Below are 56,900 nucleotides of genomic sequence, written 5' to 3'. Positions count from 1 at the left end.
AGCCATTCGGTGCCGGTCGGGGTGAGCGCGGCGGAGATGGCCGGGGCGGCGACGAACAGGATCGACAGGTCCATCGAGACGAGCAGTGCGGGCAGCAGGAGGACGGCGACGCGCATGGCGTGATCGTACGTACGTACAAATCACGGTGTCAAAACGTACGTACGTACAATGATCGGCATGGGACAGCGTGAGGACTTGCTGGCGGGCGCGCGGATCTGCCTCGCCGAGAAGGGCTACAGCCGGACGACCGCGCGGGACATCGCGAGCGCGTCGGGCGCGCACCTGGCGTCGATCGGGTACCACTTCGGCTCGAAGGACCGGCTGATGGCCGTGGCGGTGCTCCAGGCCAGCGACGCGTGGGGCGACACGATCGAGGCGGCGGTGCGGGCGGCGGGCGAGGCGAGCCCGGCGGAGCGGCTGCGGACGTTCCTGGACGAGTTGTTCGCGGCGATCCCCCGGCAGCGGGACCTGCTGGTCGCGAGCACGCAGGCGTACACCGAGGCCCAGTTCAGCGAGGAGGTGCGGGCGCCGCTGCTGGAGGCCGTGGAGCGGGGCCGCCGGGAACTGGCGGCGATGGTGCTCGGGGTGGAGAGCGGCGAGGTGGACGACGCCACGGCGGTGGCGCTCGGGTCGCTCGTCCACGCGATGGTCGTCGGGTTCGCGCAGCAGGCGCTGCTGGCGCCGGAGTCGATGCCGTCCGCCGAGCGGGTGGCCGAGGCGGTGGCCGTCCTGGCGCGGGGGCGGTGACACGCGAAGAGGGCTTCCGCCACTCGGGGGCAATGGCGGAAGCCCTCGATATGGTCTTCGCCCCCGGACGTCCGAACGTTACGGATTTCAACCAGAATTTTCTGCGAGTCGGGAATGCCCTGGTCAGAGGGTGTCCAGCCAGTTCCGCAGCAGCGTCCGCCCGCCGACCGACAGCACCGACTCCGGGTGGAACTGGACGCCCTCGACGGGCGCCGCGCGGTGCCGGAGGCCCATGACGACGCCGTCCGGGGTGCGCGCGGTGATCTCCAGGACGTCCGGGACGGTCGCGGCCTCGACGGCGAGCGAGTGGTACCGGGTCGCGGGGAACGGGTTCGGCAGGCCCGCGAAGACGCCGCGGCCGTCGTGCCGGATCAGGCTCGTGTACCCGTGGACGACCTCGGGCGCCCGGGACACCGCGGCGCCGTACGCGTGCGCGATGACCTGGTGGCCGAGGCACACGCCGAGCACGGGCGCCCCCGACCGGACGAGCGCGGCGCAGACGCCCGCGTCCGCGGGGCGCCCGGGACCGGGGCTCAGCAGGACGCCGTCCGCGCCGGCGGCGTCGCCGACCGCGACGTCCGCGCGGGACGCGACGCGGCAGTCGGCGCCCAGTTCCCGCAGGTACTGGACGATGTTGTAGACGAAGCTGTCGTGGTTGTCCACGACGAGGACCCGCGGGCTCACGGCAGCCCCGGCTCCCCGGAGGACGAGGGCGACGGCGTCCCGGTGACGACGCCGTGGTCGAACTGGACCTTCGGCTCCACCCACGGGAACACGACGTACCACAGCACCAGGACGAGCGCGAGGACGGCGGCGGCCGCGACCGCGAGCTTGGTGCGCCACGCGCCGGGCAGCCGGCGCCAGATCCACGCGTACACGGGAACCCCTCCTACTCGGCGGCCGCGGCGGACGGGACGCGCGGCTTCGCGGCGGTCAGCTCACCGAAGACGATCATGCGTTCGGCGTCGGAGTACTTCGGGTGGCAGGTGGTGAGGGTGATGAGCCGCTCGCCGGGCTTCTCGCCCGGATGGTACGGGACCGGCGCGGTGACCTCGACGGCCGTCGGTTCGACGATGTCGCGCCCGGTGACCTTGTAGACGTACTGCTTCTCGCGCGTGTCGACGAGGATCTCGTCGCCGCGCTCGAGTTCGCCGAGGTCGTTGAACGGCGCGGAGTACGTCGTGCGGTGGCCGGACACGACGAAGTTGCCGACCTCGCCGGGCATGGCGCTGCCCGGGTAGTGGCCGGGGCCCTTGCGCAGGTCGTCGCGCTCGACGCCCTCGACGACGACGAAGCCGTAGTCGTCCCCGAACTCGGGGACGCGCAGCATCGCGATGCCGGAGCCGAGCTCGACCTGCTCGGTGGTGACGTCGGGGGCCTTCCACCGTTCGAGGAGCTGGTCGGTGAGGCGGTTCTGCTGGTCCCGCGTGTACTGGCCGGTTCCCCACAGTTCGTACGTCACGAACAGCATCAGGATCAGTCCGGCGGTGATGCACAGTTCGCCCAGTCCACGGATCAGCGTCCGCACCGCGCGTCCCCCTTCTCGAACGGCTCGACGCCGGGTCTCCCGCCGGTAGCGTGAAAACTGGGATGATGCCTCATGCGGGGGCCGGTACGCCGCGCCCCAGCGGATACGCTAACCGACAAAACACCCAAGTGCGGTCCGGCGCCCCGGCCGCCGGACGCCCGAGGAGATCGACCACCGTGGCCAAGTCGAAAGTGCGCAAGAAGGCGGTCTACACCCCGCCGCAGAAGTCCAAGGCGCCCGAGGTCAGCCCGCGCTGGCTGGTGCCCACGATGGTCACGCTGTGGCTGGTGGGCCTGATCTGGATCGCGGTCTTCTACGTCACGGCGAGCACCGGCACCGAGGTGCCGTTCATGACCGATCTGCACAACTGGAACCTCGGCATCGGATTCACCGCCATCATCCTCGGCGTCATCCTGTCCACGAAGTGGAGGTAGCCCAGGGGATCGCTCCCCTGGGCCGCCCCACGGCTCCTACAGCCCGTACTGCGCGGACAGGTCCGCCGTCTTGACCGCCACCAGCACGCCCAGCAGCACCAGCGTGAGGACGGGCGCCGCGACGTGGACGGCGAGTCGGCGCGCCTTCGGCGCGTAGGCGTACGCGGCCGCGAGCGCGGCGCCCACGACCAGCCCGCCGACGTGGCCCTGCCAGGAGATCCCGGGCACCGAGAACGTGATGATCAGGTTGATCACCAGCAGGAACACGATGGGCCCGGTGGGGGCGCGCATCCGGCGGCCGATCACGAAGAAGGCCCCGAACAGGCCGAAGATGGCGCCGGACGCGCCCACCGCCGCCTCGCCGGGCGACACCAGGTACAGCAGCACCGAGCCGCCGAGCCCCGACAGCACGTAGAGGGCGAGGTAGCGCCACCGTCCGAGCACCTGCTCCAGCGCGGGGCCGATCGCCCACAGCGCCCACATGTTGAACAGGATGTGGGTGATGCCGAACGATCCCTCGGTCTGGTGCAGGAACATCGAGGTGAAGAGCCGGTACCACTCGCCCTCGGCGACGCCGACGAGCCGCCCGTCCAGCAGTCCGAGGCCGACCATCATGTAGTCGAAGACGACCTCGCGGGACGCGCGCTCGAACAGGTACACCAGGACGCAGGCGCCGATCAGCGCGTACGTCACCACCGGGGTGGACGACGCGGCGACACGGGCGCCCAGCGCGGTGCGGGGCGCCGTCCGGTGCGCGTCCCGGTTGCCCTCGGCGACGCACTCCACGCACTGGTGGCCGACGTCGGCCTCGCGCATGCAGTCCGGGCAGATGTAGCGGTCGCACCGGGTGCAGCGCACGTACGTCTCCCGCCCCGGGTGCCGGTAGCAGGTCGGCACCGAGGTGTCGGGCGCGGGACTGGGTTCTGTGCTCATCCGTACTCCGGCGTCGCGGTGCGGGCTCTCACCGTCTCAACGATTAACGGCGCTCGATCGTCACCGTGCGGATCACGACATCGGTCTTCGGGCGGTCCATCGCGCCGGTCGGCGACTGGACGATCGCGTCGACGACGTCCGTGCCCTCGATGACCTTGCCGAAGATCGTGTGCCGGCCGGTGAGGTGGCGGGTGTTCTGGACGTTGGTGGTGATGAAGAACTGCGACCCGTTCGTGCCGGGCCCGGCGTTCGCCATGGCCAGCAGGTACGGCCGGTCGAACTTCAGGTCCGGGTGGAACTCGTCGCCGAACTCGTAGCCGGGGCCGCCGGTGCCGTTGCCGAGCGGGTCGCCGCCCTGGATCATGAACCCGTCGATGACGCGGTGGAAGATCGTCCCGTTGTAGAGGGGCTTCTCGGTCTTCTGCCGGGTGTTCGGGTCGGTCCAGACCTTGTTGCCCTCGGCGAGGTCGACGAAGTTGCCGACCGTCTCCGGCGCCTTGTCCGGGTACAGCTGGATGACGATCTTGCCGAGCGTCGTGTCGAGGGTCGCGAAGATCTCGTTGGCCACGCGGGCCTCCTCATGGTCGTCCGGACGGTCGGGTCCGGATCTCGTTCGTGCAGTTCGGCCGGTTCCTGCCGCAAAACCGTGCGGTCTCCGACATACCGGAAACCGTCACCCTACGCGGTCGGACGGTCACTCGCACGGTGTTTACCCTCCGATGCACGGGAAGGCTGCAGACAGGACCTCGCAAACAGGGAGGTTAGCGTGTCCCTAAAGATCAGTATCCGTCGCAGGCCGCAGGATGGCGTGTACACGGGGTACGAGCGTGCCCGGCAGGCGGCCATGCAGGGTACGGCGATGTGCCGGCGGCAGGCCACCATGGCGGCCGACCGGTTCATGCCGGCCGCGAACGAGCGCGTCATGCTCGCGCGCGGCTGGAGCGCGCCCCGGCTGCGGCGGGCCGCCCGTTACGTGGAAACGGGCCTCGCCCCGCGGGTGAGCACGTTCATGAACGACATGGCCCACCGGGTGGAACCGCCGCGGCGCACCCGGCCGTCCACCGTCATGGTGATGGCCATGGCCGGCACGGCCCTCGCGGCCGGTGCCGCGGGCGTGGTGATGACCCGGCGCAGCGCCGGCCAGGACATGGCGGACCGTTCGGAGGAGGGGGAGGCCACCTCCGCCGACTCGATGACGGTCAGCGGCGCCGACGTGGACGGCCAGGTGCACTCGCCGCACTAGGCGCCGTCCGGCCGCCGCCGTGACGGTCGTGCGCATGCGTAAGGCTCAGTGGAAGAGGGCCCGGTCCGGACGGACCGGGCCCTTCCGCGTCCGGTCCCCGCCGCCGCGTCCCGCGCGTCCCGTCCGCCGCTACCAACCGGTACGGTGAACCGCATGTCGGCAGAATCGCGCTCGGTGCCGCGGCGCCTGGGCGTCCTCGCCAAGGACCGCGCCCGCCGGGGCCTGCACACCGCCGTGCACCGGACCTGGGAGTGGATCCAGCGGCACGGCGAGATCACCCCGCACGCCCACGGCGCCCGCCGGTTCGCCTACCTCGGCGAGGGCGCCTGCATCGGCTTCCCCGTCGGCGCGATCTACGGCGAACCGTGGATCTCGATCGGCGACCACACCCTCGTCGGGACGCACGTCACGATCTCCGCCGGGTTCGTCCCGGGCCTCGACCTCGGCCCGGACGTCGTCGTGACCATCGGGTCGAGCTGCTCGCTCGGCCGCGGCACGCACATCGTCGGGCACCAGTCGATCGAGATCGGCAACGACGTGTTCACCGGCCCGAACGTGTACATCACCGACCAGAACCACACCTACGGCGACCTCGACGTGCCGATCGGGCGGCAGTGGCCCGAGAACAACCCGGTGGTGATCGGCGACGGCTGCTGGATCGGCACCGGCGCGATCATCCTGCCCGGCACCCGGCTCGGCCGGAACGTCGCCGTCGCCGGCGGCGCGGTCGTCCGCGGCGAGTTCCCCGACCACTCGGTCATCGGCGGCGTCCCCGCGAAGGTGCTGCGCAGCCACGACCCCGAGCAGGGCTGGCAGCCGCCGCTGCGCACGGGCCCGCTGATGTCGCTGGACGAACTCGCCGCCCTCTCCGTCGACGGCCTCGAGGGCCTCCAGCTGCTCCAGGACCGCCTCCGCGCCGAGAACGCGGCGCACGGGACGAACGGCTCGGGCGGTCCGGGCGGCGCCGGAGCCGGCGACGTCCGTCCCGCGGACGCCCACGAGGAGACCGGCTGACGGGACCGGCCGGCTGACGGGACCGACCGGCGGTCAGCCGAGCAGCGCCGCCAGCAGGACCAGCAGCGCGACCACGCCGAACGACAGCCCGAAGATCGCCACCAGTGCGCCCTTCCCCGGCCGGTCCACCGGCTCGAAGGCGAGCGCGCCCCTTGTGTAGATCGTGTGCGGGGGCGCGTAGTGCAGCAGGACGGGGTGGCCCGCGCGCGTGTCGACGGTCAGCTCGGCCTTCCCCACCTTGATGCCGTAGTACGAGCACCAGACGTGCACCGGCCACACCCCCGGCGGCAGCGGCAGCGGGGTGTCCCCCGGTTCGATCTGCCCCCGCCAGTTCCCCGCGTCCACCAGTACGGGCGGCCTGAGCCCGCGGCCGAGCATGGTGAACGGACGCAACCGGATCACCACGGTGCCCGGCGCGTGCGGTCCGGGGTGCGGGAACGCCATGAACCCTCCAAGATCGTTCGGATGCTCCAATTCCGACGTTCCGCGCGAACAGGGCGTTCCGCTCGCGGTACGGAGGCGTTTCACGTGAAACGACCCCGCCCCGGTTTCCCGGGACGGGGTCGTCTCACATGCTGGGGACGGGCTCAGTTGTAGCGGGCCGCGCTCCGGTCGCCGCCGCCGCCGCGCTTGCCCCCGTAGGAGCCGCCGCGCCGGCCGCCGCCGTGCGAGGAACCGCCGTGCGGGGAGCCGCCGCTGCGCGGGCCGCCGCCCCGGCGCTCGCCGCCGGACGACCGCGCGCCGCGGCCGCCGTAGCCGCGGCGCCCGCCCGGCCGGCCGCGCCCGCCGCCGTTCTCGCGGCGCGGCCGCTCCGGGATCAGCGGCTCCTCGATCGGGATGCCGGACGGGACGCGCGCCCCGGTCAGCTTGACCAGTTCGGCGTCGCCGCTGGCGACCCGGACGCGCGGCGCGTTGATCCCGGCGCGGCGGGTCATCGCGGACGTCGAGCGCACCTGGTGCGGCAGGACGAGCGTGACGACGGTGCCGCGCTCGCCGGCGCGGGCCGTCCGTCCGGCGCGGTGCATGTAGTCCTTGTGGTCGGCCGGCGGGTCGACGTGCATGACGAGGCTCACGTCGTCGACGTGGATGCCGCGCGCGGCGACGTCGGTCGCGACGAGGACGCTGATGTTGCCCTCGCGGAACTCGGCGAGCGTGCGGGTGCGCAGGCCCTGGCTCTTGCCGCCGTGCAGGCCCGCCGCGCGGACGCCCACCTGGGTGAGCTGCTTGGCGAGCCGGTCGACGCCGTGCTTGGTGCGGGCGAACAGGATCGTCCGGCCCTCGCGGTTGGCGATCTCCGCGGTGATCAGGCCCTTGTCCTTCGGCGCGACGAGCAGCAGGTGGTGGTCCATCGTGTCGACGGGCTCGTCGACGGGGCCGATGGCGTGGGTGACCGGGTCCTGCAGGTAGCGCCGGACGAGGACGTCGACGTCCTTGTCGAGGGTCGCGGAGAACAGCAGCCGCTGCCCGCCGGGGCAGGCCTGGTCGAGGATGTCGGTGACGTCGGGCAGGAAGCCCATGTCGGCCATGTGGTCGGCCTCGTCGAGCACCGCGATCTCGACGTCGGACAGGTCGCAGGCGCCCTGCTGCATGAGGTCCTTGAGGCGGCCGGGCGTGGCGACCAGCACCTCGACGCCGCGGCGCAGCGCGTCGATCTGCTTGAACATCGAGGTCTGGCCGATGACGGTCTTGAACTTCAGGCCGAGCGACCGGCCGAGCGGCTCCAGGTTCTGCTGGACCTGCTGGGCGAGTTCGCGCGTCGGGACGAGGATCAGCGCGAGCGGGCGCTTCGGGGCGGCGCGGCGGCCGGACAGGCGGGCGAGCAGCGGCAGGCCGAACGCGAGGGTCTTGCCGGACCCCGTCTTGCCGCGGCCGAGGACGTCCCGTCCCGCCATGACGTCGGGGATCGCGGCGGCCTGGATCGGGAACGGGGCGTCGATGCCCTGGCGGGCCAGGGCGTTCACCAGCTCGGCCGGGAGGCCGAGCTCGGCGAAGGTGGGAACCCGCTCCTCGGCCGCGGTGGCGGCGTCGGCGGTCGGGTTCTGAGCAGCAGTGGCTGTGGTCACGCAATACCTTCCGAGAGGGGGGCACGTCTCGGGAGGCACCACGCAGTGGATTTCGTGGGCTGCAAGGACGAGCCTGGCGCTGGGGCGCCGAAAAAGTGATGAAGAGTGATTCGGTCAGTCTAACGCCGCCGGAGGCCCTCCTTATGCCCCGTCTCGGCCGGAACATTCTCCCCGTCCGGATCAGCACCCGCACGCGACCGCGCCGCGGGGCGGGTCAGCGCCCCCACGTTGAGCAGGAACGCGGACGTGCGGCCGTCCCGCCGCACGGACCCCTTCATGATCGACGCCTGCCGCCGCCCGTCGCTCGCCACCTGCCAGAAGTCGAGGGTGACGCTCTCCCCGGCGCGCGTGCAGGTCTGCCCCGGCGGCGCGAGCTCGGCGGTGTTGCCGCTCGCCGCGAGCGTCCACCGGCATCCGTCGGAGGTCCGGGCGGCGATCGTCCGGTCGGGCAGCACCACCATGTCGACCTGGCCGCGCCGCTCCGACCGGCGGGGACCGTCCGGCCCGCGGTGGACGACCATGTTGATCATGCGGGACGGGTCCGCCGGGTCGTAGGTCCACCGGCCGCCGAAGCGCCGCGCGGCCCTCGGCCACGGCTCCGCCCCGTCCCGGGTGCGGGACCCGTTCGCCAGCGTGAAGGCGTAGTCCTCCTCATGGTGGCTGATCCCCTTGATCGTCTCCCGTTCGTGCCGTCCGGACACCCGCACCGACCAGCTCAGCAGGGTGTAGTCGGAGTCGATCACCTTGTTGGTGCAGCGCTGGCCCGGCGGGGCGAGCTCCAGTGCGCGGCCCCGGACCTCGAACGACCAGGTGCAGCCCCGGTCGGTGCGGCCCACGACCTCCCCCGGCCCGGCGCCCTTCCGGAAGACGACCCGGCCGATCTGCGGGATCTGGACGGGCTCGCCCGCGGGAACGCCCGGGATGAAACTGTCGCAGTCGGGTTCCGCGGGGAGGCAGGAGATCTCCGCGATGTTCCGCATGGTGCGGCGGTCCGGCTGGTCGTAGTTCCACACCCCCAGGTACGCGCCCGTGTCCGGCGGCGCGGCGGCGGCGGGGACGGCCGGAGCGCCCCAGCTCGCCGTCGCTCCCAGGGCGGCCACCGCCAGGGCCGCCCGTGGGCGCCGTCCCCGCTTCCTTTGCTGCATGGCTTCGCTCATGCACCTGAGAGCACGCGCGTCGCCCCGGCCGTGACACCGTCCACGCCGGTGTGACCCACCGCACGGTGCGGGTCAGGGGAGCAGGTCGAGGAAGGCGCGCAGGACCGGGTTGTCGTTCGCGGCCCGCCAGGTGAGGTGCAGTTCCACGGGCTCGGGGTTCGGCAGCCGGACGGGGCGCAGCGTGACGCCCTGGAGGCGCAGGCGGGACGCGGTGGCGGGGACGAGCGCGATGCCGAGGCCCACCTCGACGAGGGCGAGCACCGTGTGGACCTGGTGGGCGTGCTGGACGTACGCGGGGTGCACGCCCGACTCGCGGAAGACGCTGACGACGAGGTCGTGGAAGTACCGCGCCTCGAACGGCGCGTAGCCGATCACGCGTTCGCCGTGGAAGTCGGCGAGGCCGAGCTCGTCCTCGGCGCACAGCGGGTGGTCGGCGGGCAGCGCGGCGAGCAGGGGCTCGGCGCCGAGCGGGCGCGCCTCCAGGCCGGGCGGCACGGGCGGGCGGACGAGGCCGACGTCGAGGTCGCCGCCGGCGAGGCGTTCGAGCTGGTCGCGGGTGACGGCCTCGCGCAGCACGATCTCGATGTGCGGGAGGTGCTCGCCCGCCGCGCGGAGCAGGTTGCCCAGCACGCCGTACGCCGACGTCGCGGTGAAGCCGAGCCGCAGCACGCCCGACCGCCCCTCGGTCACGCGGCGGACGGACTGGGCGGCGTCCTCGGCGTCGTGCAGCAGGCGGCGCGCGTCGTGCAGGAAGGCGCGCCCGGCGGGGGTGAGGCGCACGGTGCGGCTGCTGCGGTCGATCAGCCGGACCCGCAGTTCCTTCTCGAGCTGCTGGATCTGCCGGCTCAGCGGCGGCTGCGTCATGTTGAGCCGCCGCGCCGCGCGCCCGAAGTGCCCCTCCTCGGCGACGGCGACGAAGCCGGCGAGCTGATTGATGGTGAACATCGATGCCTTTTGAGTATCAGTGAATGCTATTTCGGAGTTGGACTTGCATCGATGTCCGAGCCTAACGTCACCGCAAGCGTTCACCGACCCGAAGGAAAGAGTTCAATGTCCCAGTTCACGCCCGCCGAGGTCGCCGAACGGCTGGCCGGCGGGCTGCTGTCGTTCCCGGTCACCCATTTCCGCGACGACCTGAGCTTCGACGAGCCGGCGTACCGCGCGAACATCGGCCGGCTCGGGCGGTACGACGCGGCCGGCCTGTTCGCGGCGGGCGGCACCGGGGAGTTCTTCTCGCTGACCCCGGCCGAGGTCGAGGCGGTCGTGACCGCCGCCGTCGAGGAGGCCCCGGACGGCGTCCCGGTGATCGCCCCCGCGGGCTACGGCACCGCCGCCGCGATCGAGCTGGCGCGCGCCGCCGAACGCGCGGGCGCCGCCGGGCTCCTGCTGCTGCCGCCGTACCTGACCGAGGCGTCGCAGGACGGCCTGTTCGCGCACGTCCGCGCGGTGTGCGACGCGACCCGGCTGGGCGTGGTCGTCTACAGCCGGGCCAACGCGGTGTACTCCGACACCACGGTCGCGCGGCTCGCCGACGCGTGCCCGAACCTGGTCGGGTTCAAGGACGGCGTCGGCGACATCGAGATGATGACGCGCATCCACACCCGCCTCGGCGACCGGCTCACCTACATCGGCGGGCTGCCGACCGCGGAGATGTTCGCGCTGCCGTACCTCGAGATGGGCGTGACCACCTACTCGTCGGCGATGTACAACTTCGTGCCCGAGTTCGCGCTGCGGTTCTACCGCGCCGTCCGCGCCCGCGACCACGCCGCCGTCCGGCGCTACCTGGACGCGTTCGTCCTGCCGTACTGCGACCTGCGCAACCGCCGCGCCGGGTACGCGGTGAGCATCGTCAAGGCGGGCATGCGGGCGGTGGGGCACCCGGCCGGGCCCGTCCGCGCCCCGCTGACCGACCTGGACGGCACCGAGCTGGCGGAGCTGGACGCGCTGATCGCACGGATCCCGGAGGAGGCCGCGGTATGAAAGAGCCCACCGGACGCATGATCATCGCTGGGGAGCCGGTCGCCGGCTCCGGGCGGCGGATCCGCGCCGTCGACCCGGCCACCGGCGCCGCGCTGGAACCCGCGTACGGCTACGGGGACGCGGGCGACGTCGAGCGCGCCTGCGCGGCGGCCGCCGCGGCGTTCGACGCGTACCGGCGGACGCCGCTCGCCCGGCGCGCCGAGTTCCTGGAGCGGATCGCCGACGGCATCGACGCGCTCGGGGACGCGCTGGTCGAGCGGGCGCACGCCGAGTCGGGGCTGCCGGTCGCGCGGCTGACCGGCGAGCGCGGCCGGACGACCGGGCAGCTGCGGATGTTCGCGGCGCTGCTGCGCGACGGCGGCCTGGAGGTCCCGCGGATCGACCCGGCGCTGCCGGACCGGACGCCGCCGCGCCCCGACATCCGGCAGCGGTGGGTCCCGCTGGGCCCGGTGGCGGTGTTCGGCGCGAGCAACTTCCCGCTGGCGTTCTCCGTCGCGGGCGGCGACACGGCGTCGGCGCTGGCGGCGGGCTGCCCCGTCGTGGTGAAGGGGCACGACGCCCACCCCGGGACGTCCGAGCTGGTGGGGCGCGCGATCGCGGACGCGGTCGCCGCGTGCGGCCTGCCCGCGGGCACGTTCTCGCTGCTGTTCGGGTACGGGCCCGACCTCGGGACGGCGCTGGTGACCGACCCGCGGATCCGGGCCGTCGGCTTCACCGGGTCGCGGTCCGGCGGGCTGGCGCTGGTCGCGGCGGCGCAGGCGCGGCCCCGCCCCATCCCGGTGTACGCGGAGATGAGCAGCACGAACCCGGTGTTCCCGCTGCCCGGGGCGCTCGCCGAGCGGGCCGCCGGCATCGCGGCCGGGTTCGTCGGGTCGCTGACGCTGGGCGCCGGGCAGTTCTGCACCAACCCGGGCGTCGTCGTCGCCGTGGACGGCCCGGGGCTGCGGGCGTTCGCGGACGCCGCGGCGGCCGCGGTGGCCGGCGCCGAACCCGCCACGATGCTCACCCCCGCCATCGCCGACGCCTACCGCGACGGCGTCGCCGCGCTCGCCGCGCACCCGGCCGTCGAGATCCTCGCGCAAGGCGCCGAGCACGACCGCCCGGCGGCGTGCCGTCCCGCGCTCGCCGCCACCGACGCGGACGCGTTCATCGGCGACCCCGCGCTGCGGGAGGAAGTGTTCGGCGCCTGCTCCGTCGTGGTGCGCTGCCGGGACGCGGCGCAGGTGCGGGAGGTCGCCGCGGCCATGGAGGGGCAGCTCACCGCGACCGTCCACGCGGCCGACGGCGACCGCGCCGAGGCCGCGGCCCTGCTGGACGTCCTGGAGCTGACGGCGGGACGGGTGCTGTTCAACGGCTGGCCCACCGGCGTCGAGGTCGGGCACGCGATGGTCCACGGCGGGCCGTACCCGGCCACGTCGGACGCGCGCACCACGTCCGTCGGCACCCTCGCCGTCGAGCGCTTCCTGCGCCCGGTGGCCTACCAGGACGTGCCCGTCGGCCTGCTGCCGGGCCCGGTCGCGGACGGCAACCCGGACGGGCTGCTGCGCCGCGTCGACGGCCGTCCCGGCCGGCACTGACGACCACGCGATCGGAGGACAGGCATGACATCCGGACAGCGGCCCGCGGTGGCGGGCATGCGCGTGGTCCCGGTGGCCGGGCACGACGCCATGCTGCTCAACCTCAGCGGCGCCCACGCACCGTTCTTCACCCGCAACCTGGTGGTCCTCACCGACTCCGAGGGACGCACCGGCGTCGGCGAGGTGCCCGGCGGCGAACCGATCCGCGCCACCCTGGAGGACGCGGCGGACCTCGTCGTCGGGCGGCCCGTCGCCCGCGTCCGGTCTGTGCTGCGGGAGATCCGGTCGCGGTTCGCGAGCCGGGACGCGGGCGGGCGCGGCGTCCAGACGTTCGACCAGCGCGTCACCGTGCACGCGGCGACGGCCGTCGAGGCGGCGATGCTCGACCTGCTCGGCCAGCACCTCGGCGTCCCGGTCGCCGAACTGCTCGGCGACGGCGTCCAGCGCGACCGGGTGCCGGTGCTCGGCTACCTCTTCTACGTCGGCGACCGGACGAGGACCGACCTCCCCTACCGCTCCCCGGACGACGAGACCGGCGGCGACGCCGACGCCTGGACGCGCGTCCGGCACGAGGAGGCGCTGACCCCGGAGGCGGTGGTGCGGCTCGCCGAGGCGGCGCACGCGCGCTACGGGTTCCGCGACTTCAAGCTCAAGGGCGGCGTCCTGCCCGCCCGGGAGGAGGCCGCGGCGGTGACGGCGCTGGCGGAGCGGTTCCCCGGCGCCCGGATCACCCTCGACCCGAACGGCGCGTGGCGGCTGGCCGAGGCGGTCGACGTCGGCCGCGGCCTGCGCGACGTCCTCGCCTACGCCGAGGACCCGTGCGGCGCCGAGGCCGGGTACTCGGGCCGCGAGACGATGGCGGAGTTCCGCCGCGCGACCGGGCTGCCCACCGCCACGAACATGATCGCCTGCGACTGGCGGCAGCTCGGCCACGCGGTGCGGTCGGGCGCGGTCGACATCCCGCTGGCCGACCCGCACTTCTGGACGATGGCCGGGTCGGTGCGCGTCGCGCAGTTCTGCGCCGACTGGGGCCTGACGTGGGGGTCGCACTCCAACAACCACTTCGACGTCTCGCTGGCGATGTTCACGCACGTCGCGGCCGCCGCACCCGGCGAGATCACCGCTATCGACACGCACTGGATCTGGCAGGACGGGCAGCGCCTCACCCGCGAGCCGCTGCGCATCGCCGACGGGCTGCTGCCGGTGCCGTCCGGTCCGGGGCTCGGCGTCGAGCTCGACGAGGAGCGCGTCGCGGCCGCGCACGAGCTGTACCTGCGGGAGGGCCTCGGCGCCCGCGACGACGCCGCCGCGATGCGGTACCTCGTGCCCGGCTGGACGTTCGACCCCAAGCGTCCCGCGCTCGACCGGAGCTGACCCTCCCTCTCCGTCCCCCGCCTCCGCCCCCCGCTTTCGCCCCGCCTCGCTCCCCCCTGCGCTCCCGCCCCGTCCACCCCACCCACCCCGCGCTCCGCGCATCCCTCCAGGAGGCGACGTTGCCTGTCCTCACCGCGCCCGCGTTGGCCGCCGACCCGCCGGCCATGGCGTGGACGCTGCCGCCGTGGGCGCTGCTGCTCCTCCTCGCCGGCGGCATCGCCCTGCTGCTGCTACTGGTCATCAAGGCGAAGCTGCACGCCTTCCTCGCGCTGCTCGTGGTCAGCGTCGGCGTCGGCCTGGCGGCCGGCATCCGGCCCACCGACCTGCCCGCCGTGCTCGAGGCCGGCATGGGCGAGACGCTCGGCGAGATCGCGATCATCGTCGCGCTGGGCGCCATGCTGGGCCGCGTCATGCAGGAGTCCGGCGCGGCCGAGGTGCTGTCGGGCCGGCTGCTGGCGGCGTTCAGCGAGAAGCGCGCGCCGCTCGCCGTCGGGCTGACGGCGCTGATCTTCGGTGTGCCGGTCTTCTTCGACGTCGGCTTCATCATCCTGCTGCCGCTGATCTACGCGGTGGCGCAGCGGTCCGGCCGGTCGCTGATCAGCATCGCGCTCCCGGCCGTCGGCGGCCTGGCGATCATGCACGCGGTGCTGCCGCCGCACCCCGGCCCCGTCGCCGCCGCGGGCCTGCTCGGCGCCGGCCTCGGCTGGGTGACGATCATGGGCCTGGTGTGCGGCCTGCCCGCCTGGTTCATCGGCGCGTACCTGTTCGGCATCAGGGTCGGCGACCGGCTGGAAACGCCCGTCCCGGCGCAGCTCGTCGCCGAGGCGCGGGAGCAGTCCGGCCGCGCGGGCGGCACCGCCGGCCAGGGCGGCGCGGACGGCGGCGGGGCGGCGCGGGCGCCGTCGTTCGCGGTGACGCTCGCCGTGATGCTGCTGCCGGTGCTGATGATCATGATGAACACGTTCGCCGACACGGTGCTGCCGGACGGCGGGGTGCAGTCGGCGCTCCGGTTCATCGGCTCGCCGGTCATCGCGCTGACCGTGGCGACGCTGCTGTCGTTCTGGCTGCTCGGCCTGCGCGGCGGGTTCAGCATGGACCGGCTGGAGAAGGCGGCGTCCGCGTCGCTCGGGCCGGTGGCGCTGGTGCTGCTGGTGACGGGCGCGGGCGGCGTGTTCGGCGCGGTGCTGGAGAGCACCGGCGCCGGGGAGGCGCTGGCCGACCTGCTCGGCGAGACGTCGCTGCCGGTGGTCGTGCTGGCGTTCCTGATCGCGACCGCGCTGCGGGTCGCGCTCGGGTCCAAGACGGTGGCGATCGTGACGACCGCGCCGATCGTCGCCCCGCTGATCGCGGAGGCGGGGCTGTCGCAGCCGGAGATCGCGCTGGTGGTGGTCGCGGTGGCCGCGGGCGGCACCGTCCTGTCGCACGTCAACGACTCCGGGTTCTGGCTGTTCAACCGCTACATGGACATCGACATCCGGACGACGCTGAAGAGCTGGACGCTGATGGAGACGTTCATGGGCGGCACCGCGTTCGCCATCGCGGCGGCGCTCAGCCTCGTCCTCTCCGTCACCTGACGCGGCGTTCCGCGCCGCGCGCCGGAGCCCCCGCCCCCACCGGGCGGGGGCTCCGCCGCTTCAGTGGTCCTTCACCTCGGTGTTCTGGTTCGCGTGCAGCAGCCAGCGCCCGTCCTCGTCCTTCGTCATGACGTACAGCGGCGCGCCCTCGGAGTCGCCGTCCGGCGCGCGGTAGACCTGCCGGACCTTCACGGCGGCCACGTCGGGGCGCAGGAACTGCACGTGGACGGGCTCGTACGTGACGGGCCCCTCGAAGACGGCGCCCGGCAGGACGGCGCGGGTGAACTCGGCGATCGCGTCCAAGCCGATCAGGACTCTGCCGTGCGCGGTCGTCCACAGGGCTTCGGGATGGAACAGCTCCAGGAAGCCGTCGACGTCCCTGGCCCGCTGGGTGCGCTCAACGGTGGCCACGACTTCGTGAATGGCCTTGATGTCCGCGGTTTCGTTCATTTCGGTGCTCATGACGACGACTATGCAACCTCAACCTTCGTTGAGGTCAACGGCACGGCCGTCCGACGTGATCAAGGTCATGTCCCCGACCGGCGAGGGTGAGCGGGATTACGACGACAAGTAGTACTACGGCTCGTAGTATGTCGTACAGGACGTAGTACTACAGCTTGTAGTAGATAGCCGGGGAGGCCCGCGCAATGAGGACGGGGACGTTCGGCCGGGAGCAGGGTGGCCATGGACACGGTTGACATCGCACGGTGGCAGTTCGGGATCACGACCGTCTACCACTTCCTGTTCGTCCCGCTGTCCATCGGGCTCGTCGCCCTCGTCGCCGGGATGCAGACCGCCTGGGTGCGGACGGGCAAGACCGAGTACCTGCGGGCCACGAAGTTCTGGGGCAAGCTCTTCCTGATCAACTTCGCGATGGGCATCGTGACGGGGATCGTGCAGGAGTTCCAGTTCGGCATGAACTGGTCCGCCTACTCCCGGTTCGTCGGAGACGTCTTCGGCGCGCCGCTCGCGATCGAGGGGCTGCTCGCCTTCTTCTTCGAGTCGACCTTCCTCGGCCTCTGGATCTTCGGCTGGGACCGGCTGCCGAAGAAGATCCACCTCGCGTGCATCTGGATGGTGTCGCTCGGCACCATCCTCTCCGCGTTCTTCATCCTCGCCGCGAACTCCTGGATGCAGAACCCCGTCGGCTACCGCATCGACGAGGCGTCCGGGCGCGCCGAGCTCACCGACTTCTGGGCCGTCCTGACGAACCCGATGCACCTCACCGCGTTCCCCCACACCATCGCGGCGTCGTTCGTCACCGCCGGGATGTTCGTCGCCGGGGTCAGCGCGTGGCACCTGATGCGGCGCAAGCACGTCGAGGTGTTCCGGCCGTCGCTGCGGATGGCGCTCGTCGTCACCGCCGTCGCGTCGATCGCCGTCGCGATCAGCGGCGACATGCTCGGCAAGGTCGTCACCGAGCACCAGCCCATGAAGATGGCCGCCGCCGAGGGGCTGCACGACACCCAGACCGGGGCGCCGTTCTCGCCCTTCAGCGTCCGGAACCTCGACGGCACCGAGGAGATCGTCGGCCTCGAGGTGCCCGGCATCCTGTCGTTCCTCGCCACCGGCAGCTTCGACGGCGAGGTCCAGGGCATGGACGACCTCCAGGCCGCCGCCGAAGCCGAGCACGGCCCGGGCGACTACACGCCGAACGTCCCCGTCACGTACTGGACGTTCCGGATGATGGTCTACATCGGGATGGCCACCGCCGGGCTGTCGATGCTCGGCCTCTGGCTGACCCGCCGCGGCCGCCTGCCCGGCAACCCGTGGGCGTGGCGGATCGGGATGCTGTCGCTCGCGCTCCCGTTCATCGCCAGCTCCGCCGGATGGGTGTTCACCGAGATGGGACGCCAGCCGTGGTCGGTGTACGGGCTGATGCAGACCTCGCAGAGCGTCTCGCCCGGCGTGTCCGCCGGCGCGATGCTGCTCTCCGTCGCCGCGCTGACCTCGCTCTACGCCGTCCTGTTCGTCATCGAGGTCAAGCTGCTCGCCAAGTACGCGAAGGCCGGGCCGCCCACCGAGGACGAGGTCGCGCCGGCGCCCGAGGACGGCGACGACGACCACGACGAAGAGCGCGCGCTCGCGTTCGCCTACTGACTTCCGAGCGAAAGGGCCCGCCGTCATGGACCTGACGACCGCCTGGTTCCTGATCATCGCGTTCCTGTGGATCGGCTACTTCTTCCTGGAGGGCTTCGACTTCGGCGTCGGCATGCTGCTGCCGGTGCTGGGCCGCGACGACGTCCGCCGCCGGGTCGTGATCAACACGATCGGCCCGGTGTGGGACGGCAACGAGGTGTGGTTCATCGTCGCGGGCGCGTCGATGTTCGCCGCCTTCCCCGAGTGGTACGCGACCCTGTTCAGCGGCTTCTACCTGCCGCTCCTCCTCATCCTGCTCGCGCTGATCGTGCGCGGCGTCGCGTTCGAGTACCGGGGCAAGCGCGACGACGCGCTGTGGCGCGCCCGCTGGGACCGCGCGATCTTCTGGGGCAGCGTCGTCCCCGCGTTCCTGTGGGGCGTCGCGTTCGCGAACATCGTCCGGGGCGTCCCGCTGGACGCCGACCACGAGTACGCCGGGACGCTCCTCGACCTCCTCAACCCGTACGCGCTGCTCGGCGGGCTGACCACGCTCACCCTGTTCGTCCTGCACGGGGCCGTGTTCGTCGCGCTGAAGACCACCGGGAGCGTCCGGACGCACGCGCGGAGCATCGCACGCGTCGCGGCCGCCGCCGCGCTCGTCGTCGCCGGGGCGTTCCTGCTGGTCACGCAGGTGCAGTACGGCAAGGCGTGGACGTGGCTCGCGGTCGCCGGCGTCGCCGCCGGGCTCCTCGGCGCCGCCGCCGCGAACGCGCGCGGCCGCGAGGGCTGGGCCTTCATCGGGACCGGGACGGCCGTCGTCCTCGCCTTCGTGACGCTGTTCGGCTCGCTGTTCCCCGACGTGATGCCGTCCACGATCGGCGCCGCGAACGGCCTGACGAAGGAGAACGCGGCGTCCAGCGCCTACACCCTCGAGATCATGACGTGGGTCGCGCTGGTGTTCACCCCGATCGTGATGATCTACCAGGGCTGGACGTACTGGGTGTTCCGCAAGCGGATCGGCACCGCGCAGATCCCGCCGGCGAAGACCCCGAAGCGCAAGAGCCCGGTCGGATGAAGCCCCTCGACCCGCGCCTGCTGCGCCACGCCCGCACCACCCGCGCGTTCCTCGCCGCGTCGGCCGTCCTCGGCACCGCGACCGCCGGGCTGGTCATCGCGCAGGCGACGCTGCTCGCCGACATGATCGCCCGGACGTTCCTCGGTTCGGCCGGCCTCGGCGACCTGCGCACCCCGATGCTGCTGCTCCTCGCGGTCGTCGCGGGCCGCGCCGCCGTCGCGTGGCTCCAGGAGGTGGCGGCGCACCGGTCGGCCGCCGCCGTCAAGTCCCAGCTCCGGGGCCGCCTCCTAGAGCACGCGACCCGGCTCGGCCCGCGCTGGCTGTCGGGCGAGCGCAGCGGCGAACTGGCGACGCTCGCCACCCGCGGCGTCGACGCCCTCGACGGCTACTTCGCCCGCTACCTGCCGCAGCTCGTCCTCGCCGTAACGGTCCCGCTGGCCGTCGGCGCGCGCATCCTGCTCGGCGACTGGCTCTCCGCGGTGATCATCGCGGTGACCGTCCCGCTGATCCCCGTCTTCGCGATCCTGGTGGGCCTCGCGACGCAGTGGAAGATGGACCGGCAATGGCGCACCCTCTCGCTGCTGTCCGCGCACTTCCTGGACGTCGTCGCGGGCCTGCCCACGCTGAAGGTGTTCGGCCGCGCGAAGGCGCAGGCGCGCGGCATCCGCGAGGTCACCGGCCGCTACCGCAAGGCCACCATGTCGACGCTGCGGATCGCGTTCGTGTCGGCGATGGTCCTCGAACTGCTGTCGACGCTGTCCGTCGCGCTCGTCGCCGTGTCGATCGGGCTCCGCCTCGTCGACGGCGGCATGGCGTTCGAGACCGCGCTGCTGATCCTGATCCTCGCGCCCGAGGCGTACTTCCCGCTGCGCCAGGTCGGCGCCCAGTACCACGCGAGCGTCGAGGGCCTCACCGCCGCCGGACGGATCTTCGAGGTCCTCGAGACCCCGCCGCCGGAGGCCGGGACGGACACCCGCGTCCCGGACGTCCGCCGCGCCACGATCCGCGTCGACGGCGTCACCGTCGCCTACCCGGAACGCGACGCGCCCGCCCTCGACGCCTTCTCCCTCACGCTCCACCCGGGGGAGACCGTCGCCCTCACCGGCCCGAGCGGGTCGGGCAAGTCGACGCTGCTGAACGTCCTCCTCGGGTTCGTCCGGCCCGACGCCGGGCGCGTCCTCGTCGACTGGGCCGACCTCGCCGACCTCGACCCGGACGCGTGGCGGCGCCACCTGGCGTGGGTGCCGCAGCGCCCGTACCTGTTCGCCGGGACGATCGCCGCGAACATCCGCCTCGGCGACCCGGACGCGACCGACGAGGCGGTGCGGGCCGCCGCCCGCGCCGCGAACGTCCTCGAGTTCGCCGACGGCCTCCCCCGCGGCCTCGACACCCCGATCGGCGAGCGCGGCGCGGGCCTGTCGGCGGGGCAGCGGCAGCGGGTCGCGCTCGCCCGCGCGTTCCTGCGGGACGCGCCGCTGCTCCTGCTGGACGAGCCGACCTCGGGCCTCGACGCGGAGAGCGAGGCGGCCGTCATCGAGGCCGTCCGCCGCCTCGCCGCCGACCGCACGGTCGTCCTCGTCGCCCACCGCCCCGCCCTGGCCGCCCTCGCCGACCGCATCGTCCACATCGCCCCGGCGGAGGTGGCGGCGTGAGGACGGATATGGCGGCTCCGCGGGTGGACACTCCCCGCCCGGCCAGGGGGGCCGACCCCAATCCGATTGTCGAACGTGCAGGTGAAACGGCGGGACGGGAACGCGAAACTGTGGAAAACCCGGGCCGGCCCGTTCTGCGGCTGATCAAGATGACCCGGCCCGTGCGGGGGCGGCTGGCCGTGTCCGTCGTGTTCGGGGTGCTCGCGCTCGGGAGCGGCGTCGCGCTGATGGGGACGTCGGCGTGGCTGATCTCGCGGGCGGCGCAGCATCCGCCCGTCCTGATGCTGATGGTCGCGATCGTGGCGGTCCGGGCGTTCGGGATCGGGCGCGGGGTGTTCCGGTACGTGGAGCGGCTCGTCGGGCACGACGCCACGTTCCGGATCCTCGCCGACCTGCGGGCCCGCGTCTACGAGCGGCTGGAGCGGCTCGCGCCGGCGGGGCTGCCCGCGTTCCGCGGCGGCGACCTGCTCGCCCGGCTCGTCGACGACGTCGACGCCGTCCAGGACCTCTACCTGCGGACGCTGCTGCCGTGCGCGGTCGCGGCCGTCGTGGGCGGCGCGTCGGTCGGGGTGGCGTGGGCGCTGCTGCCCGCCGCCGGGGCCGTGCTGCTGGCGGCGCTGCTGGCCGCCGGGCTCGCGGCGCCGTGGCTGTCGGCGGCGGTCGCGCGGCGGGCGGAGCGGCGGACGGCCGACCTGCGGGGCGAGCTCGCGTCGCACGTCGTCGACACGCTGCACGGGGCACCCGAGCTGATCGCCTACGGCGCGGCCCCGGCGCGGCTCGCGGAGGCCGCCCGGATCGACCGGGAGTTCACCCGCGCGACGGCCCGGTCGGCGGGGACGGCCGGGCTGGGCGCGGCGCTGTCGGCGCTCGCGGGCGGGCTGGCCGTGTGGGGCGGGCTCGCGACGGGCGTGCCGGCGGTGCGGGACGGGACGCTCGACGGGGTGCTGCTCGCGGCCGTGGTGCTGCTGCCGCTCGCCGCGTTCGAGGTCGTCAACGGGCTGCCGCTCGCGGCGCAGTACCTGGAGCGGGTGCGGGCGTCGGCGGCGCGGGTGTTCGCCGTCCTGGACGGCCCCGCACCCGTGCGGGACCCGGACGAGCCGGTGCGGCTCCCGGAGGGGCCCCACACGGTCCGCGTCACGGACCTGCGCGCGCGCTGGACGCCCGACGGGCCGTGGGCGCTCGACGGCGTGTCGCTCGACCTGGCGCCCGGACGCCGCGTCGCGGTGGTGGGCCCGAGCGGTTCGGGCAAGTCGACGCTCGCGTCCGTGCTGCTGCGGTTCCTCGAACCGGCGGGCGGACGGGTGACGCTGAACGGCACGGACGTCCGCGACCTCGCCGGGGACGACCTGCGCACCGTCGTCGGGCTGTGCGCGCAGGACGCGCACCTGTTCGACTCGACGATCGGCGAGAACCTGCGGCTGGCGCGGCGCTCGGCGACCGACGCGGAGATCCGCGACGCGCTGCGGCGGGCGCGCCTCCTGGAGTGGGTCGACGCGCTGCCGTCCGGACTGGACACGCGGGTCGGGGAGCACGGCGCGCAGGTGTCGGGCGGGCAGCGGCAGCGGATCGCGCTGGCCCGCGCGCTGCTGGCGGGCTTCCCGGTCCTGCTGCTGGACGAGCCCGCGGAGCACCTCGACACCGCGACGGCCGACGCCCTGACCGCCGACCTCCTCGCGGCCACCGAGGACGCCGCCGGGCAGGGGCGCACGACCCTGCTCGTCACGCACCGGCTCGCGGGCCTGGACGCCGTCGACGAGATCATCGTGCTCGACCGGGGGCGGATCGCCGATCGCGGCACGCACGCCGAGCTGGCGGCCCGTCCGGGGATCTACCGGTCGATGTGGGAGCGGGAGCGCGCCGCCCCGGCGATCACCGTGCCCTGACCGGAACCGGCGCGAGGCGGTCGATCTCCCGGCCCAGGGCGAGGACCATGGCGTCGAACGCGGGCACGCCGTAGCGCGCGCGCAGCGCGGGGTAGACGTCCTTGCGCGCCGCTTCCCGCAGCATCTGGCTCAGAGTTTCGTGCGGAACCGCCCTGCCGCGCGAAAATTCTTCGTGCGAATACCGAGCGAGGCGCAGCAGTTCCGGGTGCGCGGCCGATTCCGAAAGGATCATCCGGGCGGCGTCAGCGAGATTCATGCCGCGAGTGTAAGTCCCGCACCGCGCCGGGCGCCGAGGGTCCGTACCGTCCGTCAGGAAAAAGGGTCGGGATTATGGTCGGACCGAAACTGGGTCGCGCGGGCGGTGCGGCCGCCGGACCGGGGCGATCTTTTCCGCCCGATGACCGCATCCGGACACCGATCCGGACCGACCGACACCGGGACCGGACGCTCGCCGCGCCGCCGCGCGCGCCCGTGCGGCGCACGCGGCGCCCGTCCGGCCGGTGCGCACCCCGCGCGCGCATGATCATCGGCCGCCGAGGTCAGGCCGACTTTCCGGGGCCGCGCCCGCCGGGCGGCGGCGGGCCGTCCGGGGTCCCCTTGCCGAACACGGCCGAACCGTCAAGGGGCCGACGGACCGCACGCTTTACGTGCGGTCCGTCACACTCCGTTCATTGATCACCCCGAAGACCGCTGTTAACGTTCCGGCCGACCGAAGCATTGGTCTTTCACGACGAGGTGAGGGGACCACCGCGGTGATCAATGACTTATAGGTTCGCGCCTACGCGAATCATGAACCGTTTGACACGCATCGGGCCGACACAATCGGTCGCGCACACCTTTCGCTACACCCATCCACGCGTAGTCAGGTGAACGGTACAACTAAATGACAATCCAATCTCAGGTCACCCCTGCCGGAGAGCGGGCCGGCGGAACCCTGGGAGAGCGGCTGCTCGCGTTCGCGCGCGGTCCGCTGTTCCGCGGTGATGCCCGGGTCCTGCACGCCCCCAACCCGTACCGCCGGGCGCTCGCCCCCGACACCCTCACCGCGGACGACTTCGACCGGCCGCTCACCGCCGCGGCCCCGTCCGCGCACCGCGCGCTCGCCGTGCACCGGCTGCTCGGCACCTTCTACGAGGCCGAGACCGTCCTGCTCCCCGAGCAGGGACTCGCGCCGCTGCACGACGACTTCGCCCGCTTCTACGGCGAGGACCTGCGGGAACTCCGCGAGAGCTCCCTGTCGGAGCTGGAACGCCTCGCGTTCGGCTGCCTCGCCGGCGCCGTCGACGTCAGCGGCGCCGACACCGTCGACGTCCTGGACTCCTACTTCCGGCATGTCGTCGCCGAGGCCGCGACCGGCCCGTCCCCCGCGCTCGCCGCCGTCGCCGCCGCGCACGACCGCCGCACCGCCGCCGACCTGTACCTGGTGCAGCTCGCCCTGGACGGCCTCACCGAGGCGTCCGCGATGTCGCGCAACCTCGCCGGCGCGTACGGCCCCGAGCAGTCCGCCCTGTTCAAGATCTTCATCGACGAATTCGGGTACGGCGTCCACGACGCGAAGCACACCACGATCTTCGCCAAGATGCTGCGCAGCCGCGCCATGGCGACCCATGTGCACGCGTACTGGAACTTCTATCTCGCCGGGCCGCTCGCCACGAACAACTATTACTACTATCTATCGCGCGACCATGCGAAGTTCTTCCGGTACGCGGGCGCGGTGACCTATGCGGAAGCCGTTTTCGCCCCCGGATTCGTGGAAATGGTCAAGATATTCCGCGACATCTTCGGCGACGCGGTGGACCTGCACTACTGCGACGAGCACGCGCACATCGACGAGCACCACGGCCGCATCACCCGCGAGCAGGTCCTGCTCGCCCTCGCCGACCGGCACGGCCCCCGCGTCGTCCCGGAGCTGCTCCGCGGCGTCGCCGAGGCGCGGCTCGTCGGCGACTGGTTCGAGGCGGACACCGCCGCGCAGATCCGCTGGTCCGACGACCTGACCCGGCACCGCGGCCTCGCCGCGGACGCCCGCACCGCGCGCGGCGCCGAACCGGACCGGATCGTCCTGACCCCGGACACGCCCTTCGGCACCCGCACCCGCGACGCCGACGTCGTCCTGGAGATGGCCGCCGGGGAGGCCGACCTCGTCACCACCCCGACCGGGCCGCCCGAACGGCTCGCGCGCGGCGACGTGCTCCTCGTCCCCGCCGGGCGCCTGCACGGCCTGCGCGCCGCGACGCCCGAAGCCGTCTGCCTCGCCCACCCCGCCGACCCGCCCGCCGACCCGCCCGCCGACCGCGACGGATGACCCGCCACGCTCCCTCCCGCGCCTGAGAGCGCGCCCTCTCCCGTTCCACCCGCGCCCGGACGGGCGGCGGCCCGCGCGTGCCCGCGCGCGCCCGCCCCCGCCCGCTTCCGCGCGCGCCGATCACCCGAAGAGGAGCCCATGGCCCGCGTCATCGTCATCGACCTGAGCCGGCACAACACCCTCTACGTCGGCCACGACCGGTACTTCGTCCTGCGCGCGGGCGGCCCGCCGCTGCTCGTCCGCGACCACTGCCCCCACCGCGGCGGCCCGCTCTCCCTCGCCCGCCCCACCCCGGACGGGCGGCGGCTCGCCTGCCCGTGGCACGGCACCCGGGTCGGCGTCGCCGCCCTCCGCCGCGGCTGCCTGCCGATGGTGCGCACCGGCGACGAGGCCGTCGTCGTCCTCCCCGAGGACACGCCGGACGACACGCCCGTGTCCGTCCTGCACAAGGAGGTCCTCGCGAACCTCCCGCCCGGCCCCGACCCCGACGCGGGCGACCCCGACGCGAGCGACCGGGACACGAGCGACCGGGAGCCCGCATGCCGCTGACACCGTCCACCCCGAGCCCGGGAGGCCCGGCCGTGACCCTCACCCACGACACCGCGTCCGCATCCGCGCCCGCGCCCGCGCCCGCGATCGACGTCGCCGAGTTCCTCGCCTGGGGGAACGACCTCCACGACCAGGGCCGCTACGAGGACGCCGCCCGCGCCTACCGGCTGATCCTCGGCGTCGACCGGCACAACCAGCAGGCGCTGCTCGGCCACAACCGGGCCGTCCGGCACGCCGTGCCGCGCTGGCACTGGGAGATGCTGCACGACGAGGAGCGCGCCGAACGCTACGACCACGCGATCCGGCAGGCGGTCACCGCGAACCCGGACGCGCTCGTCCTCGACATCGGCGCCGGCTCGGGGCTGCTCGCGATGATGGCCGCCCGCGCCGGCGCCCGCGGCGTCATCGCCTGCGAGGGCCAGCCGGCCGTCGCCGAGACCGCCGTCGAGGTCGTCCGCACCGCCGGATACGACGACACGGTCCGGGTCGTCCCGAAGATGTCGACCCGGATGACCGTCCCCGGCGACCTGCCGCGCCGCGCCGACCTGCTCGTCACCGAGATCGTCGACTGCGGGCTGCTCGGCGAGGGCATCCTCGGCACCATCGCGCACGCCCGCGAGCACCTGCTCGCCCCGGACGCGACGATCATGCCGTACCGGGCCCGCGTGTACGCGCAGCTCATCGAGAGCGTCCACCTGCACCGCAAGAACCACGTCGGCAAGCTGCACGGCTTCGACCTGGCGCCCTTCAACCGGCTGTCGACGCTCGAGTACTTCGACTCCCGGCTGCACCGCCACGAGCACCGCGCCCTGTCCGAGCCGGTGCCGGTGTTCGACTTCGACTTCCGCACCGCCGACGCGTCCCCGCAGCGCACCGAGCTGCGCGTCCGGCCCACCTCCCCCGGACGGCTGCACGCCATCGCGTTCTGGTTCGAGATGGACCTCGTGCCCGGCGTCACGCTGACGAACGCGCCCGGCATCGCGTCGCACTGGAAGCAGGCGATCCAGTGCCTGCCCGTCCCGCAGCTGGTCCGGTCCGGCGACACCGTCGCGGTCACCGCGCTGCACGACGGGCGCCACATCCGCTTCGAGGTCCCGCCCGCCGAGGAGACCGCATGACGATCATGGACACCGCGCGGTCGTCCGCGCTCGCCGCCTACTGCGCGCAGCCGATCTTCCAGCCCGGACCGGACGTCTACATCACCGGCAACCCGTACCGGCGGCCGATCGGCGCGATCGACGCCCTCGCCGACCACTCCGTCCCGGCCGCCCTCTCCGAGTTCCTCGGGCCGGGCCAGCTCGCCGCCGGTCGGATCCTGTGCAACGCCTACGAGAGCGACATGATCCTCCTCCCGGCGGCCGGGCTCGCCACCGCCAAGGACGACTTCGACCTCTTCTACGGCGACGAGGTGCGGCGGCTCCGCGACGAGGTCCGGCCCGGGCTGGAGCGCTACGCGTTCGCGTTCCTCGACGACGCCGTCCCGGCCCCGCCCGTCCGGACCCTCGACGACCTCCAGGAGTACTTCCTCGCCGAGGTCGGCGGCGCGGGCGCCCCGGCCGACGCGTCCGGCGTCAACCCGGCCGTCGACGCGGCCGCGCCGGTCAGCGGCACCATGCGGGCGATCGTCGAGTGCCGGCACCCGGAGGAGGCCGCGAGCCTGCACCTCATCCAGCTCGCGTTGGACGCGCTGACGGAGGCGTCCGCGATGGCCCGCAACCTCGGCGGGTCCTACGGCGCCGAGCAGTCCGAACTCTTCAAGATCTTCAACGACGAGTTCGGGTACGGCGTCTACGGCGCCAAGCACAGCACGATCTTCAAGGAGATGCTCGCCAGCGTCGGCCTCCGCACCGACCTGCACGCGTACTGGAACTTCTACCTCACCAGCTCCCTCGTCGGCGTCAACTACTTCAACTGGCTCACCGAGGACCACCGCGGGATGTTCCGCTACATGGCGGCGGTGACCTACCTGGAGTGGCTGTTCGCCCAGGGCTTCGCCGACACCGGCGTGATGCTCCGCGCCGTCTACGGCGACCGCGTGGACGCCAAGTACTGCGACGAGCACGCCCACATCGACATCCACCACGGGCGCATGACGTACGAGAACCTCCTGCTCGGGCTGGCGCGCGCGCACGGCGAACTCGTCATCCCCGAACTCGTGCGCGGCATCGAGGACACCAAGCTCCTCCTCCGCCTCGGCGACGAGGACTTCCGCGCCCAGATCGCGTGGGCCGACTCCCTCGACGCCCACACCAACCCCTCGATCGACGCCCGCGACGACGCGTCCGCCGCCACCCTGCGCCCGGACGACCCGTTCACCACCGGCGTCCACGGCACCGACCGGCTCATCGAGGTCGAGGACGGCGCCGTCCACGTGCACGCGTGGGCCACCGACCGCCCGCACCTGCTGGAGAAGGGCGACGTCCTGCACGTCCCCGCGCACCGCCTGCACGGCCTCAAGGCCGCTTCCCCCCGCGCCCGCGTCACCGTCCGGACCGCCGAAAGGACCCACGATGCCTGAATCGTCGCCCGTCTCGTCCTACAACGAGTGGGACCCGCTCGAAGAGGTCATCGTCGGTGTCGTCGACGGCGCCGCCGTCCCGCCCTGGCACCCCGCCATCGAGGCGACCGTCCCGCCCGAGGCGTGGGACTTCTACCGGCGCAACGGCGGCGGCCCCTTCCCGGAAGACCAGGTCGACGCCGCCCGCGCGGAACTCGACGGCTTCGCCGCGATCCTCGAAGGCGAGGGCGTCACCGTGCGGCGCCCCGACCCGGTCGACCAGTCCGCCGGGTTCGGCACCGCCGACTGGTCGTCCACCGGCGGGTCCTCCCACACCTTCCCCCGCGACATCGCGCTCGTCGCCGGCGACCAGATCGTCGAGGCCACCATGGGCTGGCGGTCCTACTACTTCGCCACCCACCCCTTCCGGACGATCTTCAAGGACTACTTCCGGCGCGGCGCCCGCTGGGTCGCCGCCCCGAAGCCCCAGCTCACCGACGCGTCCTACAACCCCGGGTACGCCGCCGCGAAGCCCGCGTCCCCGGACCCCGCGAACCCGTTCCCGCCCGAGACGTCCGTCATCACCGAGTTCGAGCCGATCGTGGACGCCGGCGACTTCATGCGCTTCGGCCGCGACATCCTCGTGCAGCGCAGCCACGTCACGAACGCCTTCGGCATCGAGTGGGTGCGCCGCCTCCTCGGCGACGAGTTCCGCGTCCACGAGGTCGCGTTCCTCGACGACCACCCGATGCACCTGAACGCCACGTTCGTCCCGCTGCGCCCCGGCCGCGTCCTGATCAACCCCGAGCGGGTCCGCGAACTGCCCGAGATGTTCGCCGACTGGGACACCGTCGTCTGCCCCGAACCCGCCATCCCCGCCGACCAGACGATGTACTTCTGCAGCCGCTGGATCGCGATGAACACCCTGATGCTCGACCAGGACCGCATCTTCGTCGAGGCCCAGGAGACCGAACTCCTCCGGCTCCTCGAGAAGGAGGGCTTCACGCCCATCCCGGTGCCGTTCCGCACGGTCAACACCTTCGGCGGCGGTTTCCACTGCGCCACCTTGGACGTCCGCCGCCGCGGCACGCTCGAGGACTACTTCTAGCCCACGCGCTCCCACATTGAGGTTCGAATGACACACGACGGCGAGGAACGTCCGCTCCTCCTCCTGATCGCGAGCAGCTACTCGGTCTACCGCGCCTACATCCTGGAGTCGGTGTCCGCCCGGTACCGGCTGTGGCTGCTGAACCCCGCGCCGCCCACCTGGGAGGACCCCTACATCGCCGGCCACACGGTCGTCGACTGCCTCGACCTCGACAAGCTCACGGCGGCGGCGCGGGAGGTGGCGCGCGACCACGAGGTCGCGGGCGTGTTCTGCTACGACGAGGTGTACATCGAGACGTCCGCGCACCTGTCGGCCGCGCTCGGCTTCCCCGTCCTGGACCCGGACGCCGTCGCGCGGTGCCGCGACAAGAGCGCGACCCGCGACGCGCTGCGGGCCGCGGGACTGCCGCAGCCCGCGTCGCTGGCCGTGTCCACCCTGGACGACGCCCGCGCGTTCGCCGACCGGATCGGCTACCCCGTCATCCTCAAGCCCCGCAACCTCGGCGGCAGCATGGGCGTCCGGAAGGTCCACGGACCGGACGAGCTGGAGGCGGCGTTCGCGCTGACCGACGGGGTCCGGATGGGCGGCATCCGGCAGTTCGACGACTACGTGCTCGTCGAGGAGTTCCTCGACGGCCCCGAGGTCGCGATCGAGTGCGCCCTGCACCGCGGGACGTGCACGCCGCTGATCGTCGCCCGGAAGGTCCTCGGTACCGGCCGGATGGCGTTCGAGGAGATCGGCCACGACGTCGACGCCGCCGACCCGCTGCTGCACGACCCGGACATGCGGGACGCGCTGCGGCGGGCGCACGAGGCCGTCGGGTTCACCGACGGGTACACCCACATCGAGTTCAAGCTCACGCCGGACGGCCCGCAGGTCATCGAGATCAACGTGCGGCTCGGCGGCGGGATGATCCCCTACCTCGGGCTGCTCACGTCCGGGGTCGACGCGCCGCTCGCGGCGGCCGACATCGTCGCGGGCCGCGCGCCGACCGTGGTGTTCGAGGGACGGCCGCGCGCCGCGTCCGTCCGGTTCGGGTACCCGGCGCACGACATGGAGATCACCTCGGCGGCGGCCCGCGAGGACCTCGTCCGGCCGCCGATCAGGGAGATCCGGGTGGCCGTGGAGCCCGGCATGCGGCTGCGGCTCCCGCCGTACGGGCTGGCCCGCAGCGGCTTCGTCATCGCCGTCGGCGACACGCTCGACGAGACCGGCGCGGCCGTCGCCGACGCCGACCGGTTCTTCACCTTCACCGGCACCCCGCTGGAGCCCGCCACGTGAGCACCTCCGGAAAGGCCGCCGCGCCGCCGACGATCATCGCCACGCTGCGGCAGATGAACGGGACGGTCCGCGTCCTCGTCCTCGGCAACCTGATCAGCAACCTCGCCGCGTTCCTCAACGCGTTCCTGGTGCTGTACCTGACGGACCGCGGCTTCTCCGCCTGGCAGGCCGGCGTCGTCCTGACCGCGCTGATGGTCGGCCGGATCTCCGGCTCCGCGGTCGGCGGCGCCGCCGCCGACCGGTTCGGGTACCGGCGCGTCATCATCGGGTCGATGGCCGGCACCGCCGTGCTGACCGCCGCGCTCGTGCACGTCCCGAACATGTGGGTGGGCGCCGCCGTCGCCGCCGGCGCCGGGCTGACCGCGCAGGCGTACCGCCCGGCGGCGATGGCGTGGGTCGTCGAGCTGACGCCGGACGACCGGCACGTCATGGTGTTCGCGGTCATGCGGCTGTCGTTCAACGTCGGCGCGACCCTCGGGCCGCTCGGCGCCGCGCTGCTGCTGGCGTACGCGTCCTACGACGCCCTGTTCTACGTCGACGCCGCGACGTCCCTCGCGTTCGGCGTCGTCGCCTACCTGGTGCTGAAGGGCGACCACGAACCCGACGTCGGCGGCGCCGCGGACGGCGGGCGCGCCGGCTACCGGCACGTCATCGCCGACCGCCGGTTCATGCTGGTCGTCCTCGGCCTCTTCCTCACCGCCGTCGCCTACATCCAGAGTTCGGCCGCCCTCCCGCTGTTCGTGACGGGCAACGGGCACGGCGAGCAGGTCTACGCGGCGCTGCTCACCGTCAACGGCGCCATCGTCATCGTCTTCGAGGTGCTGCTGTCGAAGTGGACGCAGCGGCTCCCCATCGGGCTGCCGATGACGATCGGGATGGCCGTCCTCGGCCTCGGCCACCTCCTCTACGCCGGGCCGACGCCCGTCGCGCTCCTCGTGCTCGCGACCGTCGTGTGGACGTTCGGGGAGGTCATCGCCGCGCCGTCGATGATGGCCTACCCCGGCCTCATCGCCCCGCCCGCCCTGCGGGCCCGCTACATCGCCGCCGCGACCGTCCCCCAGCAGGTCGGCTACGCCCTCGGCCCGATCATCGGCGTCGCCGCGTGGCAGGCGTGGGGCACCGGGGTGTGGGTCCTCACCGGGGCGTGCGGGCTGGCCGCCGCCGCCTGCGTCGCCGCCGGAGCCGGGACGGCGCGCCGCCGCCCCGCCGCCGCGGAACCCGAACTGGCCCCGGCCGCCGAATGAACACCACAACCCAACGAAGGTGGAACCCCATGGACAAGCCGGTCGTCGCGATCGTCCGCCCGTTCACCTCGGCGGCGATGGTCGCCCCCGCCCTGCGGCGGGCGGGCTTCAGCCCGGTGGCCGTGATGGACTACGCCGGCCCCTCCCTCGGGCCGCTGCACTCCTCGCACGACCCCGCCGACTACGACGCCGTCATCAACCACCACGGCGACATCGACGAGACCGTCGCCCGGCTCGGCGCGCTGAAGCCGATCGCCGTCATCCCCGGCGTCGAAGCCGCGCTGCAGGAGGCGCAGCGGCTCTCCGACGCGCTCGCCCCCGAGTTCTCCAACGACCCCGACCTCGTGGACGCGCGCCGCCACAAGTACCTCATGCACCGGGCCCTCGCCGACGCCGGCCTGCCCGTCCCCAAGCAAATTTGCACCACCGACCCCGCCGAGGTCGCCGCCTGGATCGAGCGCGAGGGACTCGCCGGCCGCGACCTCGTCATCAAGCCGCCGACCAGCGCCGGCACCGTCGGGGTCAGCCGCGCGCCCGGCGGCGAAGGGTGGCGCGAGCGGTTCGAGGCGATGCTCGGCAGCCGCGACAAGCTCGACGTCGTCGCCGAGGAGGTGCTCGTCCAGGAGCAGCTCACCGGCGTCGAGTACGCCATCGACACCGTCAGCCACGACGGCCGGCACTCCATCACCGACATGATCAAGTACCGGCGGGTGCCGTTCGGCGAGGGCATCGCCGTGTACGACTCCGTCGAGTGGCTGCCCTACGACACCGACGAGTACGGTGAGCTGATCGAGTACGGGCTCGGCGCGCTCGACGCCGTCGGGCTGCGGAACTGGGCCGCCCACACCGAGATCATGATGACCCCGGACGGGCCGCGGCTGCTGGAGGTCAACGCGCGCCTCGCCGGCGCCGGCAACCCCGCCGTCACCGAGATCGCCACGGGCGAGAGCCAGGTCACCCGCATCGTCGACGTCTGCCGGGGCCTCGGCCCCAAACTGCCGCCCGGCTACACGCTGAACCGCAACGTCATGGCCGTGTTCCTGATGTCGCACTCCACCGGGATCGTCCGCAACGCCGAGATCTACGACGCGGCCCGCGAGCTGCCCAGCTACCACTCGCCCGTCCACCTCGTGACGACCGGCGACCGCGTCGACGCCAGCACCGACCTGTTCGCCAGCATGACGATGGGCTACATCATCCTCGCCCACGAGGACTCCGCGCAGGTCCACGCCGACCGCGAGGCCATCCGCGCCATCGAGAAGGAACTCATCGTCGAGGCCGACGCCTGATGGTCACCCACAAGTACCTCGACGCCTGCGCCGCCGACCCGGCGCTCCGCGACGCCGTGGCGTCCGCCGACCTCCCCGAGGCGTACGCCGCGGCCTGGCGGAAGTACCTGCTGTCCCGCCCGATGTTCTGCGCCGAGGACGGGATCCGCCGCGCCGCCGACGACCTCCGCCGGCTGTTCGGCCTGCTCACGTCCCTCCCCGACCGGCTGTTCGGCGGGGACGTCCGCGCCTTCTGCGGCGCCCTCGGCATGGACGAGCACCGCACCGGCATCATGACCCGCTTCGCCGGCGACCCCGTCCTGTACGGGCGCGCCGACATGTACCAGGACGAGGCGGGCTTCCGGCTGATGGAGTTCAACGTCGGCAGCGAACTCGGCGGCGTCGACGTCGGCGACCTCAACGGCCCCCTGCTCGGCACCGACGCGTTCGGCGCGTTCGCCGCCGACCACGGCCTCGCCCACGTCGACACCACCGCCGCCATCGCACGCCAGTTCGTCCGGGCCACCGGCAAGGACGACCCGGTCGTCGCGACCCTCGAAGGCGTCGGCGGCATCGCCCCCTATGAGGCGCTGCACCGCTCGTTCCAGGAGTCGATGCGCCGCCACGGCATCGACCTCGTCTACGGCGACGTCGACCAGGTCCAGACGCGCAACGGCCGCCTCCACCTGCACGGCAAGCCGATCGACCTCGTCCTCCGCTACTACAGCCCGAACCAGCTCGCGCGGGACGACCGCAACGTGGCCCCCGCCGAGACCGTCCAGCGCGCGCACGAAGAGGGCCGCGTCGTCCTGTGGACGCCCGTCTCCAACGGGATGTTCGCGTACAAGAGCAGCCTCGCGCTGCTGTCCGGTGCCGACCTCGACCCGGACGAGCGTGCCCTCGTCGACCGCGTCCTCCCTTGGACCCGGCAGCTCACCCGCGACCTCGCCGAGTTCGTCCGCGCCGAACGCGACACCATGATCCTCAAGCCGATCGCGGGCCTGGGCGGCCACGGCATCCGCACCGGCTGGGACCAGACCGACCGCGAATGGGCCGAAACCGTCGCCGAATGCCTGCGCGAACCGTACATCGCGCAGCGCCGGATCGTCCCGAACCGCGAACCGGTCATGGACCGCGACGGCCGGGTCACCGACTGGACCGCCGTCTGGGGCGTCTTCGCGTTCCCCGACGGCTACGGCGGCGCGTTCTGCCGCACCGTGCCCGCCGACGGCGGATCCGTCGTCAACATCGGCACCACCGGCGCCCGCGTCGCGTCCGTCTTCCACCACTAACCGCGCCCCGGGGGTCGGTCGACGACCCCCGGGATCGGCGTCGTCCCCGCGAACTGGTCCTTCATCGCGTCCACGCCCCGCTGCGGCCGCGCCAGCGGCACGAACTCCTGCCGCTCCGCCCGCTTCCGCTCGACGTCGACCCCCATCGCCCGCGCGCGATCGTCCTTCAGCGCCTCGTCGCACTCGCCCTCGCGGTTGAACGACCACATCAGCTTCGGCTCGCCCACCGGCAGCCCGTGCCCCGGCCGTCCGTCATGCCGCCCGGTATGCCACGTGTGCCACGTCTTCCCGTAGGAGTTCACCAGCTGCTTCATGAACGCCTTCTCGGCCACGTCCGGCAACCCGGGCGCGACGAGCTGGCCCGACAGGATCTCGAAGTTGTGCGGGTGCCAGTACGCCTGCTCGTCCTCGTCCAACCCCTCGAACAGCCGCTCCGACACGATGTACTCGATCCCGATCAGGTTCGCGTCCCGCGTGTTCCCGTCGAACAGGACGCACTGCAGCAGATCGTCGTTCACGACCTTGCAGTAGTGGTGCGCCTCCATCTGCTCGTCCGGCCCGTCCTTCACGCAGTGGAACCCCACCACGTAGACGTCGAACCCCTTCATCGGCTCCGTCGACTGCAGCAGGTTCGCGCCCTGCTCCAGCGCCGCGAGCCACGCGCCTTTGCCTTCCCCGTCCGGACGCAGCGGACTGCGACGTTCCTTCATCCCAGACACCTCCGCCGCACCCCCTACCCGCCGAACCCCCGCGTGCACCGGCCGGGCCCGCGACGTCCCGCCGGCGCGGCTTTCGCCCTAAGATCACCGGAATGTCCCCCCAGCTCCTCGGCCTGTTCGTCGGCTCAAGCTTCGGCACCGCGTTCGTCCTCGCGAACGCCGGCGCGCCCGTCCCCGGCCCCCTCGGGATCGCCCTCCGCGTCGCGGCGGTACTCTGCCTGATCGCGGTGGTGGTCACCGGCTTCCGCACCGACCGCCGCCGGGAAGCCCCCGCCGACCCCCCGCCCGCATGGTTCGGCCCCAAGTTCGGCCTCGTCGTCCTGGCCGAGTTCGCGCTGATCTTCGGCGGCATCGCCGTCCTCCGCGCCCTGGACGCCCCCGACCAGTGCAACGTCGCCTGGATCGCCCTCATCGTCGGCCTGCACTTCGTCGTCCTCGCACCGATCTGGAAGCGCACCGCCATCGCCGTCCCGGGCGCCCTCCTGACCGCCCTCGGCGTCGCGGGCATGGTCATGGCCGCGCTCTCGCACGTCGACTGGATCCCCTTTGTGAGCGGCGTCCTCTCCGGCGCCGTCCTCCTCGGCGGCTCCCTCTACGGCGCCGCCCGCCGCTAGCCCGGAGCCCGATCGGCGGCCATAATCAGGTCACCCGACCGAGGGGGCCGCCGTGTGGGCCGATCTCCAGGTCGCGCTCATCGGCGTGATCGGAACCGCCGCACTCGCCGCGGCCGTCCACCACGTCCGCGGAAGGCGGCTCCGGGACGGCCTGGTCCTCGGCGCGGGCGGCCTGTGGTTCCTGTTCTGCTTCACGTCGATCGTCTTCCTCGATCTCCCCTTCACCCCGGCCCCGGTCGAACAGTTCGTCCTCATCGCCCTGGTCTACCTGGTCAGGTACCTCTGGCGCCTCCACAAACGGCGCCGCGACCGCCAGGTGCGCACGTCCCGCCCCTGATCCGCGCGCCCGGCCTCCATCCTCCAGTGAACACTCCCGTACATCTGGGCCCGAAAGGCCCTACCATGGCTGTGCAGATCGGACCTTTCCCCAGAACAGAAATAGTTCGGGAGAATAGATGCAGACTCGGCCTGATCCGGGGTCGGCGGCCACGGCGGAAGAGTTCCTGGAAGCACTCCGGCAACTGCGGGCCTGGGCGGGTCGGCCCTCGCTGCGCACCCTGAACGCGCTCGGCGGAACCGACCCCGACTCGGGCGAACCGCCCGCCGACCTCCTGCCGGTGAGCACGCTCTCCGACAACCTCGCCGGCAAGCGCCTCCCCAACCCGCCCCGCCTCGCCTTCGTGGTCGCCTTCGTCACCGCGTGCATGCGCGCGAAGGGCTCCCACACCCCGGAGGAGATCTCCGCCGAAGAGGACCGCTGGACCCAGGCGTGGCTCACGCTCTCACCCGCCCAGGACGCCCCCGAATCCCCCCTCCCGGCGAGCGCCCCCGCCCCCGCAGAAGCCACCGACCTCCCCGAGGCCCCCGCCCCCCGCACGAAACGGCGCCTGCCCGTCATGGCGTGGCTCCTGGGCGTCGCCACCGGCGCGGTGCTCGTCGGAGTGATCACGCTCGCCGTCACCGGCACACCGCCGCGGCACCCCACCGCCTCCACCGAGGACGCCCCGCCCGCCTCCCGGACGCCCCCGCCCCCCACCGAGACCGGCCCGACCCCGTCGGCCCCGACCGGCAGCGCACCGGTATCCGACTACAAGGCGCGAACCGACACCTCGAACCCCGCGCCCGCCGCCCCGTCCCCGCCCGCCTCGAAGCCGGCGCCGTCCCCCCCAAGCCGCCCGGCCCCCAGCAAGTCCCCGACCCAGTCGCCCAGCCCGACCCCCTACACGTCCTACTACAACGGCTGGACGTCGCATCTCCCCAAGTTCACCCACCGCCCATACCCATAGGCGCAACGATGATCGGCCACACCGGATCGAATCTGAAACGGGGGGCTTATGAGAGTGGGCTGGGGATGGCTGGCCGGCTTGCTCACCGGCGCAACGCTGGGAGCCACATGGGGCTTCCTCGGCAACGACTACGAACCCGGCGACAGCGCGATCGGCACCGGCCTCATGGGCGCCGCCCTCGGCCTCTTCGTCGGCATAACGAGCGACGTGGTGCGCTTCGCAAGAAAGCATTGACGTTGCTCGCACGAACGCCCTCGTCCACGACCTGGACGGGGGCGTTCCCGTGCGGGTGGAGCCTAAAGAATTCGTGCACGCATCACGCCTTCTCCGGTCATGATGGCGCAGTGGTTGCAGAGCTGGTGCAGTCCTGGGAAAGAGCGACGCGAACGGCAGACGCACACGACGCGCGCGTGGCAAGCATGGACACCTGGGTACCGCCCAACCTCGGCGCCCTGGTTCGGGCGGTCCGAATGACGTCGCTCTGCCGCTGGGTCCCCAGCAACAGCCATACGAACTTCCACTTGCGTGCTGGGCTCAGATTCGATGCGGAGCGGTCACCGGCTCTCATTACACGCCGCCGTCCCTATGGCTACCTGGTCTTTCCGCGGTACCCCCGGGGCGAGGCCGACGACGTTCGCCCCACCTTGGTAACGCACTCGCCTACAGAAGCGGCAGCCGAACTGGAGCGGCTCTTGGCGGCCTGGCATCCCCGGCCCCAGCAAGCCGGGTCCGGGCCGAGTAAGTAGCTTGGCGCGTCATGCGAGCGACCGGGCGGCCATGATCTCTGCACGCGACGGACGAGCGGCAGCGCTATGGACAAGCCTGGACTGAAGAAGGCCAGAAGCGATCGGGCAAGCGTCGGGCACATAGGCGCGCGAAGAGGGGCTGAGACGCAAGAGCCCAGGCCGGGGACTCAGCTCCTGACCTGGGCTTTCCGGTGGGTGGAGCCTAGGGGATTCGAACCCCTGACACCCGGCTTGCAAAGCCGGTGCTCTACCAACTGAGCTAAGGCCCCTCGGGCTCCGGGCGTCGGCGTGCGCCGACGGTGGTCCGGGCACCGGACGGGAACGATCGTACACCGTGGCCGGGTGCGGCTCGACGGGACGATCGTGGGCATGCGCCAGCGCCGACGCCGGGTGGCGCCGGTTCGGCGCGGGGGTGTGTGCGGCGCGCGCGGCGCCGGCGGGCGACGGTGGTCCCGGCGAGATCGAGGCGGACGCGTCCGCTCCGCTCACGCCGGGGCCGGTGTCGCCGGCGGTGTCAGCTGTCGGACGACGTGGCCTCGGTCCACAGGTCCAGCTCGGCGCGGTCCTGCTGCAGCCGGCGCCAGACAGCGAAGCCGCCGAGAGCAACAACAGCGAGAATGAGCAGCTTCTTCACGGTGGGGACCCCTTTACCTCGACTATGAGCCCTGGTCCCGGAGGACGAGCGGTCTACGGGCCGTCCCCCAGGCTCTCCGCAGCCTAGCAACCGATCCCCGGCGATCCGCACCCACTCGCCGTTATCGGACCGAACGTCCAATCGGCCGGGCGGGCGGTTCGGGACAAAAGTGGATCTTGGGGGTGATAATCGCGGGGCAGTCGCTTGATCGTTCGGGGGCTGATCCGAGGAGGACCGAACGTGTGGACGAGCGGGAAGGGCGCGCTGGGCGCGGTCGTGCTGGGTGCGGCGGCGCTGGTTCCGGCGCCCGCGCACGCGGCGGAACCGCAGGTGGTGCCGGTTCAGGTGACGGGTGATCCGTCCGACCGCTTCAACCTGGTGATCCTCGGGGACGGCTACACGGACGCCGACATGCCCGAGTTCCGCGCGCACATCGCCGAGCACCTGAACGACCTGTGGACGATCGAGCCGTTCAAGTCGTACCGCAGCTACTTCAACGTGTACGCGGTCGAGACGCCGTCGGCGGACTCGGGCGTGAGCTGCGACCCCGAGCTGTCGTCGGCCCGGAAGGACACGCCGCTCAGCATGGCGTTCTGGAGCGGGTGCCGGGAGGACGGCATCCAGCGGCTGCTCGTGATGGACGAGGGCGCGGCCGAACGGTACGCGGACCTGGTGCCGGGGACGTCCGAGGGCAACCGGCAGATCCTCGCGCTGGCGAACAGCGACACCTATGGCGGTGCGGGCGGGACGTACGCGACGGCGTCGGGCGGGAACGCCATGTCGGCGCTCATCGCGCCGCACGAGCTCGGGCATTCGCTGGGCGGGCTGCAGGACGAGTACGACTACTACTACCGGGGCGTTCCGGGCGGGACGTACGAGGGGACGGAGCCCGAGTCGGCGCACCACACGCTGCTCACCGAGCGGGAGATGCTGGCGCAGAAGAAGAAGTGGTGGCGCTGGCTGGGGGAGCCGAGCGAGTCCGGCGGCGTCATCGGGCGCCACGAGGGCGGGCTGTACTCGGGCACGGGCGTGTGGCGGCCGAGCAGGCACTCGCTGATGAAGACGCTCGGGTACTACTTCGACCAGGTGGCGCGGGAGCGGATGACGCAGCGGATCTCCGCCAAGGTCGACCTCATCCAGGAGCACGCGCCGGCGGACGCGGTGGTGGGCGGCGACCGCGTGCTGTGGGTGGAGACGCCGCACCCCGTGGACCACCGGCTGTCGATCACGTGGACGGTCGACGGGCGCGTGGTGGGACGCGGCCCGGACCTCGATCTCGCGAAGCTGAAGCGGAAGGGGACGTACACGGTCAAGGTGACCGTGACGGACCCGACGGAGTTCGTCCGGGATCCGGCGATCCGCGGGTCGGCGGCGCTCACGCAGACGCGCACCTGGACGGTGGACGGGCGGAAGAAGACCCCGCAGGACGGGGTGCGGCCCCGGTTCACGGGCTCGACGCCGACCGACCGTCCGGTGGGGGCGGAGGCGATCGTGTACGCGGAGACGACGCATCCGGCGCGGAAGGTCCCCAAGGTGCGCTGGGAGCTGGACGGACGCGCCGTGCGCGGGGGCGAGCGGGACATCGACCTCGCCCGCTTCCGGCTGCGGGAGGGCACCCACCGGCTGGTGGCCCGGGTCGGCTCCGACCGGCTCGCGTGGACGATCGACGCGGAGCGGCCGACGGCGACGGTCGAGCTGTCGGCGGCGGGCCGGCGGGGCGGCCCGGCGGCGGAGCACGTGTTCGACGGCCCGTTCCACATGCGGCTGACCGGCGCCGACGACCGTCCGGGTGTGGTGGTGACGGAGTTCCGAGTGGACGGCGACGGCTGGTTCAACTACTTCGGCTGGCCGACGGACTCGGACGCCCCGTGGCTCTTCACCGAGAACGGCACCGTGATCGACGGGCTGACGTACGGGAAGCTCGGGAAGGGGCGGCACACCGTCGAGTACCGCGCCATCGACTCCGCGGGCAACATCGGCGAGCCGCGCACGTTCACGGTCACCCTGCGCTGACGCCCGCCCCCGTGGTCCCTGCGGCGTGCCTCGGAGGGAGCCGCAGGGGCCGGGGCGGGCAGGGCGTCAGGCGGGGTCGGGGGATTCGGTTCGGGCGGGCGGGGGAGTCGCGGGGGCCGGGGCGTCCGGGGGGTCGGGGTCGCGGCGGGCGGTGGCGAGGACGGAGCCGCCGAGGATGAGCACGAAGGACGCGATGATCGTGGCGGTGAGGGGCTCGTCGAGGAACATGACGCCCGCGACGACCGCGACCGCGGGGTTCACGTACGTGAACACCATTCCGCGAGACGCGCCGACCTCGCGGATCAGTTCGAAGAACACCGTGAACGCGAGGGCGGTGCAGACGAGGCCGAGCGCGACGAGGGCCGCGACGGTCGCGCCGCTCGGCGGCTCCGCGGGCAGCGTGAACGCGGCCGGCCCGGCGTAGACCAGCGCCGCGATGCCGAGGGAGGACGCCGACAGCTGCATGCTCGGGACGTCCTGCAGGCGGCGCAGCGCGATCATGGGGGCGATCGAGTAGCCGAGGACGACCAGCATGATTTCGCCGATCGCCCACGCGCTGCCGCCCTCGAGGTGCGGGGCGGCGAGCACGGCGACGCCCGCGAGCCCGACCAGCAGGCCCGCCCACCGGACGGGCCCGAGCCGTTCGGCGTCGCCGGTGCCGCGGGCGAGCACCACCCCGACGATCGGGACCGCGGCGATGAGCAGCCCCGTCATGGAGCTGGTCAGCTGCTGCTCGGCGTCGGAGAGCAGCGCCCACGGCCCGAGGATCTCCAGGGCGGTGAACGCGAGGAGCGGGCGCCAGTGGCGCCGCACCGCGCCGAAACCGCCCGACCGGAACGCGAGCGGCAGCAGCACGGCCGCGCCCAGCGCCGTCCGCGCGAACACCACGACGGCCACCGACACCTCGTCGACCGCCACTTTGATCAGCAGGTAGGGGATGCCCCACAACACGCACATCAGGGCGAACAGCACCCAACCGCGGCGACTCACCACGACCTCCATGTTCCGTCGTGCGCCCGGACGGTTCCGGGCGCGGTCTCAGGATGCGGCGGGGCGCGCGGCGGGGTCTTGAACGCTGTTGCGGTACGCGCCGGGGGTGACCCCGAGGACCCGGCGGAACCAGCGGGTGAGGTGCGCCTGGTCGGCGAAGCCGACGAGCGCCGCGGCGTCGGCCGGACGGTGCCCCGCGTCGAGGAGGGCGCGGGCCCGCGACACCCGGTGCTGCGCCAGCCAGGCGTACGGCGGCATGCCCATGACGTCGCGGAACGCGCGGAGCGCCTGGTAGCGCGACAGGCCGAGGTCGGCGGCGACCTCGGCGAGCGGCGGCGGCCGGATCAGCTCGCCGGCGAGGCGCTCGGCGACGCTCCGCGCGATCCGCGCGGCCCCCGGACCCGGACGTCCGGCCGCGGGGCCGCCGGTGCGCGGGATCGCGTGCCGCCGGACCAGCGCGCCGAACATCTCCAGCAGCCGGGTCTCGGCCTCCAGCGGGTCGTCGCCGGCGCGCAGGGCGCGGTGGGCGCGCCGCAGCGCGTCCGCCACCGCCGGGTCGTCGATGATCGGCTCCCGGAAGTGCGGCTCCGCGGCCCCCGGCGCGACCGCCCGCAGCAGCTCGGCGGCCGGGTACAGGGCGAGGTACGCGAAGCCCTCCGGCCGTGCCGGGCCGCCGGTGTGCGCCTCGCCGGGTTCGATCACGACCAGGGTGCCCGCCCCCGAGTAGACGTTCTCGCCGCGGTACCGCATCGTCTCGACGCCGTCGACGGTCACCCCGATGGCGTACTCGTCGTGGACGTGCGGCGCGTAGTGCCGGTGCCCGATGCGGGCGGTCAGCAGGTCGAGCGGGCTGCCCTGCACGCCGTGGACCCGCGTCCAGCTCACCCGGTCGGGCCCGTGCGGCGGGCGGGGGGCGGCTCCGCGCGCGGCGGCCGCCCGCGGCGGGTCAGGCGGAGAAGACGGTGCGGAGCCGCCAGCGGTCCCGGTCACGGCCGAGCTCCGCGACGGCCACCCCGTCGGCGCCGGTGACGCGGACCCGGTAGACCCGGCCGTCGCCGGGCGAGCCGTACGTCTTCAGCACCTCCTGCACCGCATAGCGCGACCCCCGCCATTCGTACGCGGTGAGCCGTCCGGCCGGGTCGTGCTCGGCGCGGACCGGCTCGTTCAGCAACTGCCCCATGGATCCGGGACCCTATCACGCGGTCGAACATATGTTCGCAGGTCAGTGCCGGAATGTCGCGCGCCGCCGCGGGCCGCCCGCGGCCGGGTCGAGCCGTCATCTCTTCCCCCCTCGCACCGCTCGCCGGGCCTCCCCCCGGCGGGTCGCCCCCGTGCGCGACCGGTGCTCGCCGGTCTGCGCGCGGGCCCGCCGGGGCCGCGTGCTCGGTGCACGGGCCGTCCCGCCGATCCGTGCCCCAGCGAACCACCAGTGGTTCGCGCACCGCCCACCATCCACAAACTGTGGATAACTTTCCGAACGGGCCGCCCCCTTCGCGACCAGCGCATGCGGGCATCTTCTCCACAGGAAATCCCCAGGCTGGGCGCAGTTTCGCACGCCTTCCGACGCTCGGGCGAGTCATCTCCACAGGTATTCAGATGACCGGGTGCCCACATGCATCGTCCACAGCCTGTGGATAACTTCTGTGCACACCCTGGGGATCTCCGGCCCGCTCGCCGTCCACCATTCTTCCCCAGGTTCGTCCCCAACCCCATGCCCGCCCGTCCACAGCGTGGATAACGCTCTCACCTCGACCGTTGCCGTGTTGTGACGCCTTGCGACCGGCCGGTTGCACAGGCTGTGGACAAACTCGGTCCACAGGCGGGCGAAGTCGGTGGACAACGTCGTCCACCGATAATCCCCAGCTCTGTCCCCAGTCCGCACCCGCCACGCGGGCCGTCGGACGCACTTTCTTCCGACCACCTGCACGGGCTTGACCTAGACAGACAGGTCTGTCTAGATTGCCTCTGCCGGGAACGTGATGCCGAGGAGGGCAATGAAGGTCATCGTCATCGGCGCGACGGGCGTGATCGGTTCGGCCGTCGGAGCCCTGCTCGCGGAGAAGCACGAGGTCGTCCGGGCGTCCCGGCGCGGTCCGGTCGCCGTCGACCTGGACGATCCCGCCACGGTCGACGCGCTGTTCGAGGCCGTCCCGGACGCGGACGCCGTCGTGTGCTGCGCCGCCAGTGCCCCGCTCACGCCGCTCGACGCCGACGCCGACGCGGCGGACGTCGTGCGGGCCAAGCTGCTGGGGCAGGTGCATCTGGCGCGGCGGGCGATCCGGCACCTGCGGGACGGCGGCTCGATCACGCTGACGAGCGGCGCCTTCGACCGCCCCGTTCCCGGTGCGTCGTTCGGCGCGCTGGTCAACGCGGGCCTCGAGGCGTTCGTCCGGACGGCGGCGGCCGAGCTCCCGCGCGGGCTCCGGGTGAACGCCGTCAGCCCCGGGTGGGTCTCCGAGACCCTCGACGCCCTCGGCATGGACGGCGCCGACGGCACCCCGGCGGCGGACGTCGCGCGGGCCTACGCCGAGGCCGTGGACGGGCCGGCGCAGGGCGAGATCCTCCGTCCGCGCCGGTGAAGGGCCGCCCGGCGGCCGCGCGCGAACCCGCCCGGGACCGGATCCTGCGCACCGCCGCCGAGCTGTTCTACGCGCACGGCATCCGGGGGGTCGGCGTCGACCGCGTCATCGCCGAGTCCGGGGTGGCGAAGGCGACGCTCTACGCGCACTTCAGCTCCAAGGACGAGCTGGTCCTGGCGTTCCTGCACCAGGCGGACGGCAAGTGGCGCCGCATGCTGCGCGAGGCCGCGGACGCCGCCGGCGACGACCCGCGCGACCGCCTCGTCGGCATGTTCGACGCCGTCGGGGCGGGGGACGGAACGGGCGACGACGGCGGTTTCCGCGGGTGCGTGTTCCTCAACACGGCGAGCGAGTCGGTGCCGGGCGGCGCCGTGCACCGGGCGACGGCCGAGCACAAGCGGGCGGTCCTCGCGTGGGTCCGCGACCTCGCGGACGCGGCCGGCGCGCGCGACCCCGGGGCGCTCGCCCGCGAGCTGACGCTCCTCCTCGACGGGACGATGGCCGCCGCGGCGCTCGAGTCCGTCCGCGACACCGTCCCGGCCGCCCGCCGCGCGGCCCGCGCCATCGTCGACCGGCACTTCTGACCGTCCGTCCGGTGCCGGGGCGGCCGGTCAGGGAGCGGGGAGTTCCGAGGACGCGGCCAGGTCTTCCAGACGGCGCAGTTCGTCGCTCGGGGCGGCGCGTTGCTCGTCGGTGAGCGGCACCGCGCGCGCTTGCGTCAGGACGGTACGGGCGTGTTCGGGGTCGTCGAGGTGGAGGGCCATGTCCGCGCGCATGGTGAGGGCCTTGAGGTGTTGGGGCGGGGTCAAGGTCTCGGTGCCGTTGAGGAGCTTGTCGAGGATCCTGGCTGCTCCCCTGTAGTCCTCCTTGGAGTCGCCCAGGAGGGCGGCCATGTGCAGGGCCTTCGCGACGGGCTCGGTGGGGATGGGGGCGTGTTCGAGATCGTCCGAGATCTGCTGGCCGATGCGGAGCTGCACGCCGTCGGGGTCGGTGAGCAGGAACTGCCGCATGCCGTACGTCATGTCCTTGAGGACGCCCATACGGGGCAGGCCGCGCGTCGGAATCCGTCCCAGAGCCTCCTTTAGGCCGCTGCGGAAGGACTCGTAGAGGGCGTCCACGTCGTCGGTGACGATGTAGCACATGTGCATGGACGCGGCGGGGTCGTGCTTCTTCCAGCCGTAGAACTGGAGCTCTACCTCACCGTGGCGTACGGAGAGGTAAGGGTTGGGACGGGTCTGCCAGGACGTCTGCTCGAATCCCAGCGCCTTGTAGAAGTCCCAGGTGTCGCCGATCGATCGGCACGGAAAGATCGGTATCGTCTTCTGGCCCATGGCGGCGAGCGTAGGCCGACGGCGCGCTGGTGGTCAAGTTTGAATAGCTAAATCGGTCGACCGCCGGCCGCCCGTCCGGACAGACTCGGGCGATGAGCACGTTGACGCTGTGGCGGCCGGTCGGCCCGGCCGAGTTGGACCTGCTGCGCGCCGCCGACTGGCGCGCGTGGCCGCCGCGGCTGCCCGAGCAGCCGATCTTCTACCCCGTCCTCACCGAGGAGTACGCGATCAAGATCGCGCGGGACTGGAACGTCCCGGCGCACGGCTCGGGGTTCGTGACGCGGTTCGAGGTGGACGCCGCGTTCGCCGCGCGCTACCCCGTCCGGCAGGCGGGCGGACGGACGATCCTGGAGCTGTGGGTGCCCGCGGAGGAGCTCGACGAGTTCAACGCGCACATCGTGGGCCCGATCGAGGTCGTGCACGAGTTCCGCGCGGACGGGACCGGTGGTGCGTGAGCGGGTCCAGGCGGCCGAACGGGTCCTGGACGGCCTGGCGGAGGCCACGCCGCGCGCCTGGCACCGGCTGGAGGGCGCGCTGCGGTCGTGGTGGTCGCACGGGCACCCCGGGCTGGACGGCCCGGGACCGCTCGGCGCGCTCGACGCGGCGGCGCCGAACCTCGGGGACGACCGCGTCCGGACCGTCCGCTGCTACCTCGGACTCAACGGATGAACACGAATGTCCACAGGTTGTGGATAACGCTCGTCCCCAGGGGTGGACAACCGGTGACGCAGCGTCGCCTCCGGATCTCCACAGGGCCCTCCTGCTGGGGAAACGCTTGTTCTCGCTGGTCGATGGACTGCACACACCCGCCGTCCACAATCTGTGGATAACTTGCTCCACACCCCTGGGGACGGCGCCGCGGCGGCGTCATCCCCAGGTAATCCCCAAGGATCGCGGTTATCCCCAGCCCCCGCCACCGTCCACACCGGACGGACGAACGGGACGTCAGACGCGCTCGGCGAAGCTCTCGACCTTCGCGATCGGGCCCGCCACCAGGATCACGTCGCTGTACTGCAGGACTGTGTCGGCCGTCGCGTACGTGAACTGCTCGCCCGGCGACTTCACGCACACCACCGTGACGCCGTGCCGGGACCGCAGCCGCGTCTCGCCCAGCGGCACGCCCTCGATGTCCTGCGGCGGATGCGTCTTCACGAGCGCGAAGTCCTCGTCGACCTCGACGTAGTCGAGCATCCGGCCGCTGACGAGGTGCGCGACGCGCTCGCCCATGTCGTGCTCGGGCAGCACGATGTGGTGGGCGCCGATCCGCTCCAGGATGCGCTTGTGCTGGTGCGTGACGGCCTTGGCCCAGATGTTGTCCACACCCAGCTCCACCAGGTGCGACGTCGTCAGGATGCTGGCCTCGAGGTCGCCGCCGATCGCGACGACGCCCCGGTAGAACTCGCCGACGCCCAGCTCGCGGAGGGCGTCGATGTCGGTGGAGTCGGCGGCGGCGATGTGCGTCAGCCGCCCCGACAGCGCCTGGACGACCTTGGGCCGGTGATCGATCGCGAGCACCTCGGTGCCGCGCTCGGCCAGTTCGAGCGAGAGCGCGGTGCCGAAGCGGCCGAGGCCGATCACCACGACGGGATCTCTTCTGCTGTCAGCCAACGGTGGGTCGCTCCTCCGGTAGTTCGCGGTGCCGGACGCGCGGATGCCGGAACCGCTCCGGCACGTGAAGCTACCGGCACGGCACCGGTGCCGGCACCACCGCCCGGCGGGCGCGGGACCGCGCACGCGGGCCGCAGGCGCCCGTACGCGGCCGGAGCGCGGCTCAGCCGACGATGGGCCGCTCCTCCGGGAGTTCGTACCGCCTCGTGCGCTTGCGAAGCGCGAGCGCCGTCGCCAAGGTCAGCGGGCCGATGCGCCCGACGAACATCAGCACGACCAGCATCACCTCGCCCGACAGCGGCAGATCCCCCGTGATCCCCGTGGAGAGCCCCACCGTCGCGGTCGCCGACACCACCTCGAACAGCACCCGGTCGAGGGTGTGGCCCGTCAGCGCCATCAGGACGATCGTCGCGACCGTCACGAGCCCGGCGCTCAGCATGACGATCGCCATCGCCTGCCGCGGCGTCCCCGCCGGCAGCCGCCGCGGCCCCACGTTGACGTGCGCGTCCCCGCGCATCTCCGCCCACAGGACGAACGCCAGCAGCCCGAACGTCGTCACCTTGATCCCGCCCGCGGTGCCCGCGCTGCCGCCGCCGATGAACATCAGGACGTCCGTCACCAGCCAGCTCTCCGGCCGCAGCGCCGACGTGTCCACGCTGTTGAACCCGCCGCTGCGGGGCATCACCGACAGCACGACGCCCGCCAGCCACCGCGTCGGGCGCGGCCGCGTGCCCAGCGTCTCGACGTTGTTCCACTCCAGCGCCGTGAGGACGAGCGCGCCGGCGACGAACAGGACCGTCGTCGTCCCGACGGTGACGCGCGTCAGGATCGACCACGTGCGGGGGCGCCGCCACCGGCGCGCCAGCTCGAACACCACCGGGAAGCCGAGCCCGCCGACCACGACGGCCGCGCAGATCGGCAGGCACATCCACGGGTCGCCGACGAACCGCGTGAGGCTGTCCGGCCACAGCGCCAGCCCCGCGTTGTTGAACGCCGACACCGCATGCCACGCACCGAAGTAGACGGCGCGGAACCAGGGCTCGTCGTACTTCTGCGCGAGGCGGACCGCCAGCACGGCCGCGACCACCGCCTCGCACGTCAGGCTGAACAGCACGACGTTGCGCACGACGCGGCGTACGTCCGTCATCTGGAGCGTCTTCGTCTCGGCCTGGGCCGCCATGCGCGCGCGCAGCCCCACCCGTCCGGACAGCAGGATCCCGAACAGCGTCGCCACCGTCATCAAGCCGAGGCCGCCGACCTGCATGCACCCCATGATCACCAGCTCGCCGAACAGCGACCAGTGCGTCCCCGGGTCCTGGGTGACCAGTCCGGTGAGGCACACCGCGGACGTCGCGGTGAACAGCGCGTCCACCGGGTCGGCGGACGGCTCGCCGGCGGTGGCGTACGGCAGCGACAGCAGGCCCGTCCCGATCAGGACGGTGATCCCGAACCCGGTGACGACGACCTGTGCCGGATGCTGGAAACGCTCCAGCAGGGCGGCGCCGCGGGGCTTCAACCGTCCGCCCCCGCCGAACCCGCACCGGACCGCCGCCGGGCGCGAACCACGCGATCAGCGCAGCAAACCACAGAACGCACGCGCCGACCGTACCGGCATTCCGTCCGTGCCCGGTTCGGTTCCGCCCCGGACGTCCCGCCCGTCCGGCTCAAAGGACGACCTGCAGGCTCACAACGGCCGCCCCCCGGTCCGGAAACGCGAAACCCCCCACCGATCCCGGTGGGGGGTTTTCGTGCTGGTGGGCCTAGGTGGACTTGAACCACCGGCCTCATCCTTATCAGGGATGCGCTCTAACCGACTGAGCTATAGGCCCGCACTGCGGCCGTCCTTGGCGGCGCAACGAGAGGTTACCCCATCTGGAGCGGCAACCGGAAATCGATATCGGACGGCCGCGGCGGAGCGGGCGCGCAGGGACTACTCGGCCTCCTTGAGCGTCACCTCGACACCGCCCACGAGATCCGCGGTGAGGTTGTAGATCACGGACCCGACCGTGGACAGGGCCGTGATGAGCAGGACGTTCAGCGCGCCCACCAGCACCGAGTAGCCGAAGACGCGGAAGAACGAGAACCAGCTCGCGGAGTCGACGCCGGTGGAGGAGCCGTCGTCGCCCTCGGTGAGGCTGTTGATCGTGTCGGTGAGCGCGTCGAACACGCCGAGGCCGGACAGGATCACGTACAGCACCACGACCGCGACCAGCAGCACCACGAAGCAGACCAGCGACAGGACGAAGCTGAACTTCATCACCGACCACGGCTCGAGGCGGGCGAGCTGCAGCTGCGCCTTCCGGGCCGGCTTCCCGTCGCCCTTGCCGCCCTTGCCCCCGGCCGGCTTGCCGGACGCGCCGCGCGCGGCCGCCGCGGGGGCCGGGCGGTCGCGCAGGACGGTGCCCGCGAACCCGCCGCCGGACGCCCCGGCGCCCGCCGCACCGGCACCGGACGGCGGCGGCTGCGAGCCCGCCGGGACGGGCGGGGCCGACGGGGCGGAGGGAGCGCTCGGGGAGGATGCGGGCGGCGGCTGCTCGGTGCGGCCCGCGGAGACGGAGGCGGCGGGCTCGGCGGGCTTGGTCCAGTCGGAGCCGGACGAACCGGACGAACCGGAGGTCGAGCCGCTCGACGACGAGCGGGCCGACGAGGTCGACGACGCACCGGTCGAGGACGGGCGGGCGGGCGCACCGGAAGCGGACGACGGGCTCTTCGCCCCGGACGTCCCCTTCGCGTTCGACGCGCCCGGAGCGTCCTTCGCGGAGCCCTTGCCCGCCGCCGTCTTCGAGCCCGACGACGAACCGGACGACCCCGTCGGGGACTTCGACGACTTCGCTCCCGCGGAGTTCGCCGACCCCTTCCCCGCCTTCCCGGGGTCGTCGACGACCGTGTCGTCCGCCGCCGCCGAACCGGCCTTGGAGCCCGAGCCCGAGCCGGAGCCCGACTCGGGCTCGTCGCCGACCTTGGCCAGGTCGGTCCTCGTCTCCTCGGCCGCCCGGCCGGCGTCGGCCTTCGTCTCGTCGCGGCCCGGCTTGGCGGAGGCGGCGGCGACCGTCCTGCTGCCGCCGCCGGACTTCCCCGCGCTCCCCTTGCCGGTGCCGCCCTTGTTCTCGCCGGGCTCGGTGCTCACGTGTCGTCCTCCTGGCCTAGCGGCGGGACGAGACCGGCTCCATTACTCGTCCTCGCCACTCTCGGCTTCCTCTGCGTCATCCATGGACTCTACGTTCCTCGCGATGGCCACGACGCTGTCCCCGTCGGCGAGGTTCATCAACCGCACGCCCATGGTCTGCCTGCCGGACTGCTTGATCTCGGCGGCGGTGGTACGGATGACGCCGCCGTTCGACGTCATCGCGAACACCTCGTCGTCCGGGCCGACCATGAGGGCCCCTACCAACGTGCCGCGCGCCTCAACGATCTTAGCGGTGAGGACTCCCTTACCCCCACGTCCTTGGAGCGGGTACTGGTCCACCGGCGTCCGCTTCGCGTAGCCGCCCTCCGTGGCGACCAGGACGTCCTGCTCGGTGCCCTGCACCACCAGCATGTTGAGGACCTCGTGGTCCTCCTCGAACCGCATGCCGATCACGCCGGACGTCGCGCGGCCCATCGGGCGCAGCGAGTCGTCGTCGGCGCGGAACCGGATCGCCTGCGCGCCGGTCGACACCATCAGCAGGTGGTCGTCGGCCGACACGAGCCGCGCCGCGATCACCTCGTCGTCGTCCACCAGGTTTATGGCGATGATGCCGCCGGTGCGGGGCGAGTCGAAGTCGCGCAGCGCGGTCTTCTTGACGCGGCCCTTCTTGGTGGCGAGGACGAGGTAGGGCGCCACGTCGTAGTCGCGCAAGTCCATGACCTGGGCGATGTGCTCGTCCGGCTGGAACGCCAGCAGGTTCGCGACGTGCTGGCCGCGCGAGTCGCGGCCGGAGTCCGGCAGCTCGTACGCCTTGGCCCGGTACACGCGGCCCTTGTTGGTGAAGAACAGGATCCAGTGGTGCGTCGTGGTGACGAAGAACTGGTCGACGATGTCGTCCTGCTTCAGCTGCGCGCCGCGCACGCCCTTCCCGCCGCGCTTCTGCGCCCGGTACAGGTCGGTGCGGGTCCGCTTCGCGTAGCCGCCGCGGGTGATGGTGACGACGACGCCCTCTTCGGCGATCAGGTCCTCGTAGGAGACGTCGCCGTCGAACGGGACGATCTGGGTGCGGCGGTCGTCGCCGAACTTCTCGACGATCGGTGCGAGCTCGTCGCCGACGATCCGGCGCTGCCGCTCGGGCGAGGCGAGGATGTCGTTGTAGTCGGCGATCTCCGCCATGAGCTTGTCGTACTCGTCGGTGATCTGCTGGCGCTCCAGCGCGGCGAGCTTGCGCAGCTGCATGTCCAGGATCGCCTGCGCCTGGATCTCGTCGATCTCCAGCAGGTTCATCAGGCCCTGCTGGGCCTCCGACGCCGACGGCGACCGGCGGATCAGCGCGATGACCTCGTCGATGCGGTCGAGGGCCTTCAGCAGCGCGCGCAGGATGTGGGCGCGCTCCTCGGCCTTGCGCAGCAGGAACCGGGTGCGGCGGACGATGACGTCGATCTGGTGCGCGACCCAGTGCCGGACGAACTGGTCGATGCGGAGCGTGCGGGGAACCCCGTCGACCAGCGCGAGCATGTTCGCGCCGAACGTCTCCTGCAGCTGCGTGTGCTTGTACAGGTTGTTGAGGACGACCTTCGCGACCGCGTCCCGCTTGAGGACGATCACGAGCCGCTGGCCCGTCCGCCCGGACGACTCGTCGCGGACGTCCGCGATGCCGTCCAGCTTCCCGTCCTTCACCCCGTCGGCGATCTTGAGGGCGAGGTTGTCGGGGTTGACCTGGTAGGGGAGTTCGGTGACGACCAGGCAGGTGCGGCCCTGGATCTCCTCGACCTCGACGACCGCGCGCATCGTGATCGAGCCGCGGCCGGTGCGGTACGCCTCCTCGATGCCCTTGCGGCCGACGATCAGCGCGGCGGTGGGGAAGTCGGGGCCCTTGATCCGCTCGATCAGCGCCTCGAGCAGCTCCTCGTCGGACGCGCCGTAGTTGTCCAGGTACCACCGGACGCCGTCGGCGACTTCCCGCAGGTTGTGCGGCGGGATGTTCGTCGCCATCCCGACCGCGATGCCCGCCGACCCGTTGACCAGCAGGTTCGGGTACCGCGACGGCAGGACGTCCGGCTCCTGCGAGCGGCCGTCGTAGTTCGGGGTGAAGTCGACGGTCTCCTTGTCGATGTCGCGCAGCAGCTCCATCGCCAGGGGCGCCATCCGGCACTCGGTGTACCGCATGGCCGCGGCCGGGTCGTTGCCGCGCGAGCCGAAGTTGCCGTTGCCGTCCACCAGCGGGTACCGCATCGACCACGGCTGCGCCAGCCGCACCAGCGCGTCGTAGATGGCCGAGTCGCCGTGGGGGTGGTAGTTCCCCATGACGTCGCCGACGACGCGGGCGCACTTGAAGTACCCGCGGTCGGGACGGTAGCCGCCGTCGTACATCGCGTACAGGACGCGGCGGTGCACCGGCTTGAGCCCGTCGCGGACCTCGGGAAGCGCGCGCGCGACGATGACCGACATCGCGTAGTCGAGGTAGCTCTTCTGCATCTCGACCTGGATGTCGACAGGTTCGATCCGTTCGCCCGGGTGGCCGCCCGCCGTGGTCATGTCCGTCACTTAGCTGACCTCTTCTGCTTGAAGGAAAGGAAGTACGTTCGCCGCTACGGTTCGGGCCGCTGGGAGCCCGGCCCGTCCCCGCACCTCAGATGTCGAGGAAGCGCACGTCCTTGGCGTTGCGCTGGATGAACTCGCGGCGCGGTTCGACCTCCTCGCCCATGAGCACGCTGAACAGCTCGTCGGCCTGGGCGGCGTCGTCGAGCTGGACCTGCAGGAGCACCCGGTTCTCGGGGTTCATCGTGGTGTCCCACAGCTCGTTGGCGTTCATCTCGCCGAGGCCCTTGAAGCGCTGCACCAGGTCGCGGGGGCGCGGGTCGCGCTTGCCGGCGGCGATGCCCGCCTCGATGACGGCGTCGCGCTCGGAGTCGGAGAACGCGTAGTCGACCTCGTTGCCCCGGGCGTCCCACTTGATCTTGTAGAGCGGCGGCTGCGACAGGTACACGTGGCCGGCCTCGATCAGCGGCTTCATGAAGCGGAACAGCAGCGTCATCAGCAGCGTGTTGATGTGGTGGCCGTCGACGTCGGCGTCCGACATCAGGATGATCTTGTGGTAGCGGAGCCGGGAGATGTCGAACTCGTCGTGCACCCCGGTGCCCAGCGCCGTGATGATCGCCTGGACCTCGTTGTTCTTGAGGATCTTGTCGATCCGCGCCTTCTCGACGTTCAGGATCTTGCCGCGGATCGGGAGGATCGCCTGGTACTGGACGGCGCGGCCGCCCTTCGCGGAACCGCCCGCCGAGTCGCCCTCGACGATGTACAGCTCCGACTGCGCCGGGTCGGTGGACTGGCAGTCCGACAGCTTGCCGGGCAGCGACGTCGTCTCGAGGAGGCTCTTGCGGCGCGTCAGATCACGCGCCTGCCGCGCCGCGACCCGCGCGCGCGCCGCCTGCGACGCCTTGTTGATGATCTCCTTGGCCTCGCCCGGGTTCTCCTCGAACCAGTCGCGGAGGTACACGTTGCAGGCGCGCTGGACGAACGACTTCGCCTCGGTGTTCCCGAGCTTCGTCTTCGTCTGCCCCTCGAACTGCGGGTCGGCGAGCTTGATCGAGATGATCGCGGTGAGGCCCTCGCGGACGTCCTCGCCGGTCAGGTTGTCGTCCTTGTCGCGCAGCAGCCCCTTGTCGCGGGCGTACCGGTTGACGATCGTGGTGAGCGCCGCCCGGAACCCCTCCTCGTGGGTGCCGCCCTCCGCCGTGTTGATCGTGTTGGCGAAGGTGTGGACCGACTCGGCGTACGACGAGTTCCACTGCATGGCGATCTCGACCGACATGCCCTCGGTGTGGTCCTCGAAGTAGACGACCGACTCGTGGACCGCCTCCTTGCGGGCGTTGATGTAGCGGACGAAGTCCTCGATGCCGCCCTCGTAGTGGTACCGGACGGTGCGCGGTCCGCCGTCCCCGTCCTCGCCGTCGGCGTGCTCGGGACGCTCGTCCCGCAGGGTGATCGCCAGCCCGCGGTTCAGGAACGCCATCTCCTGCATGCGCCGCGACAGCGTCTCGAAGTTCCACTCGGTGGTCTCGAAGATATCCGGGTCGGGCCAGAAGGTGATGCGGGTGCCGGTCTCCGACGTCTCCTCGCCCCGGCGCAGCTCCGTCTCCGGGCCGCGCCAGTTGTAGGACTGCCGCCAGACGTACCCGTCCGTGCGCACCTCGGCCTCGAGCCGGGTGGAGAGCGCGTTCACCACCGCTGACCCGACGCCGTGCAGGCCGCCGGACACCGCGTAGGACTTGCCGTCGAACTTGCCGCCCGCGTGCAGCGTGGTCAGCACCAGCTCGATGGCCGGGCGCTTCTCCACCGGATGCTCGCCGACCGGGATGCCGCGGCCGTTGTCGAGCACGCTCACGCCGCCGTCGGCCAGCAGCGTCACCACGATGTCGTCCGCGTAGCCCGCCAGGGCCTCGTCGACCGAGTTGTCCACGATCTCGTAGACCAGGTGGTGGAGGCCGCGCTCACCGGTCGATCCGATGTACATGCCCGGGCGTTTGCGCACCGCCTCGAGCCCTTCAAGGACAGTGATCGAACTAGCGTCGTACGCCAAAGGAGATCCTCCTGCCGGGGATGTCTGCCGCCCCGCGCCCGGAGGGAGCGCGGTGTGCCCCGTAACACACATGAGGGTGCCCCTGTGCTCCGATCACACCTGGTCAGAGCCCCGGGCACCCCACGGCGGCGCAGCATCCTGTACCCGATGTCATTCTACCGGGTCGCACGGCGAAAAGTGGCACTCACGCGGCGCTGTGTGCGCGTGTGGCGGGCGAGCGGAACCGGAGGCACATCCCCCCATGACTCTGGGGGAGTTCTCTGCCCTACGGCGCGCTCGTCGCCGAACTCGTCGCCCTGCATCCCGAACAGATGTTCTCACCCGGCACTGACAAGGTCGGCGGTTCCGGGACTCAGCGGGCGCGCCACGCCCCGCCCCGCCGCGGGCCCGACGACGGACCGACCACCTTCACCCGCCGGACCGTCCCGTGCCCCAGCTCCTGGTTCAGCCGCCGCACCAGGTTCGACGACAGCAGCCGCAGCTGCGTCGCCCACGTCGCCGAGTCTGCGGCGATCGTCAGCTCGCCGTCCTCGAAGTGCTCCGGCCGGGTGTGTTCTGCCAGCTCGGGCCCCACGATCCCCGCCCAGTTGCCGAACACGCCGCCGACCGCCGCGCGCTGCTCCCACCCGCGCGTCGCCAGCAGGTCGCGGATGGCGGCCCCGAACGGCTTCGGGTCGCCGCCGCGCCCCGGCTCCCGGCTCCGCGCCGGCAGGCCGCCGCCCTTGCGGCGGTTCTTGTGCCCGGGGAGGGTGCCCCGCTTCAGCGCGTCCGCCTTCGCCTGCGCCAGCGCCTCCCGCGCCAGCTCGATCCCCGACTTCCCGGACGCGGCCGGCGGGTCGGCGGGCGCCGGGGCGGCGTCGGCGGCCGCGGACTCGCCGTCGGCGGCCCCGCCCGCGTCCGGTGGATCCTCGCTCATGTCACCCTCCTCCCCACAGCCTGTGGAGAACATTCTCGCCGCACCCCACGACACCGCGACAGGACGAACCCGTCCGGCGGGGCGCACGCGGCGCACGGCCGTCCGCACACGATCGCCGGCGGGCCCGCGGCCCGGCGGCGCTCCGGCACCGTCCGGCGGGTCATTCCCGGACGACGCGGCCGTCCGCCACCGCGAACGTCGCGCCCGTCAGCTCGTCCGGCACGTCGGCGGGCACGGCCGCGGTGATCAGGACCTGCTCGGCCGGCGCGACCATCCCGGCGAGGCGGCTGCGGCGGCCCGCGTCCAGCTCGGCGAAGACGTCGTCGAGGATCAGCACCGGGTCGTCGCCGTCCGCGCGCAGCAGGTCGAACGCGGCGAGCCGCAGCCCGAGCGCGAACGACCACGACTCGCCGTGGCTCGCGTACCCCCGCGCGGGCAGCTCCCCGAGGCGCAGGACGAGCTCGTCCCGGTGCGGGCCCACGAGGCTGACGCCGCGCTCGAGTTCCTGCTTCCGCGTCTCGCCCGCCGCCGTGAGGAGCTGCTCGGCGAGCTTTCCACGGTCTGTGGACAACTCGGCGTCGCCCAGCGAGCTGCGGTACCGCAGGTCCGCCGCGCCGCCGCCGGGGGCGAGCGCCTCGTACGCGCGCGCGACGAGAGGACGGAGCGCGCCCACGAGGTCCAGCCGCGCGGCGAGCAGTTCGGCGCCCGTCCGGGCGAGGTGCGCGTCCCACACGTCCAGGGTGGCGAGGACCTCCGGGCCCGGTGCGCGGCGGTGCGCCGCCGCCGACCTGAGCAGGGCGTTGCGCTGCTTGAGCACCCGGTCGTAGTCGGACCGCACCCCCGCGAAGCGCGGCGCCCGCGCCGTCAGCAGCTCGTCCATGAACCGGCGCCGCTCCCCCGGGTCGCCCTTGACGAGCGAGAGGTCCTCGGGGGCGAACAGCACGGTCCGCAGCATGCCCAGGATCTCGCGCGGCCTGGGGACGGGCGACCGGTTCAGCCGCGCCCGGTTCGCCTTCCCGGGGTTGATCTCCAGCTCGATGAGGGCCTTGCGGTCGTCCTTCACCGCGCCGGCGCGGACGATCGCGCGCGGCGCGCCGTGCCGGACGAGCGGCGCGTCCGTCGAGGCCCGGTGGCTCCCGTGCGACGCGACGTAGCCGACGGCCTCGACCAGGTTCGTCTTCCCCTGGCCGTTCGGCCCCACGAACGCGGTGACCCCCGGCTCGAGCGCGACCTCGGCGGTCGCGTACGAGCGGAAGTCCTGGAGCGAGAGGTGGGCGACGTGCACGCAGACGAGCGTAGAGCCTCCCACCCCCTGCCCCGCCCAAACCGTCCGCACCGCCCGCCGCTACCGCGCAGTCCGGACGTTCGCCCGTCCCGCACGGAGACCACAGGCTGTGGACAACCCGCTCGGCCCGAGCAGCGCTCCTGCCCGCCGTCGACCGCCGGAACATCTCCGAGCCGTCCGCCCACCGGATCCGTCCGGCACGGCACACCCAGGACACGCCCATCGCTCCACCCCCGAGATCGTCCTCGGCCGAACGCCGAGGTTCGCAGGCCCGCCCTGGGGCCTGCCCCATCTCGAGTCTCCAGGGGCCGGCCCCGGGGGGCGCGAGAATCCACGGGCTGTGGATAACTTCCGTCGAACCTCGGGCCGTCGAACCTCGGGCCGTCGAACCTCGGGCCGTCGAACCTCGGGCCGTCGAACCTCGGGCCGTCAGACCTTGGGCGGGGTGACGTCGGCGCCGGGGGAGTCGGCGCCCTTGGCGGACTCGACGGCGTGGCCGCCGAACTGGTTGCGCAGGGCGGCGACGACGCGCATGGCGGGGGAGTCGTCCTGGCGGGAGGCGAAGCGGGCGAAGAGGGACGCGCTGATCGCGGGCAGCGGGACGGCGTGG

At 72.6% G+C, this 56,900-nt stretch carries 55 protein-coding genes, 2 tRNA genes and 1 pseudogene (1 of these 58 running past the window's edge); 30 read left to right on the top strand and 28 right to left on the bottom strand.

What is annotated here, in order from left to right; translation table 11 throughout:
* Positions 1-116, bottom strand: partial view of an MFS transporter gene (locus H505_RS44905; RefSeq protein ID WP_034520297.1) — the 5' end (the start) only. It extends 1,327 nt beyond the left edge of the window; 116 of the gene's 1,443 nt are visible here — the first part of the coding sequence; it begins with the start codon at positions 114-116; the stop codon falls past the left edge of the window.
* A 61-nt stretch (positions 117-177) separates the two neighbouring features.
* Here H505_RS44905 and H505_RS0128565 point away from each other — a divergent pair, with 61 nt between their 5' ends.
* Positions 178-747 carry a TetR/AcrR family transcriptional regulator gene (locus H505_RS0128565; protein ID WP_026404710.1) on the top strand — a complete coding sequence of 190 codons (570 nt, stop codon included), beginning with the start codon at positions 178-180 and terminating at the stop codon, positions 745-747.
* A 123-nt stretch (positions 748-870) separates the two neighbouring features.
* On the opposite strand, the gene H505_RS0128560 is transcribed toward H505_RS0128565, so the two are convergent.
* The 3 genes from H505_RS0128560 to H505_RS44895 are packed head-to-tail and all read right to left on the bottom strand — an operon-like array spanning position 871 to position 2,275.
* Complete coding sequence (locus tag H505_RS0128560; protein ID WP_026404709.1) at positions 871-1,431, bottom strand: anthranilate synthase component II; 561 nt, start codon at positions 1,429-1,431, stop codon at positions 871-873.
* Complete coding sequence (locus H505_RS44900; RefSeq protein ID WP_034520294.1) at positions 1,428-1,625, bottom strand: hypothetical protein; 198 nt, start codon at positions 1,623-1,625, stop codon at positions 1,428-1,430. The genes H505_RS0128560 and H505_RS44900 overlap by 4 nt, the downstream gene beginning before the upstream one ends.
* An 11-nt stretch (positions 1,626-1,636) precedes the next feature.
* Positions 1,637-2,275: a class E sortase gene (locus H505_RS44895; RefSeq protein WP_034520290.1), complete on the bottom strand. Its 639-nt coding sequence runs from the start codon at positions 2,273-2,275 to the stop codon at positions 1,637-1,639.
* Between the two features lie 176 nt (positions 2,276-2,451).
* On the opposite strand from H505_RS44895, the gene H505_RS0128545 reads away from it, so the two are divergent.
* Positions 2,452-2,709: a cell division protein CrgA gene (locus H505_RS0128545; RefSeq protein ID WP_026404708.1), complete on the top strand. Its 258-nt coding sequence runs from the start codon at positions 2,452-2,454 to the stop codon at positions 2,707-2,709.
* A 36-nt stretch (positions 2,710-2,745) separates the two neighbouring features.
* Here H505_RS0128545 and H505_RS0128540 read toward each other — a convergent pair whose 3' ends face one another.
* Positions 2,746-3,642 carry a rhomboid family intramembrane serine protease gene (locus H505_RS0128540; protein ID WP_026404707.1) on the bottom strand — a complete coding sequence of 299 codons (897 nt, stop codon included), beginning with the start codon at positions 3,640-3,642 and terminating at the stop codon, positions 2,746-2,748.
* A 43-nt stretch (positions 3,643-3,685) separates the two neighbouring features.
* Positions 3,686-4,210, bottom strand: a complete 525-nt coding sequence (locus H505_RS0128535) for a peptidylprolyl isomerase (protein WP_026404706.1) — start codon at positions 4,208-4,210, stop codon at positions 3,686-3,688.
* Between the two features lie 240 nt (positions 4,211-4,450).
* On the opposite strand from H505_RS0128535, the gene H505_RS48150 reads away from it, so the two are divergent.
* Together H505_RS48150 and H505_RS44885 are read left to right on the top strand one after the other, a co-directional pair.
* Positions 4,451-4,885, top strand: coding sequence for a hypothetical protein (locus H505_RS48150; RefSeq protein WP_051301271.1), 435 nt, complete (start codon positions 4,451-4,453; stop codon positions 4,883-4,885).
* A 153-nt stretch (positions 4,886-5,038) separates the two neighbouring features.
* Entirely contained in the window at positions 5,039-5,899 is an 861-nt protein-coding gene (locus tag H505_RS44885) for an acyltransferase (RefSeq protein WP_084550923.1), read from the top strand.
* Positions 5,900-5,932: 33 nt separating this feature from the next.
* Here the strand turns inward: H505_RS44885 and H505_RS48145 are convergent, their stop codons facing one another.
* The 4 genes from H505_RS48145 to H505_RS0128505 form a co-directional block, all read right to left on the bottom strand.
* Complete coding sequence (locus H505_RS48145) at positions 5,933-6,343, bottom strand: hypothetical protein (RefSeq protein ID WP_051301270.1); 411 nt, start codon at positions 6,341-6,343, stop codon at positions 5,933-5,935.
* Positions 6,344-6,486: 143 nt separating this feature from the next.
* Complete coding sequence (locus tag H505_RS0128515) at positions 6,487-7,962, bottom strand: DEAD/DEAH box helicase (protein WP_026404705.1); 1,476 nt, start codon at positions 7,960-7,962, stop codon at positions 6,487-6,489.
* Between the two features lie 119 nt (positions 7,963-8,081).
* Positions 8,082-9,119, bottom strand: coding sequence for a hypothetical protein (locus H505_RS0128510; RefSeq protein ID WP_157433157.1), 1,038 nt, complete (start codon positions 9,117-9,119; stop codon positions 8,082-8,084).
* Positions 9,120-9,191: 72 nt separating this feature from the next.
* Complete coding sequence (locus tag H505_RS0128505; protein ID WP_026404703.1) at positions 9,192-10,064, bottom strand: LysR family transcriptional regulator; 873 nt, start codon at positions 10,062-10,064, stop codon at positions 9,192-9,194.
* A gap of 105 nt (positions 10,065-10,169) precedes the next feature.
* On the opposite strand from H505_RS0128505, the gene kdgD reads away from it, so the two are divergent.
* The 4 genes from kdgD to H505_RS0128485 all read left to right on the top strand — a co-directional run bounded on the left by kdgD (position 10,170) and on the right by H505_RS0128485 (position 15,624).
* Positions 10,170-11,099 (top strand): 5-dehydro-4-deoxyglucarate dehydratase, encoded by a 930-nt coding sequence (gene kdgD, locus H505_RS0128500; protein ID WP_026404702.1) that lies wholly within the window; start codon positions 10,170-10,172, stop codon positions 11,097-11,099.
* Positions 11,096-12,676: an aldehyde dehydrogenase (NADP(+)) gene (locus tag H505_RS0128495; protein ID WP_026404701.1), complete on the top strand. Its 1,581-nt coding sequence runs from the start codon at positions 11,096-11,098 to the stop codon at positions 12,674-12,676. Before kdgD ends, H505_RS0128495 begins: the two co-directional genes overlap by 4 nt.
* A 24-nt stretch (positions 12,677-12,700) precedes the next feature.
* Entirely contained in the window at positions 12,701-14,050 is a 1,350-nt protein-coding gene (locus H505_RS0128490; protein WP_026404700.1) for an enolase C-terminal domain-like protein, read from the top strand.
* 119 nt (positions 14,051-14,169) lie between these two features.
* Positions 14,170-15,624: a GntP family permease gene (locus tag H505_RS0128485; RefSeq protein ID WP_026404699.1), complete on the top strand. Its 1,455-nt coding sequence runs from the start codon at positions 14,170-14,172 to the stop codon at positions 15,622-15,624.
* A 60-nt stretch (positions 15,625-15,684) separates the two neighbouring features.
* Here the strand turns inward: H505_RS0128485 and H505_RS0128480 are convergent, their stop codons facing one another.
* Positions 15,685-16,086, bottom strand: coding sequence for an SgcJ/EcaC family oxidoreductase (locus H505_RS0128480; RefSeq protein ID WP_026404698.1), 402 nt, complete (start codon positions 16,084-16,086; stop codon positions 15,685-15,687).
* A gap of 222 nt (positions 16,087-16,308) precedes the next feature.
* On the opposite strand from H505_RS0128480, the gene H505_RS0128475 reads away from it, so the two are divergent.
* From H505_RS0128475 to cydC, 4 genes are all read left to right on the top strand, one after another.
* Entirely contained in the window at positions 16,309-17,724 is a 1,416-nt protein-coding gene (locus H505_RS0128475) for a cytochrome ubiquinol oxidase subunit I (RefSeq protein WP_026404697.1), read from the top strand.
* Positions 17,725-17,749: 25 nt separating this feature from the next.
* Complete coding sequence (cydB, locus tag H505_RS0128470) at positions 17,750-18,778, top strand: cytochrome d ubiquinol oxidase subunit II (RefSeq protein ID WP_026404696.1); 1,029 nt, start codon at positions 17,750-17,752, stop codon at positions 18,776-18,778.
* Entirely contained in the window at positions 18,775-20,430 is a 1,656-nt protein-coding gene (cydD, locus tag H505_RS50740; protein ID WP_169528871.1) for a thiol reductant ABC exporter subunit CydD, read from the top strand. Before cydB ends, cydD begins: the two co-directional genes overlap by 4 nt.
* Positions 20,431-20,579: 149 nt before the next feature.
* Entirely contained in the window at positions 20,580-22,313 is a 1,734-nt protein-coding gene (gene cydC / locus H505_RS50735; protein WP_245592650.1) for a thiol reductant ABC exporter subunit CydC, read from the top strand.
* On the opposite strand, the gene H505_RS50130 is transcribed toward cydC, so the two are convergent.
* Positions 22,300-22,569: a hypothetical protein gene (locus H505_RS50130; protein WP_125620611.1), complete on the bottom strand. Its 270-nt coding sequence runs from the start codon at positions 22,567-22,569 to the stop codon at positions 22,300-22,302. The genes cydC and H505_RS50130 overlap by 14 nt on opposite strands.
* Positions 22,570-23,196: 627 nt before the next feature.
* Here H505_RS50130 and H505_RS44870 point away from each other — a divergent pair.
* The 9 genes from H505_RS44870 to H505_RS0128415 all read left to right on the top strand — a co-directional run bounded on the left by H505_RS44870 (position 23,197) and on the right by H505_RS0128415 (position 33,857).
* The gene (locus H505_RS44870) at positions 23,197-24,618 is read left to right on the top strand and encodes an iron-containing redox enzyme family protein (RefSeq protein ID WP_051301269.1); all 1,422 of its coding nucleotides are present in this window, start codon (positions 23,197-23,199) and stop codon (positions 24,616-24,618) included.
* 138 nt (positions 24,619-24,756) lie between these two features.
* Entirely contained in the window at positions 24,757-25,167 is a 411-nt protein-coding gene (locus H505_RS44865) for a Rieske (2Fe-2S) protein (protein WP_034520287.1), read from the top strand.
* A 32-nt stretch (positions 25,168-25,199) separates the two neighbouring features.
* The gene (locus H505_RS44860; protein ID WP_051301268.1) at positions 25,200-26,285 is read left to right on the top strand and encodes a 50S ribosomal protein L11 methyltransferase; all 1,086 of its coding nucleotides are present in this window, start codon (positions 25,200-25,202) and stop codon (positions 26,283-26,285) included.
* Complete coding sequence (locus H505_RS48140) at positions 26,282-27,685, top strand: iron-containing redox enzyme family protein (RefSeq protein WP_051301267.1); 1,404 nt, start codon at positions 26,282-26,284, stop codon at positions 27,683-27,685. The genes H505_RS44860 and H505_RS48140 overlap by 4 nt, the downstream gene beginning before the upstream one ends.
* Entirely contained in the window at positions 27,678-28,772 is a 1,095-nt protein-coding gene (locus H505_RS0128435) for an amidinotransferase (RefSeq protein WP_026404695.1), read from the top strand. The genes H505_RS48140 and H505_RS0128435 overlap by 8 nt, the downstream gene beginning before the upstream one ends.
* A 27-nt stretch (positions 28,773-28,799) precedes the next feature.
* Positions 28,800-30,053, top strand: a complete 1,254-nt coding sequence (locus H505_RS0128430) for an ATP-grasp domain-containing protein (RefSeq protein ID WP_026404694.1) — start codon at positions 28,800-28,802, stop codon at positions 30,051-30,053.
* Positions 30,050-31,297, top strand: coding sequence for an MFS transporter (locus H505_RS0128425; RefSeq protein ID WP_051301266.1), 1,248 nt, complete (start codon positions 30,050-30,052; stop codon positions 31,295-31,297). Before H505_RS0128430 ends, H505_RS0128425 begins: the two co-directional genes overlap by 4 nt.
* Positions 31,298-31,326: 29 nt before the next feature.
* Positions 31,327-32,586, top strand: a complete 1,260-nt coding sequence (locus H505_RS44850) for an ATP-grasp domain-containing protein (protein WP_034520284.1) — start codon at positions 31,327-31,329, stop codon at positions 32,584-32,586.
* Positions 32,586-33,857, top strand: coding sequence for a hypothetical protein (locus H505_RS0128415; protein WP_026404692.1), 1,272 nt, complete (start codon positions 32,586-32,588; stop codon positions 33,855-33,857). The genes H505_RS44850 and H505_RS0128415 overlap by 1 nt, the downstream gene beginning before the upstream one ends.
* Here the strand turns inward: H505_RS0128415 and H505_RS0128410 are convergent.
* Positions 33,854-34,567 carry an OBAP family protein gene (locus H505_RS0128410; protein ID WP_026404691.1) on the bottom strand — a complete coding sequence of 238 codons (714 nt, stop codon included), beginning with the start codon at positions 34,565-34,567 and terminating at the stop codon, positions 33,854-33,856. The genes H505_RS0128415 and H505_RS0128410 overlap by 4 nt on opposite strands.
* A 101-nt stretch (positions 34,568-34,668) precedes the next feature.
* Between H505_RS0128410 and H505_RS0128405 the strand changes: the two genes are divergently transcribed.
* The 4 genes from H505_RS0128405 (at position 34,669) to H505_RS0128390 (ending at position 36,710) form a co-directional block, all read left to right on the top strand.
* A complete protein-coding gene (locus H505_RS0128405; protein ID WP_026404690.1) occupies positions 34,669-35,190 on the top strand; it encodes a hypothetical protein in 522 nt (173 codons plus the stop codon).
* Positions 35,191-35,242: 52 nt separating this feature from the next.
* Entirely contained in the window at positions 35,243-35,527 is a 285-nt protein-coding gene (locus H505_RS0128400; protein WP_026404689.1) for a hypothetical protein, read from the top strand.
* A gap of 118 nt (positions 35,528-35,645) precedes the next feature.
* Positions 35,646-36,476, top strand: coding sequence for a hypothetical protein (locus H505_RS0128395; RefSeq protein ID WP_026404688.1), 831 nt, complete (start codon positions 35,646-35,648; stop codon positions 36,474-36,476).
* 48 nt (positions 36,477-36,524) lie between these two features.
* Entirely contained in the window at positions 36,525-36,710 is a 186-nt protein-coding gene (locus tag H505_RS0128390; RefSeq protein ID WP_026404687.1) for a hypothetical protein, read from the top strand.
* A 708-nt stretch (positions 36,711-37,418) separates the two neighbouring features.
* Here H505_RS0128390 and H505_RS0128385 read toward each other — a convergent pair.
* Positions 37,419-37,491: transfer RNA gene (locus H505_RS0128385), tRNA-Ala, on the bottom strand.
* Between the two features lie 245 nt (positions 37,492-37,736).
* The gene (locus tag H505_RS51205) at positions 37,737-37,856 is read right to left on the bottom strand and encodes a DLW-39 family protein (RefSeq protein WP_211238580.1); all 120 of its coding nucleotides are present in this window, start codon (positions 37,854-37,856) and stop codon (positions 37,737-37,739) included.
* Positions 37,857-38,096: 240 nt separating this feature from the next.
* Between H505_RS51205 and H505_RS0128375 the strand changes: the two genes are divergently transcribed.
* Positions 38,097-39,869: a M64 family metallopeptidase gene (locus H505_RS0128375; RefSeq protein WP_026404686.1), complete on the top strand. Its 1,773-nt coding sequence runs from the start codon at positions 38,097-38,099 to the stop codon at positions 39,867-39,869.
* Between the two features lie 66 nt (positions 39,870-39,935).
* Here the strand turns inward: H505_RS0128375 and H505_RS44845 are convergent, their stop codons facing one another.
* The 3 genes from H505_RS44845 to H505_RS0128360 form a co-directional block, all read right to left on the bottom strand.
* The gene (locus tag H505_RS44845) at positions 39,936-40,859 is read right to left on the bottom strand and encodes a DMT family transporter (RefSeq protein WP_084550929.1); all 924 of its coding nucleotides are present in this window, start codon (positions 40,857-40,859) and stop codon (positions 39,936-39,938) included.
* A gap of 48 nt (positions 40,860-40,907) precedes the next feature.
* Positions 40,908-41,744 (bottom strand): helix-turn-helix transcriptional regulator, encoded by an 837-nt coding sequence (locus H505_RS0128365; protein WP_026404685.1) that lies wholly within the window; start codon positions 41,742-41,744, stop codon positions 40,908-40,910.
* 61 nt (positions 41,745-41,805) lie between these two features.
* Positions 41,806-42,039, bottom strand: a complete 234-nt coding sequence (locus tag H505_RS0128360; protein ID WP_026404684.1) for a hypothetical protein — start codon at positions 42,037-42,039, stop codon at positions 41,806-41,808.
* Between the two features lie 814 nt (positions 42,040-42,853).
* Between H505_RS0128360 and H505_RS0128355 the strand changes: the two genes are divergently transcribed.
* Together H505_RS0128355 and H505_RS0128350 are read left to right on the top strand one after the other, a co-directional pair.
* Positions 42,854-43,438: a short chain dehydrogenase gene (locus tag H505_RS0128355; protein WP_026404683.1), complete on the top strand. Its 585-nt coding sequence runs from the start codon at positions 42,854-42,856 to the stop codon at positions 43,436-43,438.
* Positions 43,435-44,022, top strand: a complete 588-nt coding sequence (locus tag H505_RS0128350; protein ID WP_026404682.1) for a TetR/AcrR family transcriptional regulator — start codon at positions 43,435-43,437, stop codon at positions 44,020-44,022. Before H505_RS0128355 ends, H505_RS0128350 begins: the two co-directional genes overlap by 4 nt.
* Before the next feature lie 27 nt (positions 44,023-44,049).
* On the opposite strand, the gene H505_RS0128345 is transcribed toward H505_RS0128350, so the two are convergent.
* Complete coding sequence (locus tag H505_RS0128345) at positions 44,050-44,769, bottom strand: bleomycin resistance protein (protein ID WP_026404681.1); 720 nt, start codon at positions 44,767-44,769, stop codon at positions 44,050-44,052.
* Positions 44,770-44,861: 92 nt separating this feature from the next.
* Between H505_RS0128345 and H505_RS0128340 the strand changes: the two genes are divergently transcribed.
* Positions 44,862-45,224 carry a hypothetical protein gene (locus H505_RS0128340; RefSeq protein ID WP_026404680.1) on the top strand — a complete coding sequence of 121 codons (363 nt, stop codon included), beginning with the start codon at positions 44,862-44,864 and terminating at the stop codon, positions 45,222-45,224.
* The gene (locus tag H505_RS0128335) at positions 45,217-45,438 is read left to right on the top strand and encodes a hypothetical protein (RefSeq protein ID WP_157433155.1); all 222 of its coding nucleotides are present in this window, start codon (positions 45,217-45,219) and stop codon (positions 45,436-45,438) included. The genes H505_RS0128340 and H505_RS0128335 overlap by 8 nt, the downstream gene beginning before the upstream one ends.
* A gap of 276 nt (positions 45,439-45,714) precedes the next feature.
* Here H505_RS0128335 and H505_RS0128330 read toward each other — a convergent pair whose 3' ends face one another.
* The 9 genes and pseudogenes from H505_RS0128330 to H505_RS50730 form a co-directional block, all read right to left on the bottom strand.
* A complete protein-coding gene (locus H505_RS0128330) occupies positions 45,715-46,377 on the bottom strand; it encodes a potassium channel family protein (RefSeq protein WP_026404678.1) in 663 nt (220 codons plus the stop codon).
* A 163-nt stretch (positions 46,378-46,540) separates the two neighbouring features.
* Complete coding sequence (locus H505_RS0128325) at positions 46,541-47,893, bottom strand: TrkH family potassium uptake protein (protein WP_051301265.1); 1,353 nt, start codon at positions 47,891-47,893, stop codon at positions 46,541-46,543.
* Positions 47,894-48,129: 236 nt separating this feature from the next.
* Positions 48,130-48,206 (bottom strand) — tRNA-Ile (locus tag H505_RS0128320).
* Between the two features lie 101 nt (positions 48,207-48,307).
* Positions 48,308-49,504: a DUF3566 domain-containing protein gene (locus H505_RS52795; RefSeq protein WP_425248271.1), complete on the bottom strand. Its 1,197-nt coding sequence runs from the start codon at positions 49,502-49,504 to the stop codon at positions 48,308-48,310.
* Between the two features lie 42 nt (positions 49,505-49,546).
* The gene (gyrA, locus tag H505_RS0128310) at positions 49,547-52,042 is read right to left on the bottom strand and encodes a DNA gyrase subunit A (protein ID WP_034520277.1); all 2,496 of its coding nucleotides are present in this window, start codon (positions 52,040-52,042) and stop codon (positions 49,547-49,549) included.
* 94 nt (positions 52,043-52,136) lie between these two features.
* Entirely contained in the window at positions 52,137-54,089 is a 1,953-nt protein-coding gene (gene gyrB, locus H505_RS0128305) for a DNA topoisomerase (ATP-hydrolyzing) subunit B (RefSeq protein ID WP_245592649.1), read from the bottom strand.
* A gap of 352 nt (positions 54,090-54,441) precedes the next feature.
* Positions 54,442-55,005, bottom strand: a complete 564-nt coding sequence (locus tag H505_RS0128300) for a DciA family protein (protein WP_026404673.1) — start codon at positions 55,003-55,005, stop codon at positions 54,442-54,444.
* 160 nt (positions 55,006-55,165) lie between these two features.
* Entirely contained in the window at positions 55,166-56,290 is a 1,125-nt protein-coding gene (gene recF, locus H505_RS0128295) for a DNA replication/repair protein RecF (protein ID WP_026404672.1), read from the bottom strand.
* 429 nt (positions 56,291-56,719) lie between these two features.
* Positions 56,720-56,900: pseudogene (locus H505_RS50730) on the bottom strand (6-phosphogluconate dehydrogenase); the annotation flags it as partial.

The organism is Actinomadura rifamycini DSM 43936 (assembly GCF_000425065.1).
Lineage (GTDB): Bacteria > Actinomycetota > Actinomycetes > Streptosporangiales > Streptosporangiaceae > Spirillospora > Spirillospora rifamycini.
The sequence above is the reverse complement of the archived record's forward strand: the minus strand, read 5'-3'. Positions and strand labels throughout refer to the sequence as shown.

What these genes read in the sequence shown, in the direction of transcription:
- H505_RS0128565 (WP_026404710.1), top strand. Translation starts at nt 178, where the DNA reads ATGGGACAGCGTGAGGACTTGCTGGCGGGCGCGCGGATCTGCCTCGCC.
- H505_RS0128540 (WP_026404707.1), bottom strand. Translation starts at nt 3,642, where the DNA reads ATGAGCACAGAACCCAGTCCCGCGCCCGACACCTCGGTGCCGACCTGC.
- H505_RS44885 (WP_084550923.1), top strand. Translation starts at nt 5,039, where the DNA reads ATGTCGGCAGAATCGCGCTCGGTGCCGCGGCGCCTGGGCGTCCTCGCC.
- H505_RS48145 (WP_051301270.1), bottom strand. Translation starts at nt 6,343, where the DNA reads ATGGCGTTCCCGCACCCCGGACCGCACGCGCCGGGCACCGTGGTGATC.
- H505_RS0128510 (WP_157433157.1), bottom strand. Translation starts at nt 9,119, where the DNA reads ATGAGCGAAGCCATGCAGCAAAGGAAGCGGGGACGGCGCCCACGGGCG.
- H505_RS0128505 (WP_026404703.1), bottom strand. Translation starts at nt 10,064, where the DNA reads ATGTTCACCATCAATCAGCTCGCCGGCTTCGTCGCCGTCGCCGAGGAG.
- kdgD (WP_026404702.1), top strand. Translation starts at nt 10,170, where the DNA reads ATGTCCCAGTTCACGCCCGCCGAGGTCGCCGAACGGCTGGCCGGCGGG.
- H505_RS0128495 (WP_026404701.1), top strand. Translation starts at nt 11,096, where the DNA reads ATGAAAGAGCCCACCGGACGCATGATCATCGCTGGGGAGCCGGTCGCC.
- H505_RS0128490 (WP_026404700.1), top strand. Translation starts at nt 12,701, where the DNA reads ATGACATCCGGACAGCGGCCCGCGGTGGCGGGCATGCGCGTGGTCCCG.
- H505_RS0128480 (WP_026404698.1), bottom strand. Translation starts at nt 16,086, where the DNA reads ATGAGCACCGAAATGAACGAAACCGCGGACATCAAGGCCATTCACGAA.
- H505_RS0128475 (WP_026404697.1), top strand. Translation starts at nt 16,309, where the DNA reads ATGGACACGGTTGACATCGCACGGTGGCAGTTCGGGATCACGACCGTC.
- cydB (WP_026404696.1), top strand. Translation starts at nt 17,750, where the DNA reads ATGGACCTGACGACCGCCTGGTTCCTGATCATCGCGTTCCTGTGGATC.
- cydD (WP_169528871.1), top strand. Translation starts at nt 18,775, where the DNA reads ATGAAGCCCCTCGACCCGCGCCTGCTGCGCCACGCCCGCACCACCCGC.
- cydC (WP_245592650.1), top strand. Translation starts at nt 20,580, where the DNA reads ATGACCCGGCCCGTGCGGGGGCGGCTGGCCGTGTCCGTCGTGTTCGGG.
- H505_RS50130 (WP_125620611.1), bottom strand. Translation starts at nt 22,569, where the DNA reads ATGAATCTCGCTGACGCCGCCCGGATGATCCTTTCGGAATCGGCCGCG.
- H505_RS44870 (WP_051301269.1), top strand. Translation starts at nt 23,197, where the DNA reads ATGACAATCCAATCTCAGGTCACCCCTGCCGGAGAGCGGGCCGGCGGA.
- H505_RS44865 (WP_034520287.1), top strand. Translation starts at nt 24,757, where the DNA reads ATGGCCCGCGTCATCGTCATCGACCTGAGCCGGCACAACACCCTCTAC.
- H505_RS48140 (WP_051301267.1), top strand. Translation starts at nt 26,282, where the DNA reads ATGACGATCATGGACACCGCGCGGTCGTCCGCGCTCGCCGCCTACTGC.
- H505_RS0128435 (WP_026404695.1), top strand. Translation starts at nt 27,678, where the DNA reads ATGCCTGAATCGTCGCCCGTCTCGTCCTACAACGAGTGGGACCCGCTC.
- H505_RS0128430 (WP_026404694.1), top strand. Translation starts at nt 28,800, where the DNA reads ATGACACACGACGGCGAGGAACGTCCGCTCCTCCTCCTGATCGCGAGC.
- H505_RS44850 (WP_034520284.1), top strand. Translation starts at nt 31,327, where the DNA reads ATGGACAAGCCGGTCGTCGCGATCGTCCGCCCGTTCACCTCGGCGGCG.
- H505_RS0128415 (WP_026404692.1), top strand. Translation starts at nt 32,586, where the DNA reads ATGGTCACCCACAAGTACCTCGACGCCTGCGCCGCCGACCCGGCGCTC.
- H505_RS0128410 (WP_026404691.1), bottom strand. Translation starts at nt 34,567, where the DNA reads ATGAAGGAACGTCGCAGTCCGCTGCGTCCGGACGGGGAAGGCAAAGGC.
- H505_RS0128405 (WP_026404690.1), top strand. Translation starts at nt 34,669, where the DNA reads ATGTCCCCCCAGCTCCTCGGCCTGTTCGTCGGCTCAAGCTTCGGCACC.
- H505_RS0128395 (WP_026404688.1), top strand. Translation starts at nt 35,646, where the DNA reads ATGCAGACTCGGCCTGATCCGGGGTCGGCGGCCACGGCGGAAGAGTTC.
- H505_RS0128390 (WP_026404687.1), top strand. Translation starts at nt 36,525, where the DNA reads ATGAGAGTGGGCTGGGGATGGCTGGCCGGCTTGCTCACCGGCGCAACG.
- H505_RS0128360 (WP_026404684.1), bottom strand. Translation starts at nt 42,039, where the DNA reads ATGGGGCAGTTGCTGAACGAGCCGGTCCGCGCCGAGCACGACCCGGCC.
- H505_RS0128355 (WP_026404683.1), top strand. Translation starts at nt 42,854, where the DNA reads ATGAAGGTCATCGTCATCGGCGCGACGGGCGTGATCGGTTCGGCCGTC.
- H505_RS0128345 (WP_026404681.1), bottom strand. Translation starts at nt 44,769, where the DNA reads ATGGGCCAGAAGACGATACCGATCTTTCCGTGCCGATCGATCGGCGAC.
- H505_RS0128340 (WP_026404680.1), top strand. Translation starts at nt 44,862, where the DNA reads ATGAGCACGTTGACGCTGTGGCGGCCGGTCGGCCCGGCCGAGTTGGAC.
- gyrA (WP_034520277.1), bottom strand. Translation starts at nt 52,042, where the DNA reads ATGACCACGGCGGGCGGCCACCCGGGCGAACGGATCGAACCTGTCGAC.
- H505_RS0128300 (WP_026404673.1), bottom strand. Translation starts at nt 55,005, where the DNA reads ATGAGCGAGGATCCACCGGACGCGGGCGGGGCCGCCGACGGCGAGTCC.